Annotated in this window: 52 protein-coding genes (2 of these 52 only partly in view); 12 read left to right on the forward strand and 40 right to left on the reverse strand. The window is 63.1% G+C overall.

Going from position 1 to position 57,319, the window contains the following annotated elements; all coding sequences use genetic code 11:
- A protein-coding gene (locus ASE39_RS05395; RefSeq protein WP_057270479.1) for a hypothetical protein crosses the window boundary here: on the forward strand, positions 1-1,423 show its 3' portion. 278 nt of this gene lie to the left of the window's left edge; 1,423 of the gene's 1,701 nt are visible here — the last part of the coding sequence; its start codon lies off the left edge, out of view; the stop codon is at positions 1,421-1,423.
- A gap of 21 nt (positions 1,424-1,444) precedes the next feature.
- Positions 1,445-2,812, forward strand: coding sequence for an MATE family efflux transporter (locus ASE39_RS05400; protein ID WP_057270480.1), 1,368 nt, complete (start codon positions 1,445-1,447; stop codon positions 2,810-2,812).
- On the opposite strand, the gene phoR is transcribed toward ASE39_RS05400, so the two are convergent.
- From phoR to pstS, 7 genes are all read right to left on the reverse strand, one after another.
- Positions 2,766-4,112, reverse strand: a complete 1,347-nt coding sequence (phoR, locus tag ASE39_RS05405; protein WP_057270481.1) for a phosphate regulon sensor histidine kinase PhoR — start codon at positions 4,110-4,112, stop codon at positions 2,766-2,768. The genes ASE39_RS05400 and phoR overlap by 47 nt on opposite strands.
- 116 nt (positions 4,113-4,228) lie before the next feature.
- A complete protein-coding gene (gene phoB / locus ASE39_RS05410) occupies positions 4,229-4,936 on the reverse strand; it encodes a phosphate regulon transcriptional regulator PhoB (RefSeq protein ID WP_029412769.1) in 708 nt (235 codons plus the stop codon).
- A 21-nt stretch (positions 4,937-4,957) separates the two neighbouring features.
- Positions 4,958-5,659 (reverse strand): phosphate signaling complex protein PhoU, encoded by a 702-nt coding sequence (phoU, locus tag ASE39_RS05415; protein ID WP_010457902.1) that lies wholly within the window; start codon positions 5,657-5,659, stop codon positions 4,958-4,960.
- A gap of 11 nt (positions 5,660-5,670) precedes the next feature.
- Positions 5,671-6,453 (reverse strand): phosphate ABC transporter ATP-binding protein PstB, encoded by a 783-nt coding sequence (gene pstB / locus ASE39_RS05420; RefSeq protein ID WP_010457898.1) that lies wholly within the window; start codon positions 6,451-6,453, stop codon positions 5,671-5,673.
- Between the two features lie 60 nt (positions 6,454-6,513).
- Positions 6,514-7,368 (reverse strand): phosphate ABC transporter permease PstA, encoded by an 855-nt coding sequence (gene pstA, locus ASE39_RS05425; RefSeq protein WP_010457896.1) that lies wholly within the window; start codon positions 7,366-7,368, stop codon positions 6,514-6,516.
- 42 nt (positions 7,369-7,410) lie between these two features.
- The gene (gene pstC, locus ASE39_RS05430) at positions 7,411-8,430 is read right to left on the reverse strand and encodes a phosphate ABC transporter permease subunit PstC (RefSeq protein ID WP_057270482.1); all 1,020 of its coding nucleotides are present in this window, start codon (positions 8,428-8,430) and stop codon (positions 7,411-7,413) included.
- Positions 8,431-8,511: 81 nt separating this feature from the next.
- On the reverse strand, positions 8,512-9,534 hold the full coding sequence (pstS, locus tag ASE39_RS05435; protein ID WP_057270483.1) for a phosphate ABC transporter substrate-binding protein PstS: 1,023 nt from the start codon (positions 9,532-9,534) through the stop codon (positions 8,512-8,514).
- A 278-nt stretch (positions 9,535-9,812) separates the two neighbouring features.
- On the opposite strand from pstS, the gene ASE39_RS05440 reads away from it, so the two are divergent.
- Positions 9,813-11,291 carry a Ppx/GppA phosphatase family protein gene (locus ASE39_RS05440; RefSeq protein WP_057270484.1) on the forward strand — a complete coding sequence of 493 codons (1,479 nt, stop codon included), beginning with the start codon at positions 9,813-9,815 and terminating at the stop codon, positions 11,289-11,291.
- 14 nt (positions 11,292-11,305) lie between these two features.
- On the opposite strand, the gene ASE39_RS27335 is transcribed toward ASE39_RS05440, so the two are convergent.
- Positions 11,306-11,428, reverse strand: a complete 123-nt coding sequence (locus tag ASE39_RS27335; protein ID WP_348981571.1) for a hypothetical protein — start codon at positions 11,426-11,428, stop codon at positions 11,306-11,308.
- Between the two features lie 118 nt (positions 11,429-11,546).
- Between ASE39_RS27335 and ASE39_RS27340 the strand changes: the two genes are divergently transcribed.
- Positions 11,547-11,882 (forward strand): hypothetical protein, encoded by a 336-nt coding sequence (locus tag ASE39_RS27340; RefSeq protein WP_348981572.1) that lies wholly within the window; start codon positions 11,547-11,549, stop codon positions 11,880-11,882.
- Between the two features lie 44 nt (positions 11,883-11,926).
- Here ASE39_RS27340 and ASE39_RS05450 read toward each other — a convergent pair whose 3' ends face one another.
- Genes ASE39_RS05450 through ASE39_RS05470 form a run of 5 tightly spaced genes read right to left on the reverse strand, consistent with a single transcriptional unit; the run spans position 11,927 to position 17,386 of the window.
- Positions 11,927-12,391, reverse strand: a complete 465-nt coding sequence (locus tag ASE39_RS05450) for a histidine phosphatase family protein (protein WP_029412758.1) — start codon at positions 12,389-12,391, stop codon at positions 11,927-11,929.
- Positions 12,388-14,556, reverse strand: a complete 2,169-nt coding sequence (ppk1, locus tag ASE39_RS05455) for a polyphosphate kinase 1 (RefSeq protein ID WP_282434120.1) — start codon at positions 14,554-14,556, stop codon at positions 12,388-12,390. The genes ASE39_RS05450 and ppk1 overlap by 4 nt, the downstream gene beginning before the upstream one ends.
- Before the next feature lie 39 nt (positions 14,557-14,595).
- Complete coding sequence (locus ASE39_RS05460) at positions 14,596-15,684, reverse strand: glycosyltransferase family 1 protein (RefSeq protein WP_057270486.1); 1,089 nt, start codon at positions 15,682-15,684, stop codon at positions 14,596-14,598.
- Positions 15,681-16,550: a UDP-2,3-diacylglucosamine diphosphatase gene (locus ASE39_RS05465; protein WP_057270487.1), complete on the reverse strand. Its 870-nt coding sequence runs from the start codon at positions 16,548-16,550 to the stop codon at positions 15,681-15,683. Before ASE39_RS05465 ends, ASE39_RS05460 begins: the two co-directional genes overlap by 4 nt.
- Positions 16,550-17,386 (reverse strand): GNAT family N-acyltransferase, encoded by an 837-nt coding sequence (locus ASE39_RS05470; RefSeq protein WP_057270488.1) that lies wholly within the window; start codon positions 17,384-17,386, stop codon positions 16,550-16,552. Before ASE39_RS05470 ends, ASE39_RS05465 begins: the two co-directional genes overlap by 1 nt.
- 243 nt (positions 17,387-17,629) lie before the next feature.
- Between ASE39_RS05470 and ASE39_RS05475 the strand changes: the two genes are divergently transcribed.
- Both ASE39_RS05475 and ASE39_RS05480 read left to right on the forward strand, forming a co-directional pair.
- Positions 17,630-20,542, forward strand: a complete 2,913-nt coding sequence (locus ASE39_RS05475; protein WP_057270489.1) for an EAL domain-containing protein — start codon at positions 17,630-17,632, stop codon at positions 20,540-20,542.
- 348 nt (positions 20,543-20,890) lie between these two features.
- A complete protein-coding gene (locus ASE39_RS05480) occupies positions 20,891-23,116 on the forward strand; it encodes a bifunctional diguanylate cyclase/phosphodiesterase (protein WP_010457881.1) in 2,226 nt (741 codons plus the stop codon).
- Between the two features lie 225 nt (positions 23,117-23,341).
- Here the strand turns inward: ASE39_RS05480 and ASE39_RS05485 are convergent, their stop codons facing one another.
- From ASE39_RS05485 to ASE39_RS05510, 6 genes are all read right to left on the reverse strand, one after another.
- Positions 23,342-24,382, reverse strand: coding sequence for an amino acid ABC transporter substrate-binding protein (locus tag ASE39_RS05485; RefSeq protein WP_057270490.1), 1,041 nt, complete (start codon positions 24,380-24,382; stop codon positions 23,342-23,344).
- A gap of 25 nt (positions 24,383-24,407) precedes the next feature.
- Positions 24,408-24,968, reverse strand: coding sequence for a GNAT family N-acetyltransferase (locus ASE39_RS05490; protein WP_057270491.1), 561 nt, complete (start codon positions 24,966-24,968; stop codon positions 24,408-24,410).
- Between the two features lie 82 nt (positions 24,969-25,050).
- A complete protein-coding gene (glmM, locus tag ASE39_RS05495) occupies positions 25,051-26,385 on the reverse strand; it encodes a phosphoglucosamine mutase (RefSeq protein WP_010457877.1) in 1,335 nt (444 codons plus the stop codon).
- A 105-nt stretch (positions 26,386-26,490) separates the two neighbouring features.
- The gene (gene folP, locus ASE39_RS05500; protein WP_057270492.1) at positions 26,491-27,318 is read right to left on the reverse strand and encodes a dihydropteroate synthase; all 828 of its coding nucleotides are present in this window, start codon (positions 27,316-27,318) and stop codon (positions 26,491-26,493) included.
- A gap of 116 nt (positions 27,319-27,434) precedes the next feature.
- Positions 27,435-29,357 (reverse strand): ATP-dependent zinc metalloprotease FtsH, encoded by a 1,923-nt coding sequence (gene ftsH, locus ASE39_RS05505; RefSeq protein WP_057270493.1) that lies wholly within the window; start codon positions 29,355-29,357, stop codon positions 27,435-27,437.
- 175 nt (positions 29,358-29,532) lie between these two features.
- Complete coding sequence (locus ASE39_RS05510; RefSeq protein ID WP_010457874.1) at positions 29,533-30,195, reverse strand: RlmE family RNA methyltransferase; 663 nt, start codon at positions 30,193-30,195, stop codon at positions 29,533-29,535.
- Between the two features lie 47 nt (positions 30,196-30,242).
- On the opposite strand from ASE39_RS05510, the gene ASE39_RS05515 reads away from it, so the two are divergent.
- Together ASE39_RS05515 and ASE39_RS05520 are read left to right on the forward strand one after the other, a co-directional pair.
- Entirely contained in the window at positions 30,243-30,716 is a 474-nt protein-coding gene (locus ASE39_RS05515) for a YhbY family RNA-binding protein (protein WP_010457873.1), read from the forward strand.
- A complete protein-coding gene (locus ASE39_RS05520; RefSeq protein ID WP_057270494.1) occupies positions 30,716-31,492 on the forward strand; it encodes a hypothetical protein in 777 nt (258 codons plus the stop codon). The genes ASE39_RS05515 and ASE39_RS05520 overlap by 1 nt, the downstream gene beginning before the upstream one ends.
- Positions 31,493-31,528: 36 nt before the next feature.
- On the opposite strand, the gene ASE39_RS05525 is transcribed toward ASE39_RS05520, so the two are convergent.
- The 5 genes from ASE39_RS05525 to carA form a co-directional block, all read right to left on the reverse strand.
- Complete coding sequence (locus tag ASE39_RS05525; protein WP_057270531.1) at positions 31,529-31,978, reverse strand: DUF4149 domain-containing protein; 450 nt, start codon at positions 31,976-31,978, stop codon at positions 31,529-31,531.
- A gap of 11 nt (positions 31,979-31,989) precedes the next feature.
- On the reverse strand, positions 31,990-32,466 hold the full coding sequence (greA, locus tag ASE39_RS05530) for a transcription elongation factor GreA (protein WP_010457870.1): 477 nt from the start codon (positions 32,464-32,466) through the stop codon (positions 31,990-31,992).
- 181 nt (positions 32,467-32,647) lie between these two features.
- A complete protein-coding gene (gene carB / locus ASE39_RS05535; RefSeq protein ID WP_057270495.1) occupies positions 32,648-35,914 on the reverse strand; it encodes a carbamoyl-phosphate synthase large subunit in 3,267 nt (1,088 codons plus the stop codon).
- 10 nt (positions 35,915-35,924) lie between these two features.
- Complete coding sequence (locus ASE39_RS05540) at positions 35,925-36,347, reverse strand: hypothetical protein (RefSeq protein ID WP_010457868.1); 423 nt, start codon at positions 36,345-36,347, stop codon at positions 35,925-35,927.
- A gap of 20 nt (positions 36,348-36,367) precedes the next feature.
- A complete protein-coding gene (carA, locus tag ASE39_RS05545) occupies positions 36,368-37,540 on the reverse strand; it encodes a glutamine-hydrolyzing carbamoyl-phosphate synthase small subunit (RefSeq protein WP_029412741.1) in 1,173 nt (390 codons plus the stop codon).
- A 291-nt stretch (positions 37,541-37,831) separates the two neighbouring features.
- Between carA and ASE39_RS05550 the strand changes: the two genes are divergently transcribed.
- A complete protein-coding gene (locus tag ASE39_RS05550) occupies positions 37,832-38,647 on the forward strand; it encodes a hypothetical protein (protein ID WP_057270496.1) in 816 nt (271 codons plus the stop codon).
- A gap of 59 nt (positions 38,648-38,706) precedes the next feature.
- Here ASE39_RS05550 and ASE39_RS05555 read toward each other — a convergent pair whose 3' ends face one another.
- From ASE39_RS05555 to rpsB, 16 genes are all read right to left on the reverse strand, one after another.
- Positions 38,707-39,480 (reverse strand): RNA methyltransferase, encoded by a 774-nt coding sequence (locus ASE39_RS05555; protein ID WP_057270497.1) that lies wholly within the window; start codon positions 39,478-39,480, stop codon positions 38,707-38,709.
- Positions 39,481-39,492: 12 nt separating this feature from the next.
- Positions 39,493-40,119: a ribonuclease HII gene (gene rnhB / locus ASE39_RS05560; RefSeq protein WP_029412735.1), complete on the reverse strand. Its 627-nt coding sequence runs from the start codon at positions 40,117-40,119 to the stop codon at positions 39,493-39,495.
- Positions 40,085-41,248, reverse strand: coding sequence for a lipid-A-disaccharide synthase (gene lpxB / locus ASE39_RS05565; RefSeq protein ID WP_057225738.1), 1,164 nt, complete (start codon positions 41,246-41,248; stop codon positions 40,085-40,087). Before lpxB ends, rnhB begins: the two co-directional genes overlap by 35 nt.
- Before the next feature lie 10 nt (positions 41,249-41,258).
- Entirely contained in the window at positions 41,259-42,047 is a 789-nt protein-coding gene (lpxA, locus tag ASE39_RS05570) for an acyl-ACP--UDP-N-acetylglucosamine O-acyltransferase (protein WP_057270498.1), read from the reverse strand.
- 21 nt (positions 42,048-42,068) lie between these two features.
- Positions 42,069-42,509, reverse strand: coding sequence for a 3-hydroxyacyl-ACP dehydratase FabZ (fabZ, locus tag ASE39_RS05575; protein WP_010457855.1), 441 nt, complete (start codon positions 42,507-42,509; stop codon positions 42,069-42,071).
- Positions 42,510-42,525: 16 nt separating this feature from the next.
- Positions 42,526-43,509, reverse strand: a complete 984-nt coding sequence (gene lpxD / locus ASE39_RS05580; RefSeq protein WP_010457853.1) for a UDP-3-O-(3-hydroxymyristoyl)glucosamine N-acyltransferase — start codon at positions 43,507-43,509, stop codon at positions 42,526-42,528.
- A 24-nt stretch (positions 43,510-43,533) separates the two neighbouring features.
- Positions 43,534-44,055: an OmpH family outer membrane protein gene (locus ASE39_RS05585; protein ID WP_057270499.1), complete on the reverse strand. Its 522-nt coding sequence runs from the start codon at positions 44,053-44,055 to the stop codon at positions 43,534-43,536.
- Entirely contained in the window at positions 44,055-46,352 is a 2,298-nt protein-coding gene (gene bamA / locus ASE39_RS05590; RefSeq protein WP_010457849.1) for an outer membrane protein assembly factor BamA, read from the reverse strand. The genes ASE39_RS05585 and bamA overlap by 1 nt, the downstream gene beginning before the upstream one ends.
- Before the next feature lie 45 nt (positions 46,353-46,397).
- Positions 46,398-47,762, reverse strand: a complete 1,365-nt coding sequence (gene rseP / locus ASE39_RS05595) for an RIP metalloprotease RseP (protein ID WP_057270500.1) — start codon at positions 47,760-47,762, stop codon at positions 46,398-46,400.
- 26 nt (positions 47,763-47,788) lie between these two features.
- A complete protein-coding gene (ispC, locus tag ASE39_RS05600) occupies positions 47,789-48,967 on the reverse strand; it encodes a 1-deoxy-D-xylulose-5-phosphate reductoisomerase (RefSeq protein ID WP_029412730.1) in 1,179 nt (392 codons plus the stop codon).
- Positions 48,967-49,821, reverse strand: coding sequence for a phosphatidate cytidylyltransferase (locus tag ASE39_RS05605; protein WP_057270501.1), 855 nt, complete (start codon positions 49,819-49,821; stop codon positions 48,967-48,969). Before ASE39_RS05605 ends, ispC begins: the two co-directional genes overlap by 1 nt.
- A gap of 27 nt (positions 49,822-49,848) precedes the next feature.
- Positions 49,849-50,580, reverse strand: coding sequence for a polyprenyl diphosphate synthase (gene uppS / locus ASE39_RS05610; RefSeq protein WP_010457843.1), 732 nt, complete (start codon positions 50,578-50,580; stop codon positions 49,849-49,851).
- Between the two features lie 23 nt (positions 50,581-50,603).
- Positions 50,604-51,164: a ribosome recycling factor gene (gene frr, locus ASE39_RS05615; RefSeq protein ID WP_057225725.1), complete on the reverse strand. Its 561-nt coding sequence runs from the start codon at positions 51,162-51,164 to the stop codon at positions 50,604-50,606.
- A gap of 51 nt (positions 51,165-51,215) precedes the next feature.
- Positions 51,216-51,938 (reverse strand): UMP kinase, encoded by a 723-nt coding sequence (gene pyrH / locus ASE39_RS05620; protein WP_010457839.1) that lies wholly within the window; start codon positions 51,936-51,938, stop codon positions 51,216-51,218.
- A 59-nt stretch (positions 51,939-51,997) separates the two neighbouring features.
- Positions 51,998-52,930 carry a translation elongation factor Ts gene (gene tsf / locus ASE39_RS05625; protein ID WP_057225723.1) on the reverse strand — a complete coding sequence of 311 codons (933 nt, stop codon included), beginning with the start codon at positions 52,928-52,930 and terminating at the stop codon, positions 51,998-52,000.
- Positions 52,931-53,034: 104 nt separating this feature from the next.
- Positions 53,035-53,787, reverse strand: a complete 753-nt coding sequence (rpsB, locus tag ASE39_RS05630; RefSeq protein WP_010457835.1) for a 30S ribosomal protein S2 — start codon at positions 53,785-53,787, stop codon at positions 53,035-53,037.
- A 194-nt stretch (positions 53,788-53,981) separates the two neighbouring features.
- On the opposite strand from rpsB, the gene ASE39_RS05635 reads away from it, so the two are divergent.
- The 3 genes from ASE39_RS05635 to ASE39_RS05645 all read left to right on the forward strand — a co-directional run.
- On the forward strand, positions 53,982-55,340 hold the full coding sequence (locus ASE39_RS05635) for an amidase (protein ID WP_057270502.1): 1,359 nt from the start codon (positions 53,982-53,984) through the stop codon (positions 55,338-55,340).
- 49 nt (positions 55,341-55,389) lie between these two features.
- Entirely contained in the window at positions 55,390-56,622 is a 1,233-nt protein-coding gene (locus ASE39_RS05640) for an FAD-dependent oxidoreductase (RefSeq protein ID WP_057270503.1), read from the forward strand.
- 75 nt (positions 56,623-56,697) lie between these two features.
- Positions 56,698-57,319, forward strand: partial view of a bifunctional ADP-dependent NAD(P)H-hydrate dehydratase/NAD(P)H-hydrate epimerase gene (locus ASE39_RS05645; protein WP_057270532.1) — the 5' end (the start) only. The gene runs 905 nt beyond the window's last position; 622 of the gene's 1,527 nt are visible here — the first part of the coding sequence; the start codon lies at positions 56,698-56,700; its stop codon lies beyond the right edge, outside the window.

The following is a 57,319-nucleotide window of genomic DNA, read 5'->3' on the forward strand; positions in this document are numbered from 1 at the left end:
TTCTGCCGAAATGGCGGTTCGACTCCCCTTCGCCTTCCTGCTGGTCATCACCCTCATTGCCACGTGGTACGCCGTCTACTACCTCGCCCGCAGTCCGGGAGCGCAGCCTGTGGCTTTCGCCTTTGGAGGCGAAGCCAACCCACCCGACTACGCCCGCGCGATTGCCGATGGCGGGCTGCTGGCACTGATTGCCTGCCTGGGTCTCGCGCAGCTCTCTCATGAAGTCACCAGTTATCTGGTGCAGCTCAGTTGTACGGCGCTGATCTTCTTTGCGGTTGCAGCCATGCCACACCGCACCATGGCCCCTGCCGTGGCGCTGGTCGCGGGCCTGGTCGGGCTCACGCTGGCGGGCGCTCCCGCGCTTGCGGCATTGCTGGGGTTGGGCAGCATGGCGGTGGTGGTGTATGCGCCCGGCAGCCCGACAGACCGCCGTCTGCGCTGGGCGCTCACCCTGGCGGCGATCACGCTGGTGGCGGCATGGATCGCCTGGGGGCTGGATCTCTGGCGCTGGCGGATTGTGGGTTCCGGCTCTGGCGGCAAGGAATGGCAGAGCCTGGCGCGGCTGCTGCTATGGTTTGGATGGCCCGCCTGGCCCCTCGCACTGTGGACCCTGTGGCGATGGCGCAAGCAGATCATCAGCCGCCAGGGGCACCGGCACCTGCTGCTTCCGCTGTGGTTCTCGGCGGTTTCCATCGCTGCCACCTTCACCACCCAGCCCGCAGACAGGGCCTTGCTGCTCGGCCTGCCGGCCCTGGCCGCACTGGCCGCGTTCGCCTTGCCGACGTTGCGACGTAGCGTGGGGGCTCTGATCGACTGGTTCACACTGCTGTTCTTCACCATTTCTGCACTGGCGATCTGGGTGATCTGGATTGCCATGCAGACGGGCGTTCCCGCCAAGCCTGCGGCCAATGTGGCCAAGCTGGCCCCCGGTTTTGTGCCGCAGTTTTCTGCGCTGGCCCTCATCGTGGCCCTGGCGGCCACCGTGGGCTGGTGCAGCCTGGTGTGGTGGCGCGCCTCGCGCAACCGGGCCCCGATCTGGAAGAGCCTGGTGCTGCCCGCCAGCGGCGCTGCGCTGGGCTGGCTGCTGCTGATGACCCTGTGGCTCCCACTGCTGGACTACGCCCGCAGCTACCGCCCCCAGGTTCGCAGCGTGATGGCCACATTGGGCCCGTCCCCGGGCTGCGTGCAGACCGTGGGACTAAACCGCGCCCAGGTGGCGGCACTGCAGTACCACGGCGGCCTTTCGCTGCAACGGGCAGGCCTGCAGGACGAGTGCGACTGGCTGGTGGCGGACATCGCTTCCTGGCCTCCGTCCGAGCGCATGGTGAATGTGGCGCGCTGGGAAGCCCGGGCCACCATTCCACGCCCCACTGACAAGAACGACCACCTCCTGGTGTTTCACCGTGCGGGGCCTGCACTCTGATGCCCGAATGATGCCGGGGTAATGTCCGAGCTTTCGACCATCTCCCGCCACGCCATCACGGTGCTGGCCGGGCAACTGGCTGTGATGGCGTTTGGCGTGACGGACACCATCGTCGCCGGGCGCCATGGAGAAGCCTCGCTCGCCGCATTGTCGGTGGGCAGCGCCATCTTCATCAGCGTGTATGTGGCGCTGATTGGCGTGCTCCAGGCGTTGCTTCCGGTATGGGCCGAGCAGCGCGGCGCCCGACAGACCGATGCCCTGGGCCGGTCTCTGCGGCAGTCGCTTTACCTGTGCGGCGTGGCCTCACTGGTGGGGATGGCCATCCTGCTGTCCCCCGGCCCCCTGCTGCGCTGGACCGAGGTGCCGCCGGCCCTGCGCACCGAGGTGGAAAGCTACCTGGCCGTGCTGGCCCTGGCATTGCCGCCTGCCCTCCTCTTTCGCATCTACAGCACCTTGAACCAGGCCCTGGGGCGCCCCCAACTGGTGACCTGGCTGCAGGTGGGCTCGCTGCTGATCAAGCTGCCCCTGTCGATCTGGTTCACCTTTGGCGGCGCAGGGCTGCCCGCGCAGGGCGTGGTGGGATGCGCCTGGGCCACCCTGGTGGTCAACTGCAGCATGCTCGCGCTGGCGATCTGGCTGCTGCGCACGCGGGACATATATAGGCCCCTGCACATCTGGCGCCGCATGGAGCTCCCGCACTGGCCCACCATCGGGGGGTTTGCACGGTTGGGCATCCCGGCGGGGCTTGCCGTCATGGTCGAGGTGACGTCGTTCACATTGATGGCGTTGTTCATTGCACGCCAGGGCACCACCGCCTCTGCGGCCCACCAGATCGCTGCCAATGTGGCCGCGGTGCTCTACATGGTGCCGCTGTCGCTGGCCATCGCCACCAGCGCCCGCGTCAGCTATTGGCTGGGCGCTGGCGATCCAGCACGGGCGCGCAAGGTGGTTTTTATAGGTTTTAGGCTCTCTGCGCTTATTGGTATTGCGCTAGCAGCTATTTTATTGATAGCAAAAAGTCACATTGGCGGTGTGTACTCCGCCCACACCGGCGTGGTGGCCCTGACGGGCGGGGTCATGGTGTGGGTCGCGGCGTACCACGCAGCCGATGCACTGCAGACACTGTGCGTGTTCGTGTTGCGCTGCTACCGCATCACCGTGGCGCCGCTGGTGGTGTATTGCGTGCTGCTGTGGGGGGCAGGCTTGGGGGGTGGCTACCTGCTGGCCTACCAGGGCCAGGGGCCCTGGGCAACGGAACCATCGCCCACCCCCTTCTGGGCCGCGAGTGCCGTGGCCTTGTGGGTGACCGCGGCGCTTTTCATGGCCATGCTCTGGACAGCCATCAGTCCGGCAGCAAGAACCCGCGCAGCCGGTTCGCCGGAAAGGTGACCGTGAACACCGAGCCCTTGCCCAGGGTGCTGGCAATGTCCAGCGTGGCACCATGCCGCTGCAGAACATGCTTGACGATGGCCAGCCCCAAGCCTGTGCCGCCGGTCTCGCGGGAGCGGCTGCGGTCCACGCGATAAAAGCGCTCTGTCAGGCGCGGCAGGTGCTCGGGGGCGATACCCGGCCCCGTGTCCTGCACCGAGAAAACTGCGCGGCCATCTTCCATGCGGTGCCACGCCACCGTGATCACCCCGCCCGCAGGCGTGTAGCGCACTGCATTGCTGATGAGGTTCGACAACGCGCTTTGCAGCTCGGTGGGCACACCCGCAATGTCGCCTTCGGCCTGCAAGGCGTTCATCGGCGGAAAAACCATGACATGCTGGCGCGGCTGGTTCTGCGTGAGCAGGGACGACAACGCACGCCCCTCCTCTTCGCAGCGCTGCATCAGTGCCTGGACAGGTGTCCACTCTGCCATGCCGGGTGGCGGGCTGCCCTCCAGGCGCGACAGCGTCAAGAGGTCTTGCACCACGCTTTGCATGCGCAGCGCCTGTTGGGCCATCATGCCCAGGTAGCGAGACCGCTCTTCCGCGCTCAAGGGCAGCGTCTGCAGGGTTTCGACAAAACCGGTCAACACGGTCAGGGGCGTGCGGATCTCATGGGACACATTGGCCACGAAGTCACGCCGCATGGCCTCGGCCTGCTCCAGCGCCGTGACATCGCGCGACAGCAGCAGGGTACGCCCATCGCCATAGGGGTGCAGATGCACCGAGATGCGCACCGGCCGCGAAGGCGTGCTGAAACGCCCCTCCAGCACCACATCGTGGGTGAAGTCCTGGGCGGAAAAGTAGGCGGTGAACTCGGGGTCACGCACCAAGTTGCCGATCGACTGCATCACATCGCGCTGCGCATCAAAGCCGAACTGGCTGGCCGCCATCTGGTTGCACCACTCAATGCGGCCTTGCGCATCCAGCAAGACCACCCCATTGGGCGTGGCCTGCAGCGCGGCCAGGATCTCCTGCAGCCGGTCCTGGCTGTCGCGGATCTGGGCCTCCTGCCTGCGCAAGAGGCGCCGCGCACGGTCTGCCGCCTCGCCCCAGATACCGCGCATGGCCGGGACTTCGGACAGATCCCCCGTGCGCAGCCAGCGCAGCACGCGCGCACCGCGCAGCAGGTCCCAGACAAACCAGGCCCACGCCGCCAGGGCTGCACCCAGGGCAGCGCCCCAGGGGCCGCCACCGTGCCACCACCCCAGCCCACCACCCGCTATCTGCCAGAGCAGGAAATACGAAATACGCCACAGCATGCGGTCAGCAAAGCCTTCTCAGAAAAGCAGGGGCGCATCCTGTGCGCCCCATCGACAACATCAGGCTTGCGCCCTCAGCACCTCTTCTCCCTATTGCAGGGGAAGTGAACAGGCGCTCACGCCTGCAACTGCACCTGGGGCTGGGCCGTGAGCCGGTAGCCCGCGCCACGCACGGTTTCCACCATCACGGAGGCGGCGCCCAGCGCTTCGCGCAGGCGCTTCACATGCACGTCCACCGTGCGCTCCTCGATGAAGACATGGTCGCCCCACACCTTGTCGAGCAGCTGCGAGCGGCTGTGCACACGCTCGGCATGCTTCATCAGGAAGTGCAGCAGCTTGAACTCCGTAGGACCCACCTTGAGCGGCTGGCCCTGGAAGGTCACGCGGTACGTTCCGGCATCGAGCACCAGCTCGCCAATGGTCACGCTGTCGCTGACCTGCTCGGGCGCACGACGGCGCAGCACCGCGCGGATGCGGGCCAGCAGTTCCTGCGTGGAGAACGGCTTGGTGATGTAGTCGTCCGCGCCAGCATCGAGCCCAGCAATCTTGTCGGGCTCATCGCCGCGGGCCGTGAGCATCAGGATCGGGATCGGCTTGGTGCGGCTGTCGGCCCGCCATTTGCGGGCCAGTGACAAACCGCTTTGTCCGGGCAGCATCCAGTCGAGCAGGATGACGTCGGGCAGCACAGCGTCCAGCTCGCGCTGGGCCGAGTCTCCGTCTTCCGCCCAGAAAGGCTGGAATCCGTTGTGCCGCAGATTGACAGCAATCAGCTCGGCAATCGCGGGTTCGTCCTCCACGATGAGGACGCGTGGGAGCTTTCTCATAAATGTGCCAAAGCCCTTTCGCTACAAGACAGCCGACTCGATCTCGTCGAGGGCAGTGTGGCGCACATCCTTGCCCTTGACCAGATAGATGATGAGCTCGGCCACATTCTTGGAATGGTCACCGATGCGCTCGATCGCCTTGGCCAGGAACAACAGGTCCAGGCTGGGCGAGATGGTGCGGGGGTCTTCCATCATGTACGTGATGAGTTTGCGCACGAAGCCATCGAACTCCTTGTCGATCAGGTCATCCTCCTTGAGGATGGCCACAGCCGCCTTGACGTCCAGCCGCGCAAACGCATCCAGCGTCTTGCGCAACTGGCCGGAGGCCAACTCGGCGGCCACGCGCAAATCGCTGGAGGGAAGTGAACGCGGCGCACCGCCCTCAATGATGGAACGCACCATGCGGGCCATCTTGTTGGCCTCGTCGCCCATGCGCTCGAGGTTGGCCGTAGCCTTGGAGAAAGCCAGCAACAGGCGCAGGTCGCGCGCGGTGGGCTGGCGGCGGGCGATGATGGACGACAGCTCCTGGTCGATTTCGACCTCCATCGCGTTGATGCGGGTTTCCATCGAAGCCACGGTCTCCACGGCCTCCAGGCTGAACTGGGACAGGGCGTACACAGCCTGCCGAATCTGCGATTCCACCAGGCCGCCCATCTCCATGACACGGGCGGACACGCTGTTGAGTTCGCTGTCGAACTGGGACGAAAGATGTTTATCGGGCATCTGCTGTCTCCTTAGCCGAAACGGCCGGTAATGTAGTCTTCGGTTTCCTTGCGCTCGGGCTTGAAGAAGATCTGTTCGGTGGCGCCGAACTCGATCATCTCGCCCAGGTACATGTAGGCCGTGTAGTCGCTGCAACGGGCTGCCTGCTGCATGTTGTGCGTCACGATGGCAATCGTGTAGTCGTGTTTGAGCTCGTCGATCAGCTCTTCAATCTTGGCGGTGGACAGCGGGTCCAGCGCCGAGGTAGGTTCGTCGAGCAGCAGCACCGAAGGCTTCACGGCCACGCTGCGTGCAATGCACAGGCGCTGCTGCTGGCCGCCGGACAGCGACAGACCGCTCTGGTGGAGCTTGTCCTTGACTTCGGTCCACAGGGCGGCCTTGGACAGCGCCCATTCCACGCGGTCATCCATCTCGCTTTTGCTCAGCGTTTCATAGAGCTTCACGCCGAAGGCAATGTTGTCGTAGATGGACATGGGAAACGGCGTGGGCTTCTGGAACACCATGCCGATGCGCGCACGCAGCAGGTTGATGTCTTGCTTGGCGTCCAGGATGTCCTGGCCGTAGAAGTTGATCGTGCCCTCGGCACGCTGACCCGGGTACAGGCTGTACATGCGGTTGAGGGTGCGCAGCAGGGTGGACTTGCCACAGCCCGAGGGACCGATGAAAGCGGTCACCTTGTGCTCGGCAATGTTGAGGCTGACGTTGCGCAGACCCTGGAACTTGCCGTAGAAGAAGCTCAGGTTGCGCAGTTCCAGCGCATTTTTGCTGGGGGTGACGGTAGCAGTGGCGTTCATTGTCAAATCCTGAAAATGGAGGCGGTCTTGTCTGTGTGTGCGATGCGAGAGCGGGCAGGATCAGACGCGGTTTTTCTCGCGCAGGAACACCCGTGCCACGACGTTGAGAATGAGCACGGACAGCGTGATGAGCAGGGCACCGCCCCAGGCCAGGCGCACCCAGTTTTCATAGGGACTCAGGGCAAACTGGAAGATCACCACCGGCAGGTTGGCCATGGGCGCATTCATGTTGGTACTGAAGAACTGGTTGTTGAGTGCGGTGAACAACAAAGGCGCCGTCTCGCCGCTGATGCGGGCGACGGCCAGCAGCAGCCCCGTCATCACACCGCTGCGCGCAGCGCGCAGGGTGACCATGGTGGACACCTTCCAACGCGGCGCCCCCAACGCAAAAGCCGCTTCACGCAGGCTGCCGGGCACCAGGCGCAGCATGTTCTCCGTGGTGCGAACCACCACTGGCACGGCAATGAGCGACAGCGCCAGACTTCCGGCCCAACCCGAGAAGTTGCCGACCGTCGCCACGGCAATGGCATAGACGAACAGGCCCAGCACGATGGAGGGCGCAGACAACATGATGTCGGTCACAAAGCGGGTGAGCTCGGCCGTTTTGCTCTGGTCGCCATATTCCGCCAGGTACACGCCGGCCAGAACACCAATCGGTGTGGATACCAGGACGGTAAAACCCACCATCATGAGACTGCCGACGATGGCGTTGGCCAGGCCGCCGCCTTCCGATCCCGGGGCTGGCGTCGACTGGGTGAACATGTTCCAGTCCAGCGCGGCAAAACCGTTGGAGAGCAGAACGCTCAGGATCCAGAGCAGCACGAACAGGCCCAGCACCATCGCACCCAGGGACAGGGTCAGACCGATGGCGTTCGAGCGCTGGCGCTTTTTGTAGAGTTGTTGGTTGAATTCCATGGAGCTTGTCTCAAAAGAGGTTCATGGTCAGGGCGGGCGGAGTCAAAGGCCCTTGGCCTTTTCGGCGCGCAGCATCATGATCTTGGCCGCCGAAAGCACAACGAAGGTAATCACGAACAGCAGGAAACCCAGCGCGAACAACGTGGAAAGGTGAAAGTCGGCAGCTTCGCCGAACTCATTGGCGAGCGTGGAGGCAATCGAGGTCCCCGGGGAGAACAGCGACGTGGGCATGCGGTTGGCATTGCCGATCACAAAGGTCACCGCCATGGTCTCGCCCAGGGCACGGCCCAGGCCCAGCATCACCCCACCGATCACCCCCTTTTGCGTGTAGGGCAACACGACGCGGCGCACCACCTCCCAGGTCGTGCAGCCCAGGCCGTAGGCGGACTCGCGCAGGATGGGCGGAACAATCTCGAACACGTCGCGCATCACGGCCGCCACAAACGGCAGCACCATGAACGCGAGCACGATACCGGCCGCCAGGATGCCAAAACCGTTGGTGCTGCCGCCAAACAGAAAGCCCACCAGTGGCATGGAGCCCAACAGCTTTTGCACCGGCATCTGGAAGTAGTCCGCGAACAGCGGGGCAAACACAAAGAGGCCAAACATGCCGTAGATGATCGAAGGCACCGCCGCCAGCAGCTCCACTGCCGTGCCCAGCGGGCGCCGCAGCCACACGGGGCAGGTTTCCGTCAGAAAAAGGGCGATGCCGAAAGCGAGTGGCACTGCGATCAGCAGCGCAATGCCTGCACTGGCCAAGGTGCCGACGATGGCAATCGCGGCGCCGAACTCTTCGTTGATGATGTCCCATTCCACGCGCCAGATGAACTGGGCACCGAATTTGTGAAACGTCGGCCACGCGTAGACAAACAGCGAGACGATGATGCCCAGAAGCGCTACCAGCACCAGCAGCGAAAGACTTTGGGTGAGACGATGGAAAAAGATGTCCTGAAGACGCTGCCGCTTGGCAATCGAAACCATCGACTCTGTGGGGGCGTCTGTCTTCTTGACGGACACGGATTGCGAACTCATGGTGGTTCCCACGCTCATATTGACTCCCATCTGGCTTCTGGAGATCCCCACAAACCAGCACCCATCGGCCAGACCAGCCGGCCAATGGGGGGTATTCTGGGGCAGACTGGCTTATTTCTTGATCTGCGACCAGACTTTGGAGCGGATCTCGGCGGTCAGGCTGTCAGGCAGCGGGACATAGTCCAGATCCGCAGCCATACCCTTGCCGTTCTTGAACGCCCAGTCAAAGAACTTCAGCACTTCAGCCGATTGGGCTTTGTCCGCAGGGTCCTTGTACATCAGGATGAAAGAAGCCGTGCTGACGGGCCAGCTTTCGGCACCCTTGGCATTGACCATCGAGATGCCCATGCCCGGCACGCTGAACCAGTCTGCGCTGGCTGCTGCGGCGGCGAAGGTCTTGTCGTCAGGGCTCACATACTTGCCGTCCGCATTCTGCAGCTGCAGGAAGTTCATGTTGTTCTTCTTGACATAGGCATATTCCACGTAGCCCACTGCACCCTTCACCCGGGTCACATTGGCGGCCACGCCTTCATTGCCCTTGCCACCCACGGACGAAGCGGCTGGCCATTTCACGGCAGCGCCCTTGCCCACGGAATCTGCCCATTCCTTGCTGACGGCAGACAGGTAGTCGGTCCAGTTGAACGTGGTGCCCGAACCATCTGCGCGGTGGACCACGGTGATGTTCTGGTCTGGCAGGGTCTTGCCAGGGTTCAGTGCAGCAAGCTTGGCATCATTCCACTTGGCGATCTTGCCCAGAAAGATTTCTGCCAGCACAGGGCCGGTGACGCGCAGTTCGCCAGGCTTGAAGCCCTCCAGGTTGACCACGGGCACCGTGCCACCAATGATGGCGGGGAACTGCACCATGCCGTCCTTCTCCAGATCGGCACCAGAAACCGGCGCATCAGAGGCACCGAAGGCTACGGTCTTGGCGCGAATCTGGCGGATACCGCCGGACGAACCGATGGACTGGTAGTTCAGCCCTGTGCCGGTTTCCTTCTTGTAGGCTTCGGCCCATTTGGCGTACATGGGAAACGGAAAGGTTGCGCCCGCGCCGGTGATGTCCGCAGCAAAGGCACTGCCTACCGCCATGGAGGCGAGTGCTACAGCAACGGTTTTGAGAAATGTGCGTTTCATTATTCAGTACCTTTTGGCTAGGGTTATCAGGAACAGGCTGAACTCTAGGGCCCCAAGATGACAATTCAGTGACACACAAACCCTCGCCGTAGCCAACTGCCACACGACCACCCGCCTTTACCCGATGCGGCTTGCATCGTCATGAATTTGTCATGCAAGCAGCAGACACTGGCAAAGATTACAGCCCGCCCTCCCACCGCCCTTGTGGCAACGTGCGTCGCGGGGGGCACACCAGATGGTCGCGGTACCATGCCGAACGAAGCTCCAACCAGAAAAACATGCAGAACGGCACACGCCTCGCCGCAGTCGACCTCGGCTCCAACAGTTTTCGCCTCGAAATCGGGCGCTATGAGTTCGGTCATATCCAGCGGGTGGAATACCTCAAGGAGACCGTGCGCCAGGGCAATGGCCTTGACGAAGATCGCAATTTGACACGCGACGCCATGGAGCGTGGCTGGGCCTGCCTGGCGCGGTTTGGCGAGCGGCTGGCCGGGTTTCCGCGCGCCCAGGTTCGCGCCGTGGCCACACAGACGCTGCGCGAAGCACGCAACCGGGAAGAGTTTCTGTTGCGCGGCAGCGAAGTGCTGGGCTATCCCATCGACGTCGTCTCTGGCCCCGAGGAAGCACGGCTGATTTACCAAGGCGTAGCCCGCCTGCTTCCGCAATCCGACGAGCGCCGCTTGGTGGTGGACATCGGTGGGCGTTCCACCGAATTGATTTTGGGCCAGCAGTTCACACCCCACGCCGTGGCTTCGTACCGGGTGGGCAGTGTTGCCTGGTCGCAGCGCTACTTTGCCAACGGCGAGTTCACCGCGCAGGCCTTCCTGGCAGCCGAGATCGCAGCCAAGGCCGTGTTGGACGAAGCGCTGGAGACCTTCCAGCCCGACGCCTGGGAGATAGCCTATGGATCATCCGGCACCGCCGGAGCCGTTGGCGACGTGCTGACGGCTGCGGGTGGGCCACAAGGCCTCATCACCCGCGAAGGCCTCCATTGGCTGCACGAGCGACTGCTGCGCGCGCAGTCAGCGGACCGCATACGCCTGGAAGGCCTCAAGGAAGAACGACGCGCCGTCATCGGCGGAGGCATCAGTGTGTTGCGCGCCGTGTTTGACCTGCTGGACATTGAGCAAATGCACGTGGCCCAGGGTGCCTTGCGCCAAGGTGCACTCTACGATCTGCTCGACCGCGAACAACCCGGTACCGACCTGCGGACCACCACCGTAAATGGCCTGATGCAGCGGTTTGGTGTGGATATAGAACACGCGGAGCGTGTCGCACGCACGGCGTGTGCCCTGTTTGATCAGGCCATGCCTTTCGGGAGCGAGCGCGCATCACGAAAACTCGATTGGGCCGCCCGGCTGCACGAGATTGGCTGCCTGATCTCCCACAGCGACTACCACCGCCACGGCGCTTACATCCTCGACAACACCGACGCCGCTGGATTTGCCGTCCCCGAACTTCACCGCCTCGGGATACTGGTTCAAGGGCAACGCGGCAAGGTGCGCAAACTGGAAGCGGACTTGCAAGACTCCGTCTTCGCGCTTCAGCTGCTCAGCATGCGCCTGGCCGTGGCACTGTGCCACGCCCGCCGCGACCCGGACACGGCCGGTCTTTCGTTGCAGACAGAAGGCCCGCGTTTCATTCTGAGAGCCCGCGCCGGCTGGGCGGCGATCTTTCCACAATCGGCACACCTGCTGCGCGAGGAAATTCAGGCATGGCTAAAGACACCTTGGGAACTGGTGGTTGACCTACCGTGAGCATCAGGAATAAACTATATAAACTGTTTATACCGTTTATCGAAAAATTCCTTAGTCATGACCACATCCAGCACCACCACTACGCCAGCAGCCCTCGCACCGAACCCCGCGCCAGCAACTCCGGCAAAGTCGGTCAAGACCACTGCTGCGACTACCAAGACCCCGGCCAAAACAGCGGTTGCCGCCAAGCCACCGAAAAAATTGGCGGCAAAGCCCGCCGCGGTTCCCAAGAAAAAGGCACCTAGCGCTAAACAGGTGACACCCAAACAGCCCAAGGCCCCCACACCGGCAGCCACCCGGGACGTCAAGGCCAAGAAGCCCAAGCTGGTGCGCGACAGCTTCACCATTCCTAAAGACGAATACGCAGTCATAGAAACCCTGAAGCAGCGCTCCGCCGCTCTCGCCCAACCTGTGAAGAAAAGCGAGCTGCTGCGTGCGGGCCTCAAGGTCTTGGCAGCGATGTCCGACGCGGCCCTGCGCAGCGCGGTGCAGGCAGTGCCATCCATCAAGACGGGACGCCCGAAGGCAGACGCAGCACCGGCAACACCCGTGCCAGCCACAAAGACGACCACCAAAGCCACGCGCAAGTAATCCCACTGTTCTGCGCCGGGTGAGGCCCCTCGGCGCAACCGGCATCAAAGAAACTCGGGAGATTGGACCGTGATCAGCAACGTCTGGCTCTGGTCCAGCCGTTGCCGCTGCCTCAACCACCAGACAGCCCCCTTGCGCACGGCGCACTCCGAAGCCTGGAGCCCCATCAACTGCGCAATGGTCTGGCCCAGCACGGGTTGATGGCCCACCACCAGCACCGTGCCCTTGGCGCGTGGCCATTGCACAAGATCCAGCAGATCCTGCGGAATCGCACCAGGTAACAGCTCGGCGCGCATCTTGAATTTTCGCCCCAGAGCGCTTGCAGTCTGCTCCGTGCGCCGCGACGGACTGGCGAGCACACGCAAACCCTCGGGCAATTGCCGGTCCAGCCAAGCGGCCATGCGTGCAGCCTGCTTCTCCCCACGCGACGTCAAAGCTCTCGCCAGATCGTCACCCCCCTCTGCAGGCTCTTCCGCCTCCGCATGGCGCCACAAAATGAGGTCCATCATGCCGTCCCCTGATCCACGTGCGCCACCGATGGGGCCGGACCATACCGGACCATCAGAGCGTTCTGTGCGCCCAAACCATCCTGGGGACGAGGAGCCCTGCCGTAGGAGCCATCTGCGTTCAGGGTCCAGGCATCCCGTTCATCATGCAGATAGGCGACCAGGCATTCATCGACAATCTGCTGGCGCAGGCGAGGGTCGGTCACGGGCCAGGCCAGCTCCACCCGCCGCATCATGTTGCGGTTCATCCAGTCGGCACTGGAGAGATACAGGTCTTCCTCATTCCCGCTGCGGAAATAGAAAACGCGCGTGTGTTCCAGAAACCGGCCAATGACAGAGCGCACACGGATGTTGTCGGTCACCCCAGGGACTTGGGCAGCCAACATGCAGGCTCCGCGCACGATGAGGTCAATGCGTGCCCCGCGCTGGCCGGCCGCAATCAGGGCGCGCATCAGGGCCTCGTCTGTCAGGGCATTCATCTTGGCGACGATGCGCGCATCCTCTCCCCGACTGGCGGCCAGCCCCACTTGTTCGATTTTTTCCAGCATGCGCCGGTGCAGATGGAACGGCGCCAGCATCAGCTTGCGCAGCTTGGGCGGGCGGTTCTGGCTCGCCAGATGGTTGAACACCCCATCCATGTCAGCAGTGGTTTCCTCATCGGCCGTGAGGTAGCTCAGATCGGTATAGAGCCGCGCAGTACGCACGTTGTAATTGCCTGTGGAAAGGTGCCCATAGCGCCGCAACTTTCGCCCCTCCCTGCGCGTGACGAGCAGCATTTTTGCGTGCGTCTTGAGCCCCACCACACCGTAGACCACCTGTGCACCAATGGACTCCAGGGCCTCGGCCCAGTTGATATTGGCTTCTTCATCAAACCGGGCCTTGAGTTCCACCACGGCCATGACCTCCTTGCCGCGACGCACCGCCTCGGTGAGCAGATCCATGAGTTCGGAGTCCGCCCCGGTTCGGTAGATCGTCTGTTTGATGACGAGCACGTCCGGGTCATTGACGGCTTCGCGCAGAAAAGCGAGTAACCCATCAAAACTTTCGAACGGCTGATGGATCAGCACATCGTGCTTGCGCAGTTGCTCCAGAATGGACACGCCGGACTGCAATTGCCGAGGCCAGGCAGAGTTCCAGGGCGCAAACAGGAGGTCCGGGGCATCCACCAGATCCACGAGTTGTGTCAGTCGCACCAGATTCACGGGACCCTGCACCCGGAACAGGGCAGCTGCCGGCAAGGCAAATTGAGCCAACAGAAAATCCGACAGAAACTGCGAACATCCAGAAGACACCTCCAGCCGCACCGCTTGCCCGTAGTGCCGGTGCTGCAAGCCCTGGCGAAGTGCGGTCCGCAGATTGCGCACGTCCTCCTCGTCCAGTGCCAGGTCTGAATGGCGCGTGACGCGGAACTGCGAGAACTCCGTGACTTCGCGCCCCGGGAACAAATCCTCCAGATGCGCCCGGACAATGCTGGAAAGGCTCACGAAAAGCGCTTCCCCGGGAGCAACGCGGTCAGGCATGCGAATGAGTCTTGGCAGGGCCCGGGGCACCTTGACGATGGCGATCTCGTTCTCGCGGCCAAAGGCGTCGTGACCTTTCAACCGGACAATGAAATTCAGCGATTTATTGGCTACCTGTGGAAACGGATGTGCCGGATCCAAGCCCACCGGAATCAGCAAAGGCCGAACTTCGTCCAAAAAATAATCGTGGACCCACCGCTTTTGCGCGGGAGAACGCTCGCTGTAGCCCACGATGCGAATCCCGTGTGCGGCAAACGCCGGCACCAAGGACTCGTTGTACAGCGTGTACTGCCGCTCCACAAGGCCGTGCACCTTGGCGGCCATGGCTTCGAAGGACGCCGTTGAATAAAGCCCCTTGGTCTCGCCCTTCTGCGCCGCGGTGATGTGTGGCGCAGCGCGCACCTCAAAAAACTCATCGAGATTGGAAGACACGATGCACAGATAGCGCAGCCGCTCCAGCAAGGGGACATCCGTCCGCACGGCCCAGTCAAACACCCGCTCATTGAAAGCCAGGATGCTGTGATCTCTGTCCAGAAACATCTGAGGAGGGTGACTGGTGGATTGCGCTAACGTACAGCTCGTGCCACTGTCATGCAACAGGGAGGTGGTGGCATGTGTGCCAGCATGATCGAAAGGCAAAGGCAACATGGGTACGCAAACGCGGCAAGTGCAGGATGCCTGCAGTATTTAACGCCCAGATGACAACGATGTGACAGGTTTTGTGACAGTCACACAAGATGCATCCTGCACACGGGCGGGGACCAGGTACTGTTCAAACAGCCGGGCGGCATGAGCCCAGGTGAAATCGAGCGCCCGCGCGCGCGCTTCGGACCGGGGAATCGCCAAGGCCTGCTGGCTTGCCAGGAGCAGATCACCCTGCAGCACACCCCCTCTAGGGGCCTGGCCAGAATGCGCTCCCAGCACTTCCATGGGACCATCCTCGGGATACGCTGCCACAGGCGTCCCGCAGGCCATGGCCTCCAGCATGACCAAACCGAACGTTTCTGACCGGCTTGGAAATACAAACACATCAGCGGCCGCATAGACCTCTGCCAAAGCCGCGCGATCCAGGATGCCCAGCCAACGAACCTGCGGGTACTTCGCCTTGAGACGCGCCTCCAGCGGCCCGACACCACAAACCACCTTGGAGCCCGGCATGTCGAGCCGGAGGAAAGCTTCGATGTTCTTTTCGTAAGAAATCCGCCCCACATACAGCGACACCGGGTGCGCCAGAGTGCCCATGAGCGGGCTCTGAGTGGTTGCGCCATGGAACGGAAAAACCCGCGTGTCGACTCCATGGGTCCACGGGCGCAGATTGCGGAAACCCCGACGCTCCAGCATCTGCAGAACGCCTTGCGTGGGCACCATCACTCCCGAGGATGGACGGTGGAAATGCCGGAACAGTGCGTACCCCCAACCAAGCGGCACACGCAGCGCCGCATGCAGTATTTCCGGAAAACGTGTGTGGAAAGCCGACGTGAACGCCAGGCCCTTGCGCAGGCAGTAGCGGCGCCCCGCCCAGCCCAGCGGCCCTTCTGTGGCAAGGTGGATGGCATCGGGCTGCATGGCGTCCAGTACCTCTGCCACGCGCTTTATCGGCCGCACGGCCAGGTCGATGCCGGGATAGCCAGGGCAGGGACGGGTTGCAAATTGACCGGGGTGCAGCACTTGCACCTCGTGCCCGGCAGTTTCAAGCGCCTGCACCAGTTCCAGCAGGGTGGTAACCACCCCATTCACCTGGGGAAGCCAGGCATCGGTCAACAAGGCAATTTTCATAACACAACAGCGGCCTCGGCCTGGGGGATATTTGCGAGCGGAGAAGCCGGCCACTGCAGCAGTTCCAGTCGGCCGTCCATGTGCTCGACCAGGGCGGTGTGGCTTTCCACCCAGTCGCCGTCATTGCAATACAGGGTCCCGCCGATCTCCCGCATCTCAGCACGGTGGATATGGCCACACACCACGCCATCATGTCCCCTGCGGCGCGCTTCGGCTGCCACGGCCACTTCAAAATCGGTGACGTAGTTCAGTGCTTTCTTGACCTTGCCCTTCAGGTACGCCGACAGGGACCAGTAGGGCAACCCCACGCGGGCACGCAGGGTGTTGAGGTGCCGGTTGAGTTTGAGGGTGAACTCATACAGGTTGTCGCCCAGATACGCCAGCCACTTGGCACACTGGATGACTCCATCAAAGTGGTCTCCGTGCGTGACCCAGAGGCTGCGACCATCGGCCGTCGTGTGAACCGCATCGGCCCGCACCTCGATGCCACCAAAAGAGTGGCCTACGAACGCACGGGCGAATTCGTCATGGTTGCCGGGTACAAACACCACCCGACACCCTTTGCGCGCGCGGCGCAGGAGCTTTTGCACCACGTCGTTGTGGGCTTGTGGCCAGAACCACTTGCGGCGCAGTTGCCAACCATCCACGATGTCGCCGACCAAGTAAAGGTGATCGCTGGGATGGTGCTTGAGAAAGTCCAGCAATGCGACCGCCTGGCAACCTGGAGTACCCAGATGCAGATCAGAAATAAAGACCGCACGGTACCGGCGATGACCAGCGGCGGATGCCTGCGCGTCGTCGGCCATGTCCTCGTGGCCCAAGGACGGTTCCATCCAGGGACCCAAGGCATCGAACGCGGTGCGCATCAGGCCCCCAGAAAATGCTTGCGATAGCGGGGATGAAGATCTGCCAGACGCATCAGCATCGGCAGGTCTGCGGTGTTGAAATCCGGATCCCAGGCCGGAGCGCCCAACACGCGTGCCCCGAGCCGCAGGTAGCCTTTGATGAGTGCCGGGGGCTCTACCGTGATCGAGCCATCAAGCTGCTCCACGGGCAAGGGCAACCGGGGGAGCACGTGATATTCGATGGGGGCCAGGTGCGTCTGGCGCACCTGCTGCCAGATGCTGGCGGCAGCATCGCCGCTCACAACGCCGTTGTAGAGCATGGGAATGCTCGCGCAGCCGATCATGGTGTCCAACTGGTTGCGCACCATGAAATCCGCCAACGCGCTCCACAAGGCCATGATCACGCCACCGTGGCGATGATCGGGGTGCACGCAACTGCGCCCCAGTTCCACCATGCGGGGACGCAGCGAACGCAGCCGCGTGAGGTCGAACTCGGTATCGCTGTAGGTACCACCAACGCGTCGGGCTTGTGCCGGAGTGAGCACCCTGTAAGTCCCAATGACTTGCTGGCTCAGGGCATCGCGCACCAACAGGTGTTCGCAGTAATCGTCGAAGAGGTCCACATCATGGCCCGGGATGGGGGTCGTCAATCGAGCGCCCATTTCCGCTGCAAACACGTCGAACCGCAGCCGCTGCGCCTGGCGCACTTCGTCTTCATGGCGCGCCCAGGCCACCTGAATGGCGCCACGTTCCGGCACCAGACGCGCTGCGCCAGACAGAGTACCTGCACCACGAAGTTCCCTCGGGGAAGCAACTTCGGCTGGCAGGGGCGGTGTCAAGGTGGGCAATTCATTCATGGTGCAACATCTCCTTGCGTCAGGACGGTTTCGGCTGGAGGCCCCAACCATGGGCTGGGAACCGTTTTCCCCTGGGAGCGAGTGTGAAATTTGCACATGACGCAGCCATGTCGATGGCATGTCAATGTCGTGACATGCGTACCCTGGGAAGGCACCTACGCAGTCAATCGTTGGGCCTGCATAATTGGTCCAGGAACTCGTACCGTGCACGCCTCCTTCCCCGCCCGCCCCCGAAGCCCTGCCATGGGCGCGCTGGTCGTGTTTGTTCTGGCGGCACTGTGTGCAGGCGCTTTGGTGTGGGCGTTGGAGCGCCAGGAACAGGCACAGCAGCGCACTCAGGTGACAGACATGGCGGGCGACCATGTGCAGGCCTTGCAGCGCGCCATCGAACTGGCCCTGTCCGCCAACAACACCCTGGTCGCCTTGGTGCGCCAGGGCAAAGGGCAGGTGACGCAGTTTGAAGAGATCGGCACCCAGATGCTGCCGTTCTACCCTGGCATTGCGGCCATGGGCCTGTCCCCCAATGGCGTGGTTAGGCACGTGGTGCCGCGCCAGGGCAACGAAAGCTCCATCGGTTTCGATCAACTCAATGACCCGCGTCAAGGTCGCGAATCCGCCAGGGCACGGGAGTCAGGCCTGCTGACCCTGGCTGGCCCCATGGAGCTGGTGCAAGGTGGGCTGGGGGTGGTGGGGCGCCAGCCGGTCTATCTGGAGGATGCCCAGGGTCACCGCACCTTCTGGGGCTTTACCTACGTCACCATCCGCCTGCCCGAGGTGCTCGCCACTGCGCGCCTGCCGCAACTGACCCAGCGGGGATACCACTACCGGCTGTGGCGCATCCGGCCAGATACGGAAGAAGAGCAGACGATTGCAGCCTCTGCACCGCCCCCGGGCCCCGATGCCGTGGGCAGGTCGCTGACCTTGCCCAATGGACAGTGGACGCTGAGCCTGACCCCCATCAAGGGTTGGGGAGACCCGGGCGTGCTGGCCATGCGATGCGCGATCGCCTTGCTGTTTGCCTTGATGATGGCCTACGTGGCCCGGCTGCTGTTCGAGCTGAAAGAGCATGAGCGCGGCCTGGCCTACCAGGTGGCGCAGCGCACCTCGGAAATCCAGGCAACCCAGCAGCAATTGCACGCCACCATCGACGCCATACCGGATCCGCTTTTCGAGCTCGACCAGGATGGTTTTTACTGCAGCGTGCACAGCCCGCGCGCGGAGCTGCTCATGGCCCCCGCCGAAACGCTGGTGGGACGCAACGTGGCCGATGTGATGCCTGCGCTTGCGGCCTTGTCAGTGATGGACGTGCTGAATGAAGCCCAGGCGCAGGGCTGGTCCACCGGGCGGCAGATCATGCTCGACCTGCCCCGCCTGGGCGCCACCTGGTTTGAGTTGTCTGCGGCGCGCAAGGCGACTTCCCCCAACGCAAAACCGCGGTTCATTGTGCTGTCGCGCGACATCACCGAGCGCAAGCGGTCCCAGGAGCAGTTGCAACTCACCGCGCAGGTGTTTGACCAGAGCAGTGAAGCCATTGTGATCGCCGATGCTGCCCATACCATCGTGCGCATCAACAGGGCGTTCACGCGGATCACGGGGTATGCAGAAGCCGAAGCGGTAGGGCAGTCAGTGCGTCTACTCACCGTCGCGGGGTCCGGCCACGACTTCGATGCGGATACCGTCTATGCACAGCTGCCGCAGGGCGGAAGCTGGGAAGGCGAAGCCCTGGGACACCGCAAAGACGCCTCCACTTACCCCCAGTGGCTGTCGGTCAGCAGTGTGCGAGACGGTAATGGTGTGGTCACCCATTCCATCACGCTGTTCCGTGACATCACCCAGCAGCGCGAGGCCCAGGACCGCATTCAACGCCTGGCGCACTTCGACCCGCTCACGAACCTGCCCAACCGCGCGCTGCTGGCCGAACGCGCCCGTCGCCACATTGCCGATGAGCAGGCACGGGGTGGCACACTGGCGATGCTGTTTCTGGACCTGGACCACTTCAAGAATGTCAATGACTCACTGGGCCACAGAATTGGCGACATCCTGCTTGTGGCGGTGGCACAAAGGCTTCAATCCCCCTTGAGGCCCCAGGACACGGTCTCGCGCCTGGGCGGTGACGAGTTTCTTCTGTTGCTCCCATCCACCACAGCAAGCGCTGCCGCCGAAATGGCCATGCAGCTGCTCGCGGCCGTGGCCCAGCCGTTTCAGATCGACCCCTACGAGCTCACCACCACCTTGTCGGTCGGCATTGCGATGTATCCGGCCGATGGCGAATCGTTCGACACGCTGTACCAACGTGCGGATGCCGCCATGTACCGCGCCAAACAAAACGGGCGCAACCGGTACGGATTTTTTACCGCCGATATTGAAGCGCGCACGGCCCGCGCCTTGCTGATAGAAAACGCACTGCGCCGTGCACTGGAGCGCAACCAGTTTGAGCTGCACTACCAGCCACAGGTCTCGCTCTCCACGCGCCAGGTGGTAGGCGCGGAGGCCCTGCTGCGCTGGCGCCACCCCGAGCTGGGCCTGGTGTCACCGGCAGAGTTCATCCCCGTCGCCGAAAGCAGCGGCATGATCGTGGCGATTGGCGAATGGGTCATCCACACGGCGGTGACCGACATCAAGCGCTGGCTGGATCTGCACCTGCCCCTGCGGGCCGTCTCCGTGAACGTTTCTGCCGTGCAATTCAGGCACCCTCAACTGCCCGAGATGGTGACCCGCTGCCTGGAACAGGCCGGCCTGCCTGCCCGCAGGCTGGAGCTGGAGCTGACCGAAGGTGCCGCCGTGGACGACCCCGCTGCCGCACTGGCAATGATGGACCAGTTGCACGACCGGGGCGTGCGCCTGTCGATGGATGACTTTGGCACCGGGTACTCGTCGCTGAGCTATCTCAAGCGCTTTCAGATCTACAAGCTCAAGATCGATCAATCGTTCGTACGCGATCTTGAAGAGGATGCCAACGACCGCGCCATCGTCAGCGCCATCATCCGCATGGCGCAGGCTCTGGGCATGCAGACCACGGCCGAAGGGGTGGAAACCGACGGACAGCTCGAGTTTCTGCACGCGCAGGGCTGTGATGAAGCCCAGGGCTTTTACTTTAGCCGCCCACTGCCGGCCGACGCCTTCGAGGCCTACCTGCGCGGACAGCAAGCACGCTAAGGCTGGCTAAGAACGTGTTCACGATCTCGCAGGGGTCGCGTTGGAGCGCAATCGGGATGAGTGGATGCTTCGGATGCGCCGCATGGGCTCATGCCCATGCAAGCAGCTGGGGCGGCCAATCGCCCGATTTCGCTCCAACCCTTCGGGCAGCGGTCTTGGCGGGTGGTCTGCGGCGTTGCGGCGCTTGCCAATAGCCAAGCTATTGGCTGCGCACCGCGCCTAGCATCCCATCCCGCCAAGGCCGCTGCGCGACTCCTGGGAGGAGGGGCGCCGGCGGCTGTAAGGGAGCACTGCTACACTTTGGTACAAATTACCAAGGCCGCCAGGCCCTACGCCCGTACCGGTCTCATGTTTGCGCCGTTCAGCACTCCAGAATTGCAGCGTCCTGGAGTTGCCACCGACACTCCCCTGCAACGCGCGCTGCGCGAACAACAAACCCTGCTCGACAGCGCAGGCGTGGGCATTGTGTTCCTGCGCCAGCGCAGTGTGGTGCGCTGCAACCAGCGGTACGCCGAGATTTTTGGCTATGCCAGCCCCGAGCGGTTGGTGGGACTCAACACCGAGGCGTTCTACCCCTCGCGCGAGGCGTTTCGCGATCTGGGCCGCACCGCCTACCCCGTGCTGGCCCAGGGCCAGGCATTCCGCGTCGAGCGCCAACTGCGCCGATGCGATGGCAGCTTGTTCTGGGGCAGCCTGACGGGGCGGCTCATCAACCCACAGGACACGACAGAAGGCTCCATCTGGATCCTGGACGACATCGATGAGCAAAAGCGCGCCCAGGCGGCGCTGGGTGCGGCAGTGCGTGAAAAGCAGTTGCTCTTCGACAGCGCGATGGTGGGGATCGCGTTCCTGCGTGACAGGCATCTGACCCGCTGCAACCACCACTTTGAACAGATGCTGGGCTACCAGCCGGGAGAACTGGCAGGCAGCCCCTCGCGCCAGTGGTACGCCAGCGATGCCGCCTGGGAAGAAGTCGGCCGCCGGTGCTATCCGCAGCTGGCCGCAGGCCACTCCTACGAAGGCGAGCTGGAGCTGTGCCGCAAGGACGGGACCCCCGTGATCTGCGAGGTGCGCAGCAAGTCCATCGACCCTGCCGATCCGTCCCAAGGCTCCATCTGGATCACCATGGACATCACGGAGCGCAAGCAGGCGCAGGCCCTGCTTGCCAGCACCCACGAAGACCTGGAAAGGCAAGTGCAGGACCGCACCCGCGAACTGCGCGAAACCGTGGACAACCTGCACCGTGAGATCAACGACCGCAAGGCCGATCAGGAGCGCATCTACTGGCTGGCCCACTACGACGCCCTGACAGGCCTGCCCAACCGCACGCTGCTGGCCGAACGGGCACAGCAGGCCATCCGCGTCGCCCAGGAAGGCAACACGCCGCTGGCCCTGATCTTCCTGGACCTGGACCATTTCAAGCATGTGAACGACTCCCTGGGCCACCGCGTGGGCGATGCGCTGCTGGTGGAGATCGCCAAGAGGCTTCGTGCAGTGGTGCGCGACAAGGACACGGTCTCGCGCCTGGGGGGCGATGAATTCATCCTGCTGCTGCCCGGCGCCAACGCGCACGGCGCCGCCCGCGTGGCCGGCAAACTGCAGGAGGCATCGCGCCAGCACTACCAGATCGACCACCACGAGCTGACCATGGCGCCATCCATGGGCATCGCGCTGTTCCCGCAAGATGGCGCGGACTTCGACACGCTGACCCAATCGGCCGATGTGGCCATGTACCGCGCCAAGCTGGATGGCCGCAACACTTTCAAGTTCTTCACCCCCGAAATGCAGGCGCAGTCGGTGCGCGCGCTGCAGCTCGAAAACGCCCTGCGCCGTGCGCTGGAGCGTAACCAGTTCCACCTGCACTACCAGCCGCAGATGAGCCTGACCAACGGCTCCGTACGCAGCGTGGAAGCGCTGCTGCGCTGGCAGCACCCGCAGCTCGGCGGGGTGTCGCCGGCAGAGTTCATTCCCATTGCCGAAGACAGCGGGCAAATCCTGCAGATTGGGGAATGGGTGCTGCGGACCGCGCTGGCTCAGCTCAAAACCTGGCGCACCAGCGGTTTTCCCAAACTGACGATGGCCGTGAACCTGTCTGCCATCCAGTTTCGCCAGCCCCAGCTGCCAGAGCTGGTGAGCCGCATGCTGGCCGAATTCGATCTGCCGCCCGACTCCCTGGAACTCGAACTGACCGAAGGCGTGGCCGTGGACGACCCGCATGCCGCGGTGGCCACCATGGACCAATTGCACGCGCGCGGCGTGCGCATGTCGATGGACGACTTTGGGACCGGCTACTCATCGCTGAGCCAGCTCAAGCGCTTTCAGATTTTCAAGCTCAAGATCGACCAGTCGTTCGTGCGCGACCTGGGCGATGACGGCAACGACCGCGCCATCGTGAGCGCCATCATCCGCATGGCCCAGGCGCTGGGCATGCGCACCACGGCCGAAGGCGTGGAGACCGAAGGCCAGTTGGCCTACCTGCGTGAGCAAGGCTGCGACGAGGCGCAGGGTTACCACTTCAGCATGCCGCTGTCTGCACCAGAACTGGAAGTTTTCATGCGGCGGCAACTGCATTGAACAACGTTTTCCGACAGGACCGGACCGTGCCGAGACCAATGGCTTCTGCAAGAGCCACGGGAGCCACAGGCAGCCGCATCGGGTGGAACAATTAGATAAAAATGGCCTCTGGCGCTTGATACACAAGCATTGACAGCTATTTATTTAATAGCAAACAAAATTCAAGCCGCCGGAAGACCGAACATCCAGCGCCTCACCGCCCAAGTTGACCCCAACCCACCGAGATCAGCGGATCGGGAAGGCGTACATCAGGCCCTGCTTGTTCCACAGATTGTTGAGACCACGTGGCAGCGCCAGAGGCGACTTCTGACCGACATTGCGCTCAAAGATCTCGCCATAGTTGCCCGTGGTCTTGACAGCGCGCAACAGCCAATCACGGTCCAGCCCAAGCAGCTTTCCGGTGTCTTCCGAGGAGGTCCCCACGATGCGCTGCACCACCGGCTGGGTACTGCTGGCCTTCAGCTGGTCCGCATTGGCCTGCGTCACGCCGTGCTCTTCGGCTTCGATGAGGCCGTAGATCACCCACTTGACCACGGCAAACCACTCGTCGTCACCCCGCCGCACCAAGGGCCCCAGGGGCTCCTTGGAGATCAGTTCCGGCAAGATGGTGTGTGTTGCCGCGCCTTGCGGAACACCACTGCGCAGCGATGCCAGACCCGATGCATCGGTGGTGAACGCGGTGCAGCGGCCTGCCAGATAGGCGGACGTTGCAGCATCCACCTTCTCGAACATCACGGGCTTGATGTCGAGGTCGTTGGCACGGGAATAGTCAGCCAGGTTCTTTTCGGTCGTGGTCCCCGACTGCACACACACGGTCTGCCCCTTGAGCTGGCGGACGTTCTTGATCTTGCTCTTGGCAGGCACGATGAAGCCCTGGCCGTCGTAGTAGGTCACGGCCGTCTGGTGCAGGCCCAGCGATGCGTCACGTGCCAGCGAGAAAGTGGTGTTGCGCGACAGCACATCCACCTCACCGGATTGCAAGGCGGTGAAGCGTTGTGGCACGTCCAGCGGCACATACTTGACCTTCTGGCCATCGCCCAGCACTGCGGCGGCAAGCGCCCTGCAGACATCGACATCGAGGCCTGACCACTTGCCGCTGGAGTCCGCCATCGCAAACCCGGCCAGCCCGGTGTTGACGCCACACACCACCTGCCCGCGCGCCTTGATGCCGTCGAGTGTCTTGCCCGCATGGGCGGCGGGCGCCGCGAGCAACCCCGCCAATGCAGTGGCGCCCACCGCGGCGATCTGGCCTAGAAATGTCTTCATACGGTCTTGTCTCCCGGAAAATGATTCAGAGTGCCGCAGGTGGCGCAGCCTCTGCCCCATCCAGCATCTTCTGCATGAACTGGGCTTGCCCCATGCTGGGGTCGAGCGTGTAAGCGGCAAAGCCTTCCCGTTCATATGCGCGCAGGGCACTGTGGTTGCCTGAAAGCACTTCCAGCGTGAGCTTGCAGGCACCACGCTCGCGCGCCAGTGCCTCCACCGACTGCAGCATGCGCAGGGCAATGCGGTGACCCCGCCAGCCGGGCGCCACCACCACGTCATGCACGTTGACCAGGGGCCGGCACGCAAAGGTCGAAAAACCCTCCAGGCAATTGATCAGGCCCACGGGCACCTCGCCATGCAGCGCCGAGGCGTCAGCCACCCATGCGATCACGCTGAAAGCCTGCGGCCGCTGGCGCAGCGCCTCGGGCAAGCCGCGCTGGACCTCGGCACAGAGCGGAGAGCCGCCACCGGCCACGTCCCGTGCATAGCCGTCGAGCAACTCAACCAACGCCTGGGCTTCCCGGGCGTTGCCATAGTCCACGGAGCGGACGGTGATGGCGGAGGGTGTGTCAGTGTTTGAAGGCATCAATGGTTCGGGGCTGGCGGTAAAGACATCAGCGTAGCGGATCGCACGGCGTGCCCACCGGTTGAGAGAGCCTGCGGAGCCATCAGCCCGCACGGGCCGCGTCGGCCAGCTTCTGCGCACAGGTGCTGGCCTGCTGCGCGTCGCGCGCTTCCACCATCACCCGCAGCAGCGGTTCGGTGCCGCTCGCGCGGATCAACACACGGCCCGATGCGCCCAGCTCCTGCTCAACCGCCTGGGTGGTGTCTGCCAGCAAGCGGTTGGCTTTCCAGTCCTGGCCAGGGGCCAGGCGCACATTCAGCAGCACCTGCGGATAAAGCGTGATGTCGGCCAGCAACTGCGCCAATGTGCGGCCGCTGCGCACACAGGCCTGCAACACCTGCAGTGCGCTCACCAAGCCGTCGCCGGTGGTGTGGCGGTCCAGCGCCAGCAGGTGGCCCGAACCCTCGCCGCCCAGCACCCATTTGTGCCGTGCCAGTTCTTCGAGCACATAGCGGTCGCCCACCTTCGCACGCACAAACTTCACACCCCGGGCCTGAAGCGCCACCTCCACGGCCATGTTGGTCATCAGGGTGCCCACGACGCCCGGCACATGTTCATCGCGGCCCATGCGGTCCGAAGCCATGAGGTACAGAAGCTCGTCGCCGTTGTACAGGCGCCCCGTGGCATCGACGATCTGAAGGCGGTCCGCATCGCCATCGAGCGCAATGCCATAGTCGGCGCGGTTGGCGCGCACGGCCCGCACCAGTGCATCAGGATGGGTGGCCCCTACCTCGTGGTTGATGTTGAGGCCATCGGGCGAGCAGCCGATCGACAACACCTCGGCACCCAGTTCGTGGAAGACCTTGGGCGCCACCTGATAGGCCGCACCGTGTGCCGCATCGACAACGATCTTGAGGCCCTTGAGGGTCAGGTCCTGCGGGAAGGTGCTCTTGCAGAACTCGATGTAGCGGCCAGCGGCATCATCGAGCCGCCGCGCCTTGCCCAGGCTGGCCGAATCGGCCCACACGGGGGGCTCGCCCACAGCGGCCTCTACGGCCTGCTCCCAGGTGTCAGGCAGCTTGGTGCCCTGTGCGCTGAAAAACTTGATGCCATTGTCGGGATAGGCGTTGTGGCTGGCGCTGATGACCACCCCCAGGCTGGCGCGTTGCGCACGGGTCAGGTAGGCCACGCCTGGGGTGGGCAAGGGGCCCAGCAGCACCACGTCCACACCGGCGGAGTTGAAGCCTGACTCCAGCGCACTTTCCAGCATGTAGCCCGAAATGCGGGTGTCCTTGCCGATCAGCACGGTCGGGCGGTCCTCGGTCCTGCGCAGCACACGCCCGACGGCATGGGCAAGGCGCAGAACAAAATCCGGGGTGATCGGTGGCTGCCCGACGGTGCCACGAATCCCATCGGTTCCAAAGTATTGGCGCGTCATGTTCTAGCGTCTCCTCGTATGAATCTCATTGTTTGTTATCCACGGCCAGAGGGTCTGGCATGCGCTCATTCATACAACGCCCCAGACCACCCAAGGCCGAATCCATCAGGCCGCTTGCATCGCGCGCCACACGGCGAGCGCCGCCACCGTTTCGCGGACATCGTGCACGCGCACCACCGAAGCGCCCCGCTCCACGGCCAGCACGGCGGCCGCCACACTCGGCACCATGCGCTGCTCTACCGCCAAGCCCGTCACCGCGCCCAGCGATGACTTGCGGGACCAGCCTGCCAAAAGAGGATAGCCCGCAGCCCGCAACGCCGACTGGTGCGCCAGCAGCGCAAAATTCTGCTCCACCGTCTTGCCAAAACCAATGCCCGGGTCCAGCACAATTCGAGGCTTTTTGACCCCTCGCGCTTGTATATCAAGCGCAGAGCGCTCCAAAAAGTATAGCACCTGCGACACCACATCGCCCTCCATCGGGGCAGCCTGCATGGTCTGGGGATCGCGGTGCATGTGCATGAGACAGACCCCGCATTGCGGGTGCGATGCCACCACCTCCACCGCCCCTGGCTGGCGCAGCGCCCAGATGTCATTGACGATGTCGGCGCCCAGGTCCAGCACCGCGCGCATGACCTCGGGCTTGTAGGTGTCGATGGAAATGGGCACCCCCAGGGACACCGCGCCCTCCACCAGCGGCACCACACGCGCCAGCTCTTCGTCCAGAGGCACCGCCGGGCTGCCCGGGCGCGTGGACTCCCCGCCAATGTCCAGAATGTGCGCGCCGTCGCGCAGCAACTGCTCGCAATGCCGCAGGGCCGCCGCAGTAGAGCCATGGCTCCCGCCGTCGGAGAACGAGTCCGGTGTGACATTGACGATGCCCATCACACGGGGCTCTGTCAGGTCAATGGAGAAACGGGAGGTCTGCCAGATCATGGGAGCATCGAGAAAAGGTCACGGGCGCCTTCCTTTTGAAGATCAGGAAGCAGCACAACACCGGCCATGAAAAACGGGGCACAAGGCCCCGTTTCAACGAATGGACCGGCCAGCACTCAGGCGGCCGATGGCGCGGTGTCCGTCGTCACCGCAGGCGTGCCACCGCTGGAATTGTCACCGCCCGATGAGGGAGGCGTGCGTGGCGTCCAATCCTTCGGAGGACGGGGCTCCTTGCCAGCCATGATGTCGTCCAACTGCTCGGTATCGATGGTTTCCCATTCGAGCAAGGCCTTGGCCATGGCGTGCATCTTGTCGCTGTTCTCCTCGATCAGGCGGCGGGCCAGGTTGTACTGCTCGTCGATGATGCGACGCACTTCCATGTCCACCTTTTCCATGGTCTGCTCGCTCATGGTGGTGGTCTTGGTCACCGAACGGCCCAGGAACACTTCGCCTTCGTTTTCTGCATAGACCATGGGGCCCAGCGCATCCGTCATGCCGTAGCGGGTGACCATGTCGCGCGCAATGTGCGTGGCACGCTCGAAGTCGTTGCTGGCGCCGGTGGTCATCTGGTTCATGAACACTTCTTCGGCAATACGGCCACCAAACAGCATGCTGATCTGGTTGAGCATGTACTCACGGTCGTAGCTGTAGCGGTCTTGTGCAGGCAGGCTCATCGTCACGCCCAGGGCGCGGCCGCGAGGGATGATGGTGACCTTGTGCACCGGGTCGCACTTGGGCAACAGCTTGCCGATCAGCGCGTGGCCGGACTCGTGGTAGGCCGTATTGCGGCGCTCTTCCTCGGGCATGACCATGCTCTTGCGTTCCGGGCCCATCAGGATCTTGTCCTTGGCCTTCTCGAAGTCCTGCATTTCCACGGTGCGCGCGTTGCGACGCGCAGCCATCAGGGCCGCTTCGTTGCACAGGTTGGCCAAGTCGGCACCGCTCATGCCGGGCGTGCCGCGGGCGATGATGTTCGGGGCCACATCCTGGCCGATCGGGATCTTGCGCATGTGCACGTTCAGGATCTGCTCGCGGCCGCGGATATCGGGCAGCGTCACATAGACCTGACGGTCGAAACGGCCGGGGCGCAGCAGCGCAGCGTCCAGGATGTCGGGGCGGTTGGTTGCAGCCACCACGATCACACCCAGGTTGGTTTCGAAGCCGTCCATCTCGACCAGCATCTGGTTCAAGGTCTGTTCGCGCTCGTCGTTGCCACCGCCCAGGCCTGCGCCACGCTGGCGGCCCACGGCGTCGATTTCATCGATGAAGATGATGCAAGGGGCGTTCTTCTTGGCGTTGTCGAACATGTCGCGCACGCGGGCTGCGCCCACGCCGACGAACATTTCCACGAAGTCCGAGCCCGAGATACTGAAGAACGGCACCTTGGCTTCGCCCGCAATGGACTTGGCCAGCAGGGTCTTGCCGGTGCCGGGAGGGCCGACCAGCAGCAGGCCGCGGGGGATGCGTCCGCCCAGCTTCTGGAATTTTTGCGGGTCCTTCAGGAAGTCGACAACTTCCTTGACCTCTTCCTTGGCTTCGTCGCAACCGGCCACGTCCGCGAACGTGACCTGGTTGTTGTTCTCGTCGAGCATCCGCGCCTTGCTCTTGCCGAAGCTGAAGGCACCGCCCTTGCCGCCGCCCTGCATCTGGCGCATGAAGTACACCCACACGCCGATCAGCAGCAGCATGGGGCCCCAGCTGACCAGCAGGGTCATGAGCAGGGAGCCTTCTTCGCGGGGCTTCACATCGAACTTGACGTTGTTGTTGATGAGGTCGCCCACGAGGCCACGGTCGAGGTAGGTGGCCGTCGTGCGGATCTTGCGGTCATCATTGGTGACGGCCACGATCTCGGTGCCGCCCTGGCCTTCCTGGATGGTCGCGCTCTTGATGCGGTTGCTGCGGACTTCCTCCAGGAATTCCGAGTAGCCGACGTGGCCTGCGCTGGCGCCAGAACGGGTGTCAAACTGTTTGAACACCGTGAACAGCACCATGGCAATAACGAGCCACACGGCAATTTTTGAAAACCACTGATTGTTCAAGCGGGGCTCCAGTTGCGGAAAACAGAAAACGGACACGCTGCCGTCATGGCACGCATGTGCGGCCCATTTTAGGTGTTTCAAGCCATCCGGCCATCCCTATTCCCCCTAGCGGCCATGGAAACAGCACGGGCTTTGGGGTCGGATTTCACAGATTCTTGACTTGAGGCAAGTCCCTTCAGGGGGCCTTCTTGAGGCCCATGCCCACCAAAAAGGTTTCGGACGATTTATCGCGCGAGGCCTTGGGCTTCAACGGTTTGACCACTTTGAAGGTCTGCTTGAACAGCGTGACGAGATCACTGTAACCGCTGCCGTGAAAAAGCTTGACGACGAGGGCCCCATCCGGTTTCAAATGGTTGCAAGCAAACTCCACGGCCAGCTCGACCAGGTGGGCAATGCGCGCCGCATCGGCCGATTCGATACCGGACAGATTGGGGGCCATGTCCGAAACCACCACATCCACCACCTTGCCGTCGAGCGCTGCCTCCAGCCGCCCCAGCACGTCGGCCTCTCGAAAATCTCCGTTGATATAGGTGACGCCCTCGATGGGTTCCATGGGCAGGAGGTCCAGCGCAATGATGGTGCCATTGAGCTGGCCCGCTGCAGCCCCAGCCGGCGACATGCGCCTGCGCAGGTACTGGCTCCAGGCGCCAGGCGTGGAGCCCAGGTCCACCACGGTATACCCAGGCTTGATGAGACCCAGTTGTTCGTCGATTTCCTTGAGCTTGTAGGCTGCGCGGGCCCGAAAACCCTCTTTGTGGGCCAACTTGACATAGGTGTCGTTGACATGGTCATTCAACCACGCCTTGTTGACCTTCTTGCTTTGGGTTTTGACTTTCATACAGCTCCATTGTCTCTCGACAATCCGCACCGCCGATAATACGGCCCATGCCCCAAATTCAACTGACTCCCGCCGAGCGCCGGGAACAACGCGCCAACGCCCACCACCTGGACCCCGTCGTCCTGATCGGCGGCGATGGCCTGACGCCTGCCGTCCAGAAGGAAATCGACGCTGCCCTGAATGCCCACGGGCTGATCAAGGTGCGTGTTTTCAACGACGACCGCGTGGCCCGGGAACTGATGTACCAGCAGCTCACCGCAGAACTCAACGCTGCACCGATTCAGCACATCGGCAAGCTGCTGGTGCTCTGGCGCCCTCAGCCGGTCAAGGAGCGCACGGTCGATGAAGACCGCATGCCCGGCCCGCGCGACGTCAAGGTCCTGAAATACAGCAAGCGCGGCGGCCAGCGCCCCGAGATCAAGCAACTGCGCGTGCTGGGCAACCAGCGCCTCACTTCGGGTGGGCAGATCAAGCGCGCCAAGCCCAAACAAAAATCCATCAAGAAGCGCCAGGCGGACTGATGAGCCCTGAAGCAGTCCCTGCAACCTTTGCAGCACCTGCCGGCACGGCGCCCGCCCGCCACATCCTCTGCATGAAATGGGGCACGAAATACGGCCCCGAATACGTCAACCGGCTTTACGCCATGGTGCGCCGGCACCTGAGCGGGGACTTTCACTTTGTCTGCCTGACCGATGACAGCGCCGGTATCCGCAGCGAGGTGCAATGCCTGCCCATCCCGGCGCTCGATCTGCCGCCGGGCATTCCCGAACGGGGCTGGACCAAGCTGGTCACTTTCAGCAAGGACCTGCACGGACTCCGGGGCACGGCCTTGTTCCTGGATGTAGACGTGGTCATCACCGGCCGCCTGGACGATTTCTTTACCAGGCCGGGCGAGTTTCTGATCATCCACGACTACAAGCGCCCCTGGCGCGTCACGGGCAATTCATCGGTCTACCGGTTTGAACTCGGGGCGCACCCAGACGTGCTGGAGCACTTTCGCGCGCATTTCGCAGAAATCCGCGAACAGTTCCGCAACGAACAGGCTTATCTCTCGGATTTTCTGCATCGGCAAGGCAAGTTGCAGTACTGGCCCGAAGCGTGGTGCCCGAGTTTTAAATACCACGGCATACCGACTTGGCCGAGCAACTACTGGCGCGCCCCGTTCGTGCCAGCCGGTGCGCGCATCGTGATTTTTCATGGGGAGTGCAATCCGCCCGATGCACTGGCCGGGCGGCGCAACCGGCGGTTTCGCTACATCCGACCCGCGACCTGGGTAGCAGAGCATTGGCGCGAATAGGTGACCCTACCTCGGACTGAGAGCCCAGGCCACGACTCAAGCGCTGTCTGGCCCACTGGCGGCAGATGAAGGCTTCAGATCGTGGCGCAGCGTGTGCCACAGCACGGCCAATGCGCAGCACCACTGAAGCACATACATCACCGTCCCCACGCTGTGCCACAGGCGCAGATCCTGCCGCGCCACAATGCGCGGTGCTACGCCAAACTGCGTGAGCAGCGCCAGCAGCAGACCGCCAAGTATGAAAACCATAGCAGCTTGCGCCCATGGATACTGCGCTACGGCCTGTTTTGGCCTTGAAACCAGCAGCAAAACCAGGCAACAAGCCACCGCCACCCACGTCTGCGCCGCGAACAGCTTGGCCGCCATGTTGCCCGCCACCATGGGCGACGGAAGGTGGGCAAACAGCATCGGAACCACCAGAAACCCAATGGTGGTCAGGCTGCCCCACCAGAGGGCAGCCACCAAAGCGGGGAGGCGATGGAGCATGCCGCGCCTGTTCACTGGTAGCTGACCGCCACCACTTCGTAGCGACGAACGCCGCCGGGCGCCTGCACTTCGGCAGTGTCGCCCTCCTCTTTGCCGATCAGTGCCCGGGCAATGGGGCTGGAGATATTGATCAGGCCGAGCTTCAAATCTGCCTCGTCTTCGCCCACGATCTGGTACTTCACCATATCGCCAGACTCTTCGTCCTCCAGTTCGACCGTGGCGCCGAAAACGACCTTGCCACCGCCGTCCACGCCGCTCGGATCAATCACCTGGGCCACCGAGAGTTTGCCCTCGATCTCCTGAATACGGCCCTCGATAAAGCCCTGGCGGTCCTTGGCAGCGTCGTAGTCGGCGTTTTCGCTGAGGTCGCCTTGAGCGCGCGCTTCGGCAATAGCCGTGATCACGCCCGGGCGCTCGACGGTCTTGAGGCGGTGCAGCTCTTCCTTGAGCTTTTCAGCGCCGCGCTTGGTAATCGGAATGGTGGCCATCGTGTTGCGTCTCCAAAAGTCAAAACGGTGAAAGCGCCAAGAGCACTTCCACCGGTCAGTCACCACGTCACGCCCGGGCTGCGCAGGGCGATACAAATGGCAAGTCTACAAAAGGAAACCGCCGCACGTTGCCGCGCGGCGGTGTCTGTTCAGGCGAAGATTATGCCGCTTTTGCCGGGGCTCAGGCGGCCAGTTGGGCGTGCAGCTCCTGCACCGAATAGACGTCGAGCTTGTCCAGGTACTTCATACCTTCCACCGCCGCCTCGGCGCCAAAGATGGTGGTGAAGGTGGTCACGCGGGCCAGCAGCGACGAGGTACGGATGGCACGCGAATCGGCAATCGCATTGCGGCGCTCTTCCACGGTATTGATGACCATGACAATTTCGTTGTTCTTGATCATGTCCACGATGTGCGGGCGGCCTTCGGTGACCTTGTTGACCACCTTGACCGGCACACCAGCTGCCTCAATGGCAGCCGCCGTGCCCTTGGTGGCCACGAGCTCGAAGCCCAGGGCGACGAGCTGGCGTGCGATGTCGACAGCGCGCGGCTTGTCCGCGTTCTTCACGGTCAGGAACACCTTGCCCGACGTGGGCAGCTTGGTGCCCGCGCCGAGCTGGCTCTTCACGAAGGCTTCGCCGAAGGTCTTGCCCACGCCCATGACTTCGCCAGTGGACTTCATCTCGGGGCCGAGAATGGTGTCCACGCCCGGGAACTTCACGAAGGGGAACACGGCCTCCTTCACACTGAAGTACGGGGGTGTCACTTCCTTGGTGATGCCCTGCGACGCCAGCGTCTGGCCGGCCATGCAGCGCGCGGCCACCTTGGCCAGCTGGATGCCCGTGGCCTTGCTCACGAAGGGCACCGTGCGCGAGGCGCGCGGGTTCACTTCGAGCACGTAGATCACGTCCTTGCCGTCCACTTCCTGGATGGCGAACTGCACATTCATCAGGCCGACCACGCTCAGGCCTTGGGCCATGGCGGCGGTCTGGCGCTTGATCTCGTCGATGGTCGGCTGCGACAGGTAGTACGGTGGCAGCGAGCAAGCGGAGTCGCCGCTGTGCACGCCCGCCTGCTCGATGTGCTCCATCACGCCACCGATGAAGGTGACGCCCGCAGAGTCGCGCACGCAGTCCACATCGCACTCGATGGCGTTGGAGAGGAAGCGGTCCAGCAGCACGGGCGAGTCGTTGCTCACCTTGACGGCTTCGCGCATGTAGCGCTCCAGGTCACGCTGCTCGTGCACGATTTCCATCGCGCGGCCGCCCAGCACGTAGCTGGGGCGCACCACCAGGGGGTAGCCCAGGGCGGCGGCCTTTTCCAGGGCCTCGGGTTCGGTGCGCGCAGTCGCGTTGGGCGGCTGGCGCAGGCCGAGCTCGCCCAGCAGCTTTTGAAAGCGCTCGCGGTCTTCGGCGGCATCGATCATGTCGGGGCTGGTACCGATGATGGGCACGCCAGCGGCTTCGAGGCCGAGGGCCAGCTTCAGGGGCGTCTGGCCGCCGTACTGCACGATCACGCCGACCGGCTTTTCCTTGTCCACGATCTCCAGCACGTCCTCGAGCGTCACAGGCTCGAAGTACAGGCGGTCAGAGGTGTCGTAGTCGGTGGAGACGGTCTCGGGGTTGCAGTTGACCATGATGGTCTCGTAGCCGTCCTCGCGCATCGCCAGCGCCGCGTGCACGCAGCAGTAGTCGAACTCGATGCCCTGGCCGATACGGTTCGGGCCACCGCCCAGCACCATGATCTTCTTGTTGTTGGTGGGCTCCGACTCGCATTCCGCGACGCCGCCGTGCGTAGCGGCCTCATACGTGGAGTACAGGTACGCCGTGTTGGTGGCGAACTCGGCCGCGCAGGTGTCCACGCGCTTGTACACCGGGCGCACCTTCAGTGCGTGGCGTGCTTCGCGCACGGCCTTTTCGGTGGTCTTGAGCAGCTTGGCCAGACGGCGGTCGGAGAAGCCCTTCTGCTTGAGCGTGAACAGCGTGCCCGCGTCGAGCGCAGCCAGGGCGCCCTCGCCTTTGTCGGCCACCAGCTTGTCGATGTCGAGCTCGATCTTCACGATCTGCTCGATCTGCACCAGGAACCACTTGTCGATCTTGGTGAGGTCGAACACTTCGTCGACCGACAAACCCATGGCGAACGCGTCGCCCACGTACCAGATGCGCTCGGGGCCGGGCTCGCCCAGTTCCTTTTCGAGCACTTCACGGTCCTGGGTCTTCTCGTTCATGCCGTCCACGCCCACTTCCAGGCCGCGCAGGGCCTTCTGGAAGGATTCCTGGAAGGTACGGCCCATGGCCATGACCTCGCCCACGGACTTCATCTGCGTGGTCAGGCGGCTGTCGGCCGTGGGGAATTTCTCGAACGCGAAACGCGGGATCTTGGTGACCACGTAGTCGATGGAAGGCTCGAACGATGCGGGCGTGATGCCGCCCGTGATCTCGTTGCGCAGCTCATCGAGCGTGTAGCCCACGGCCAGCTTGGCGGCAACCTTGGCGATCGGGAAACCCGTGGCCTTGGAGGCCAGCGCCGAGGAACGCGAGACGCGCGGGTTCATCTCGATCACGACCATGCGGCCGTCTTGCGGATTGATCGAGAACTGCACGTTGGAGCCGCCCGTGTCCACGCCGATCTCGCGCAGCACTGCCAGCGAGGCATTGCGCAGGATCTGGTATTCCTTGTCGGTCAGCGTCTGCGCGGGGGCCACGGTGATCGAGTCGCCGGTGTGCACGCCCATGGGGTCGAGGTTCTCGATGGAGCAGATGATGATGCAGTTGTCCGCCTTGTCGCGCACTACTTCCATCTCGTACTCTTTCCAGCCAAGCAGCGACTCTTCGATCAGCAGCTCGTTGGTGGGCGAGGCTTCCAGGCCGCGCTTGCAGATGGTCTCGAACTCTTCGGGGTTGTAGGCGATGCCGCCGCCCGTGCCGCCCAGCGTGAAGCTGGGGCGGATCACGGTGGGAAAGCCCACGCTCTTTTGCACAGCCCAGGCTTCGTCCATGCTGTGGGCGATGCCCGAGCGCGCGGAGCCCAGACCGATCTTGGTCATAGCGTCCTTGAACTTCAGGCGGTCTTCGGCCTTGTCGATGGCCTCGGGCGTGGCGCCGATGAGCTCGACCTTGTACTTGTCGAGCACGCCGTTATGCCACAGGTCCAGTGCGCAGTTGAGCGCGGTCTGGCCACCCATGGTGGGCAGGATGGCATCGGGGCGTTCCTTGGCGATGATCTTCTCGACCGTCTGCCAGGTGATGGGCTCGATGTAGGTCACGTCGGCCGTGGCCGGGTCGGTCATGATCGTCGCGGGGTTGCTGTTGATCAGGATGACCTTGTAGCCCTCTTCGCGCAGCGCCTTGCAGGCCTGTACGCCGGAGTAGTCGAATTCGCAGGCCTGGCCGATGATGATCGGGCCAGCGCCGATGATGAGAATGCTTTGGATGTCTGTGCGTTTTGGCATGGTGCGTCGATCAGTCGATCGTGGGTTCGGCTGCCTGGGGGCTGGAGGTAGGGGCAGAGGCTGCGGCGTCTGCGGGCAAACGCCGCTGGGTCAACTTGGCAAGCAGCGCCTGTACCCGTTCGGGAGGAAGGTTCTTCTGCATCAGTTGCAGCAGGCCGTCGCCCTGAATCAGCGGGCGCAAGACCTCTTCTTCCGCGTCATAAAACGTCACTTCCCACTCCTGCAGCAGTTCTGCAAAGGCGGCATCGTCCTGGGTCTTGCCCTTGGCCACGAGCGTGACGAGAGGCATCGCCTTGTTCTCGATAAACGCTTTTTTGTAGGGCTTTTGCGCCCAGCGCTCGGTGAACCACTCACGGTGGGGCGATGGCAGGGTCAGGACACGCTTGTGGATCGCCTTTTCCAGCGATGCGAGAGGGAAACTGAAGAGTTTCATGGCGCTGTTTCCTCACGTGCTCAACCGGCTTTCGCCGCGCGCATGGCGTCGGTGAAGCGGTCGAAGAGATAAGCAATGTCGTGCGGCCCGGGGGAAGCTTCAGGATGCCCCTGGAAGCAAAATGCCGGCTTGTCCTTGTGGACCAGCCCTTGCAACGTGCCGTCAAACAGGCTGACGTGCGTGGCGCGCAGATTGGCAGGAAGCGATTCCATTTCCACCGCAAAACCGTGGTTCTGGCTCGTGATGCTCACGCGGCCGGTGTCCAGGTCCTTCACCGGGTGGTTGGCACCATGGTGGCTGTGCGTCATCTTGAAGGTCTTGGCGCCTGCGGCCAGGGCCATGATCTGGTGACCCAGGCAGATGCCGAACGTGGGCATGCCACTGTCCACGATGGTGCGGGTCGCTGCGATCGCGTAGTCGCAAGGCTCCGGATCGCCAGGGCCATTGGACAGGAAAACGCCATCGGGCTTGAGTGCCAGCACGTCGGCGGCAGGCGTCTTCGCGGGTACCACGGTGACCTTGCAGCCGCGCTCTGCCAACATGCGCAGAATGTTTTTCTTCACACCAAAGTCATAAGCCACCACGTGGAACTGCGGCGCTGCCAGCTCGCCGTAGCCAGAGCCCAGCTTCCATTCGGTCTGCGTCCACTCATAACGCGATGCCGTGGTCACCACCTGGGCCAGGTCCAGCCCGGCCATGTTGGGGGCCGCCTTGGCCATGGCAATGGCTTCGTCGATGAGCGCCTGCGTGACGGCCTGGCCAGCGGCAAGGCCGATGATGGCGCCGTTTTGAGCACCCTTGCTGCGCAGCAGGCGCGTCAGCTTGCGGGTATCGATGTTGGCGATGGCAACGGTCTTCTCGCGCACCAGGTACTGCGAGAGCGTTTCTGTGGAGCGGAAGTTGCTGGCCAGCAGGGGCAGGTCTTTGATGATCAGGCCTGCAGCATGGACCTTGTCGGCTTCGATATCCTCCACATTGACGCCATAGTTGCCGATGTGCGGATACGTGAGGGTCACGATCTGCTGGCAGTAGCTCGGGTCGGTGAGGATTTCCTGGTAGCCGGTGATGGCGGTGTTGAACACCACTTCGCCGACGGTGGTGCTGGTGGCACCAATCGAATTGCCGATAAAGACCGTGCCGTCTGCGAGCGCCAGGATGGCGGGCGGGAAATTTCCCTGTAGAGACAAAAGCACTGGGTTCTCCGGATGGTTACGGTCGCCCGGCGCCTGCAGGCCGCTTGCAAAGGATATTTGCAATCGAGTGCCAGCGGCTGCTCTCAGATGGGTTGTTGCTTTGGGTGCGGTCGGGCGACGCTGTTGCGAGAAAAGCTCCCGATTATACCCTTCAGGGGGCAATCAACGGCAAATGCATGTCTTGCATAACCTTGTTACGTAAGCAAGTGTTCCAGGCATTTCAGGGAACAACAGCCGCCCTAGACTTCGGCCGGTTTCCATCCCTCACACCCACACCAAAGGCTGCCTCCGATGCGCGTTTTTCTCCGCCCCCTCGCCCTGTCCCTGGCCAGCCTCTGTGCCGCCATGGCAGCCCATGCCCAGGAATTGGCCAAATACCCCCAGGTCTTCGTGGCCCCCCAGGGGGTTGAAGTCGTGCTGGCACCCACCGCAGACGGGAAACAGGCCCTGGTGCGCGTGAGCGGCATCAACGACCCCATCGACCAGGTTGTGTTTCTGAGCCAACTGGAGCAGCAGGGCTCGGCGCGCGAGGTGTACGCCACCACGCTCGACGGCCGCAGCTACGGCCTGCTGCAAAAGCAGAGCCAAGCCTATCGCAATGGTGAACACTATGTGGTGTACCTGCCCGGCAAACGCGATGGCGTGCCCCTGGCCTTCAGCGAAGAAAAGAGCAAGGCCTTCAAGCTGGCCGACCTGCAGGCCAGCTACAAGAGCCAGCAAAAACAGGGACTGCAGGAAAAGCTGGCCCGCTTTGACCGCAGCAAGCGCCTCGCGGGCGTGCAGGCCGAACTGGCCAAGGCCGACCAGGATGCCACCGCAGCATGCGGTACCTCAGTGAAAACCAACGTTGACTGGGCCACGATTGACGACGAGAAACTCCAGACACTGAGCATCGGCAGCTTCTGCGGCGTGGTGGCATCAGAGCTGGAATCCATGTGCCGCAACACCCCCGCCTTCAAAAGCACGGCGTCCGGCGTGGGCTTGGTGCAATGCAAATTCGCACCGCAACTGAAGATCCGCGTGGAGAACCAGCAAGTGCTGTTCAGCACCGAGAAAGATGCCGCCAACCAGGGTGAATTCGTGCGCCAATTCCTGCGCAATCTCTAAAAAGGCAAAGGACAGCAGGCAAATCCAGCCTGCTGTAGGCAGCCCCAAAAGACGGGGTTTCAGCGCCCAGCGCCGCTCGCATGCAGGCAAATCGCTGCAGCGGCCGCCACATTCAGCGACTCCTCGCCGCCAGGCTGCGCGATGCGGATGTGCATCGCGGCCCGCTCCTCCAGGGCTGGGGAAACGCCCTGCCCTTCGTGGCCCAAAACCCAAGCGCAAGGCCAGGGCAAGGCGGCACGGTGCAGCCAGTCTCCGGCGTGCGAGCTGGTCACCAGCATAGGTACCTCCAGCGATTGGAGTTCGCCGTGCTCCACGCCTTCGATCAGGTCCAATGCGAAATGCGCGCCCATGCCTGCGCGCAACACCTTGGCGGACCACAACGCGGCGCTGCCCTTGATGGCGACCACTTGGCGGAATCCAAATGCCGATGCACTGCGCAGGATGGAGCCCACATTGCCGGCGTCCTGCACGCGGTCCAGCACGACGGTCGCCGCACCCGGGCGCAAGGCGGCAGGCGACGGCAGATCAATGATGAAACCCATGCGCGCCGGTGATTCCAGGCCACTGATGTCGGCAAACAGCGAGTCGGCAATTACTACTATTTTCATAGCAGCCTGCGCCCACTCCACTTGCGCCAGGGGCCAAAAAGACTCAGAAAACACCGCAATCGATGCACGCTGTCCCCGTTCCACGGCCGCGCGACACAGGTGATCCCCCTCCAGCCAGACCCGGCCCTGCTTGCGGTAGGCCGTGGTGTCCTGCGCAAGACGGCGCAGGTCTTTCACGAACGTGTTATCCCGTGAATGGATGGTAGTGATGGAGGAAGATGTCATGGGTGGGCAGGTTCAGCCGCGCAGGTTCTGCGCCACGGGTGCAAAGGAACGCCGGTGGTGAACGCAGGCCCCATGCTCTCGCAGGGCCGCCATGTGCACGGCCGTGCCATAGCCTTTGTGGCCGGCAAATCCGTATTGGGGAAATTCTTCATGCACTTGCACGCACCAGCGGTCGCGGTGCACCTTGGCCAGGATGGATGCGGCCGAGATGGCTGGCACCAGCGCATCGCCCTTGACGATGGCCTCGGCCTGGATGCCCAGCGTAGGCAGCCGATTGCCATCGACAAGCACCATGACGGGCTTCAGGCGCAGCCCCATCACGGCCCTCCGCATGGCCAGCATGGTGGCCTGCAGGATGTTGAGCTGGTCGATCTCCTCCACGCTGGCCTCGGCAATGCTGCAGCACAGCGCCTTGGCGCGGATTTCGTCATAGAGCCTCTCGCGCCGGGCCGGCGTGAGTTTCTTGGAGTCTGCAAGACCGGCAATCGGGTTCAGGTCATCCAGGATGACAGCGGCAGCCACCACGGGCCCCGCCAGCGGGCCACGGCCCGCTTCATCCACTCCGGCCACAAGACCTTCCGGGTGCCATGGCAGGCAGGCCTGTTCAGGCAGCGGGATGGAGGATTTTCTGGATCGCATCGGCTGCCAGTTGGGGAGTGTTGCGTAACAGGCTTTCATGCAGCACGGTAAACCGCTGCTCCAGGGCCGTGATTTTCTCAGGATGGTGCTGGCGCGCATCCAGCCATTGCAGCGTTGCCGCACAAAGCGCCTGGGGTGTCGCAGCATCCTGAATCAGCTCGGGCACCACGAATTCACCACACAGGATGTTGGGCAGCCCCACCCAGGGCTGCAATTGTTTGCGCCGCATGAGCCACCAGCTCAGCGGGTGCATGTGGTAACCGATGACCATGGGACGCTTGAACAGGGCAGCCTCCAGCGTGGCGGTACCGCTGGCGATCAGCGTGGTGTCGCAAGCTGCGAGCACGGCGTGGGACTGCCCGGATACGACTTGAACCGCACCACCCAATCCAGCGGCCTGCGCTGCCTGCACGATGCGGTCGCGCAGCGCTGGAACGGCTGGCACTATCAATTTAATAGCTGGGCGCGCTTGAAGAATAAGCGCTGCAGCCTCAAAAAATGGCCGAGTGATGTAGGCGATCTCCGAGGAGCGGCTGCCCGGCAAAATGGCCAGCACTTCATCTGAATCCTGCAGTCCGAGCTGGGCACGGGCGGCAGCGCGGTCCGGCACCATGGGAATCACACCGGCAAGAGGATGCCCTACATAGGTCGCAGCAATGCCATGGCGCGCCAACAATTCAGGCTCGAACGGAAAGATGCACAGCACATGGTCGGCGCTGCGGCGTATCTTCTCGACACGGTCCGCGCGCCAGGCCCAGATCGACGGGCACACGAAATGCACGGTCTTGATGCCCGCCGCGCGCAAGTCGGCCTCCAGTCCCAGGTTGAAATCAGGAGCATCCACGCCGATGAACACATCTGGACGATCCTTGAGGAGCCGCTGGCGCAACTGCTTGCGAATGCCAAGAAGCTCGCGCAACCGGCGCAACACTTCCATGCTGTAGCCATGCACAGCCAGCTTCTCGCTGGGCCACCAGGCAGCGAATCCGCGGCGCTGCATCTGGGGGCCACCAATGCCGCAGGACTGCAGGCCCGGCCAATGGGCCTGCATGCCGTCGATCAGCAGGCCTGCGAGCAGGTCACCCGATGTTTCGCCCGCCACCATGGCGATGCGGGGAGGCGTCTTCACGGTGATCGCCTCAACGCACGATGCCGCGCGTGGCGTCGGCCAGGAACCGCTCCATCATCGCCACATCGCCCCCGGCATCGGGGGCGGTTTGATCCAGCTCGCCAATGGCGGCACGTGCGGCCTCCAGTGTGAGGCCCTGGCGATAGATCAGCTTGTGCATCTGCTTGACAGCACCAATGCGCTCGGGCGAGAAGCCACGGCGGCGCAGCCCCACCACGTTGTAGCCCCGCACGGCCAGCGGGTTGCCATCCACCAGCATGAAAGGGGGCACGTCCTGTGTCACTGCACTGGCAAAGCCCACCATGGCATGGGCTCCGACCTTGACGAACTGGTGGATGCCGGTGAGCCCTCCCACCGTCACCCAATCGCCCAGGTGCACATGGCCCGCCAGCGTGGTGTTGTTGGCCAGCGTGGTGTTGTTGCCCACATGGCAATCGTGGGCGATGTGGGTGTAAGCCATGATCCAGTTGTCGTCTCCCACCGTGGTGACGCCGCCAGCCTGGGGCACACCCAAATTCAGGGTGCAGAACTCGCGGATGGTGTTGCGGTTGCCGATGACCAGTTTGGTGGGTTCACCTGCGTATTTCTTGTCCTGCGGGATGGCACCGATCGAGTTGAACTGAAAGATGCGGTTGTCGGCACCAATCGTGGTGCGCCCTTCGATCACACAATGTGCGCCGACCGTCGTGCCCGCACCGATGGACACATGCGCGCCAATGACCGCATACGGCCCGACCGTGACCGTGGGGTCCAGGTTGGCGCCGTCCGCAACGATGGCTGTGGGATGGATATTGCTCACGATCCAACGGGTCTGGGCCGATCAACCCACGCTGCGCATGGTGCACATGAGTTCGGCCTCGCAAGCCACTTCCTCGCCCACGCTGGCCACGCCTTTGAATTTCCAGATGCCACCACGGACACGGTCAATCGTGATGGACAGGATCAGTTGATCCCCCGGCTCCACAGGGCGCTTGAAGCGTGCGCCATCAATGCCCACGAAGTAGTAGATATTGTTCTCATCGGGCACTTTGCCCATCGCATCAAACGCCAGCAAGCCTGCTGCCTGGGCCAGCGCTTCCAGGATCAACACGCCAGGCATCACAGGGCGGCCAGGGAAATGGCCCATGAAATAGGGCTCATTGAACGTCACGTTCTTGATGGCCTTGATGCGGGTGTTGCTCTCAAGCTCGATCACTTTGTCCACCAGCAGGAACGGGTAGCGGTGGGGCAGTTGCTTGAGAATTGCGTGAATATCCATCATCGAGTTGTTCTTCCGTTCATGCTGCTTTGAGGGCCTGCTCCAGCGCCTTGATGCGCTCTCGCAAGCTGTGCAGTTGTTTGAGTGTTGCAGCGTTTTTTTCCCAGCGTGCATTGTCGTCGATGGGAAACATGCCCGTGTATTGCCCAGGCCGGGTCAGCGAGCGTGTGACCACCGTGGCTGCCGAGATATGCACGTTGTCTGCCAGCTCCAGGTGGCCCAGCACAATGGCCCCGCCACCCACCGTGCAGTGCGCGCCAATGGTCGCACTGCCAGCCACACCCACACATCCAGCCATGGCCGAGTGTTTTCCGACGCGTACGTTGTGGCCGATCTGGATCAGGTTGTCGAGCTTGACGCCATCTTCGATGACGGTGTCCTGCAGTGCGCCCCGGTCGATGCAGGTGTTGGCACCGATCTCGACATGGTCACCAATGCGGACGGCTCCGAGCTGTTCGATCTTGACCCATTGCCCATGATCGGGCGCAAAGCCAAAGCCATCCGCCCCGATCACGACACCGGCATGCACGATGCAGTGCGCGCCGATATGGCAATCCTCGCCCAAGGTCACACGCGATTTGAGCACTGTCCCTGCGCCCACGTGCGCGCCACGTTCCACCACACACAGCGGTCCAATGGTCGCAGTGGGATGCACCTGTGCCGTGGGATCGACCACCGCGCTGGCGTGCACACCGGCTTGGCGCGCGGGCGCATTGCGCTGCCGCCACAATTGGGTAGCTCGCGCAAAGTACACGTAGGGGTTGTCCACGACGATGCTGGCACCACGCGCCACCGCCACATCACGCATGGCAGGCGCCACAATGACACAGGCCGCCCGGGAGGCGGCCAGTTGCTGTTGGTAGCGGGGGTTGCTCAGGAAACTGAGATCTCCCGGCCCGGCAACCTCCAGGGGCGCAATGCGGGAGATGACGACATCCTTTGCCGCACCTCCTTCCAGCGAGCCACCGAGCGCATCAACTATGTGCCCAAGAAGCAAGCTCACGCGCCACCTGTCCAGTGCTGTGGCTTACTTGCCTGCAGCGGCATTCAGCGCCTTGATCACCTTGTCGGTGATGTCATGCTTGGGGTTGATGTAGACCGCCTCTTGCAGGATCACGTCGTACTTCTCGGCTTCAGCCACTTGTTTGACCACCTTGTTCGCACGTTCGAGGACCTGGGACAGTTCCTCGTTCTTGCGGGCGCTCAGGTCTTCCTGGAACTCGCGGCGCTTGCGCTGGAATTCGCGGTCCTGATCCACCAGCTGGCGCTGGCGGGTGGTGCGCTGGCTTTCAGCCATCGTCGGCGCTTCACGCTCGAACTTCTCAGTAGCGGTCTTCAGGGTATTGCCCATGTCCACCAGTTCTTTCTCGCGGCGGGAGAACTCCTGCTCCAGCTTGGCCTGTGCAGCCTTGGCCGTGCTGGCCTCACGGAAGATGCGGTCTGTATTGACAAAACCGGCTCTGAACGACTCTTGCGCTTGCGCAGAGGCTGCCACGGCCAGGGAGCCAAGCAGCAGGGCCAAAGAGATATGGCGAGAAATGGATTTCATTAGAAAGACGTTCCAATCTGGAATTGCAGTTTCTGGATTCTATCGCCAGCGAACTTACGCACCGGTTGCGCAAAGGCGAGACGCAAAGGACCGAGCGGAGAAATCCAGCTCAAGCCCAGCCCCACGGAGGAACGCATGTCACTGAAGGTAACTTTTTCGTTTTCTCCGTACACATTACCCACGTCAAAGAATGTGAATACGCGCAGTGTCCGATCGTTCCCTGCGCCTGGGAACGGAGCGATCAGCTCCGCGTTCAGTGTCACCTTCTTCGGCCCCCCCAAGGAGGCACCCGTTACGTCGCGCGGGCCCAAGGTCCCTTGATCGAAGCCACGCACCGAACCCAGCCCCCCCGAATAGAAGTTCTTGAACACCGGGAATGGCCTGCCATTCATGCCTTTGCCGATCCCCACCTCGCCATTGAAGGCGACGGTAAAGCGCTTGTTCAGAGGCACGTACTGCTGGTATTGGTAGTTGGCCCGCACATAACGCGCGTCTCCGGCCACCGACCATTCGGAGTTGAGGCGCTGATAGCGGCCGGAATTGGGTGCCAGGGCACTGTCGCGATCATCCCGCGACCAGCCGATCGTCAGGGGAATGGATGTGCTGCTGTAGCCAAACTGATCCGCGTAGGCCAGGTAGGTCGCGGGAATGTTTGTGCCGGCCTTGATCTTTGTCTGCTCCAGGCCTCCACCAAAAAACACGGTATCGGTCTCACTGAACGGCACCCCGAATCGCACCGATGTTCCGGTGGTCACCAGCTCATAGTTGCCACCCTGGTCTTCATAAGGCTTGTCCGTGCGGTAGTACACATCCAGCGTCCGCGAAATCCCGTCCGGCGTGAAATACGGATTGGTGGTGCTGAACACCAGCGTACGGCGGTATTTGCTGGTATTGACATCAATGCCCAGGTAATTGCCGGAACCAAAAATATTCTCTTGCTTGATACCGAATGACAGCGAGACCTTGTCGGCACTGGAAAAGCCCACGCCCATCTGCAACGAGCCCGTGGGTTTTTCGGCCACATTGATCACCAGGTCCACCTGGTCGGGAGAGCCCGGAACCTCCTGGGTCTCCACATTGACCTCGGTGAAGTAGCCCAGGCGGTCCACGCGGTCGCGCGACAGGCGGATCTTCTCTCCGTCATACCACGAGGCCTCGTACTGGCGGAACTCCCGGCGGATCACTTCGTCGCGCGTGCGGTTGTTGCCGCTGACGTTGATGCGGCGCACATAGGCTCGGCGCGACGGCTCCACCTGCAAGACAAAGGCAACGCGGTTGTTTTCGCGATCAATCTCAGGCACGGCTTCTACCCGCGCGAATGCAAAACCAAACCGCGAGAAATACTCCGAAAAAGCCTTGGTTGTTTCAGTGACCTGGTCGGCGTTGTAAGGCTCGCCCGCGCGAATCGTGACCAGGGATTTGAACTCGTCTTCCCGGTCCAGGTAGTTGCCTTCCAGCTTCACGCCGGAGACTACATAACGCTCGCCTTCCGTGACATTGACGGTGATGGAAATGTCCTGCTTGTCCGGCGAGATGGCGACCTGGGTGGAATCGACACGAAACTCCAGATAACCGCGCTGCAGGTAGTAGGAGCGCAGGGTCTCCAGGTCGGCGTTGAGTTTTGCGCGTGAATAGCGATCGGACTTCGTGTACCAGCTGAGCCAGCCGCCAGTGTCCTGATCGAACAAGCCTTTGAGGGTGGACTCACTGAAGGCCTTGTTGCCAACGATGCGCACATCCTTGATGCGGGCGGGATCACCCTCGACCACGGTGAAGGTCAGATTGACACGATTGCGTTCAATCGGGGTCACCGTCGTGACGACCTCGGCACCATACAGGCTCTTGTTGATGTATTGGCGCTTGAGCTCTTGTTCGGCCCGGTCGGTCAGCGCCTTGTCGTAAGGACGGCCTTCGGTCAATCCGACATCGCGCATGGCCTTCTTGAGCGCATCCTTGTCAAACTCACGGGTCCCGGCGAAATCCACATCAGCCACCGTGGGTCGCTCTTCCACCACGACCACCAGCACATTTCCAGCCGCCTCCAGGCGCACGTCCTTGAACAGCCCCAGACCGAAAAGTGAGCGGATGGCCGCAGCGCCTTTTTCGTCGTTGTAGTCGTCACCCACCCGCAGTGGCATCGAGGCAAACACGGTGCCTGGCTCCACACGCTGCAGGCCCTCGACGCGAATATCTTGCACCTTGAAAGGCTCCAGAGCCCATGCCGCGTTGGCGACAAAAATCATGGCTGCAACGGCCGATGCGGTACGCACGCCCAGGCGATTGATGTGTTTTTTCATGAATGAAGCTGGCGCCGCAGTTGCATGGCAAGCGCGGCAAAAGTGTTAGCCAAAGAGCCGGGTGATATCGTTGAACAGGGCAATGGACATCATGAGAAGCAAGACTGCAACACCTCCGCGCTGCAGGCGCTCCATCCATGCGTCTGACACCCCCCTGCCCGTGACACCCTCCCAAAGATAATACATCAGGTGCCCTCCGTCCAAGACGGGGAGCGGCAGCAGGTTGAGCACGCCCAGGCTCACGCTGATCAGGGCGAGGAATACGAGGTACTGCGTCAGCCCCAGGCTGGCCGAACGTCCGGCATAGTCTGCGATGGTCAAGGGGCCACTGAGGTTCTTGAGGGATGCCTCGCCGATCAGCATGCGCCCCATCATCCGAAGCGTGAGGATGGACACGTCCCACGTCTTGACCACGCCAGCCCAAGCCCCCTCGAACAGACCGTATTCGACCATCACGAATTCGGGGGGTGCTCCGACATAGGCGCCGATGCGCCCGACTATCGCACCCAGCTCCGCTTTGGCCTCAGGCAAGACCTCCACGGTCAGCACCTGTCCCGATCGATCAACGCGCCAGGACTGGACCAGCGGCTCATTGCCCCGCACGGAATGGCGGATCAACTCGCGCAACTGCTGCCCATCCACCACATCGCTGGCACCGATCTTGAGGACCACATCCCCCTGGCGCAATCCGGCTCGGGCAGCAGCGCCATCAGGCATGACCTCCCCGAGCACGGGGCGCGTCCACGGACCAAGGATTCCTATTTTTCGAAAAAGCTGGGCATCCGCCTCGCGGCTGTCGATCTTCGACATGTCCAGCAGGATTTCCCGGTGCACGGCACCCGACTGCGGCTGCACGTCCAAGCGAACGGCCAGACCCTCGAGGGCCCCGCGCGTGAGCAACCAGCGCAGGTCTTCGAAAGACCGCACGGGTTCCATGTCGTCCGAACCCAGCGCGGCCTGCGCCACCAATTCACCGCCGCGCAAGCCCGCACTCTGCGCGACGGAGCCAGCGACCGGACTGGCGAGAACCGCCTTCGGCTCCTCAACGCCATTCCAGTTGACGATCGAATACAGCAGTACAGCCAGCAGCAGGTTCGCCACAGGACCTGCTGCCACAATGGCCGCGCGGGACCGCAAAGGCTGGGTGTTGAAGGCCAGATGCCGCTCTTCGGGCGCCACAGGCGCCTCCCGCTCGTCCAGCATGCGCACATAACCACCCAGCGGAAACGCGCCCAGCACGAACTCCGTGGGCGAGCCTTTGGGCTGCCAGTGCAGCAGCGGTTTGCCAAAGCCCACCGAAAAACGCAGCACCTTCACTCCGCATGCCACTGCCACCCGGTAGTGGCCGTATTCGTGCACGGCAATCAGAAGGCCCAGGGCCACGATGAAGGCAACGATGGTAAGGAGCATGTACGGGTCCGTGGTGCTGTGAGAACTCAGGCAGCCAGGCGGCCTGCGGCGTGCTCGGCAGCATTGCGGGCCTGGGCATCCAGGTCCAGCAGGGCTTCGAGCGAATCGGGCTTGGAGGGCAAAACCGCATCCAAAGTTGCAAGATTCACGGCATGAATATGGTCAAAACGCAGACGACCGGACAAAAATGCCCCGACGGCCACCTCGTTCGCGGCATTCAATACGGCGGTTGTCCCTTCGGCCGCCCTCAGCGCCTGCCAGGACAGGTGCAAACCCGGAAATCGATGGGCATCGGCGTCTTCGAACGCCAGCGCAGTCATGGCCGAAAAATCCAGCTTGCTCGCGCCGCTCGCGATGCGCTCTGGCCAGGCCAGGCCGCAAGCAATTGGAACCCGCATGTCGGGCGTTCCCAGCTGCGCCAGGATGGACGCATCCTTGAACTGCACCATGGAATGGATGATCTGCTGCGGGTGGATCACCACCTTGATCTGGTCTGGAAGCAGATCGAACAGCCAGCGCGCCTCGATCACTTCGAGCGCCTTGTTCATCATCGTGGCCGAATCCACCGAGATCTTGCGGCCCATCGAAAAATTGGGATGCGCACAGGCCTGGGCCGGCGTGATCTGTGACAGCGTCGCCGGATCACGCTGGCGAAAGGGCCCCCCCGAAGCGGTCAAAAGGATGCAGTCGATCCGGTCGGCCCAGGTCGCTGGATCTTCTGGCAGGCATTGGAAAATTGCGGAGTGCTCGCTGTCGATGGGCAGCAGCGTCGCCCCACCGTCACGCACCGTCTGCATGAACAGCCCACCACCGACGACCAGGGCTTCCTTGTTTGCCAGCAGCAGCCGCTTGCCCGCGCGCGCCGCAGCCAGACAGGGCGCCAGGCCGGCCGCACCCACGATGGCCGCCATCACGGCATCCACATCAGCGTGCGACGCTATCATTTCAAGAGCATCTTGCGCTTGAAGGACTTGCGTTGGAAGGCTATTTGCCGCTAACTTTTCAGAAAGAAGCGCCGCATGGGGAGCACTCGCCATCACTGCATAACGGGGGTGGAATTGCGCGCACTGCGCAAGCATCAGATCCACCTGCGTTGCAGCACTGAGCGCAAACACCTCAAAGCGCTCAGGATGGCGGGCCACCACGTCCAGCGTGCTGGTACCAATGGAACCGGTGGAACCCAGGACAGTCAGTCGTTGTTTCATCATTGTGTGGTCAGACTCGTGAGCATCATCGCCAGGGGCAGCGTCGGCAACAAGGCATCCACCCGATCCAGCACCCCGCCGTGCCCGGGCAGCAGGCCGCTGCTGTCCTTGACACCGGCGCTGCGCTTGATGAGCGACTCGACCAGGTCACCCGACACACTCATGGCCACCATGAACAGCGCCGCGATCACCAGCAGCCACCAGCCCTGTTGTGCCATGCGGCTGTAGAAGCTGGGCACGGTCGCCTGCCAGTGGGCATCGGCCGCCACCCAGAGGAAGGCCATGACCATCACGCCCGCCAAACCGCCCCACACGCCCTCCCAGCTCTTGCCAGGGCTGATGGAGGGGGCCAGTTTGCCTTTGGTGAAGCGCAGGCCAAAAGCCCGGCCTGCAAAGTAGGCAAAGATGTCGGCGACCCACACCAGGAGCAGCACCGACAGCAAGAAGTTGATGCCAACATTGCGCGCTTGCACGACTGCCAGCCACGCAAGCCACAGGGCCAGGACCCCAGCCACCAACCGCACCGCCGCAGGAATCCGGGGCCAACCGGGCACGCCAGCCTTGAGCAACCAGGCAGTCGCCAGCACCCAGAGCCCCCCACCGACGACCCAGAGAGCGGTCAACGGACGGTTCACCCAGCCCAGGGCCCACGATCCAGCGCACAAAGCGACACAGGCGCCCCCCACAGCCAGGGAGCCTGCCTGTCCAAACCCGCTCAAGCGGCCCCATTCCCATGCACCGGCCGCCATGAGTACCAGCACAACTACGGTGAAGGGCACGGTGGATGGGTAGAAAAGCGCCGGCAACAAAATGGCCAGCAGGACAAGGGCTGTAATGACGCGCTGCTTGAGCATGGGGCCTTTCAGAACCTGTGCAGGTTCTCAGCCCGGCATCGGATGGGGATGCGCGGACAGGATTTGTTCGGAGGTTTTGCCAAAACGGCGCTCGCGACCTCTGAAGGCTGCAATCGCCTCGTCCAGTGCCGACTCGTCGAAATCCGGCCACAACCGGTCGCTGAAGAAAAACTCGGAGTATGCGGCCTGCCACAGCAAAAAGTTGCTGATCCGCATTTCCCCGCCGGTACGAATCACCAGATCCGGGTCGGGCACGTGGGCCATGCCCATCGCACCATGCAGGCTGGCCTCGGTGATGGCTTCACCACGCGCTGCCAGAGATGCCGCGGCCTGGGCAATGTCCCAGCGGCCGCCATAGTTGAAACACACGTTGAGCACGAGGCGGGTGTTTTCGGAAGTGGCCGCTTCTGCCTGCGCCAAGCCATCACGCACCTTCTGCGAAAGACCGGCACGCTCACCCACGAAGTACAGGCGCACCCCATCCTTCTTGAGCTGCGGCACTTCGCGCGCCAGCGCCATCGCCAGCAGCTCCATGAGGCCGGAGACCTCATCGGCCGGCCGGTTCCAGTTCTCGGAAGAAAAGGCAAAGACGGTCAGCACACCCACGCCGCGCTCCACACAAGCGCGTGCACAGCGTCGCAGTGAATCAACCCCTTGCTTGTGGCCTGCCAGGCGCGGCAGGAAGCGGCGCGTGGCCCAGCGGCCGTTGCCATCCATGACGATGGCAATGTGGTGTGGCACCACCGGAGATACAGACATGTGAACGTTCAAGCCCTTCGGGCTTAAACCGCCATGATTTCCTGCTCTTTGGCAGCCACCAGCGCATCGATCTCGGCGATGTGCTTGTCGGTGACCTTCTGCACGTCGGTTTCGGCGCGCTTCTGGTCGTCTTCGGACGCCAGCTTGTCCTTGACCAGCTTCTTGACGGATTCGTTCGCGTCACGGCGCAGGTTGCGCACGGCAATCTTGGCACTCTCGCCTTCGTTGCGGGCCAGCTTGGTCATTTCCTTGCGGCGCTCTTCGCTCATCGCGGGCATCGGAACGCGGATCAGATCACCCATCGATGCGGGGTTCAAACCCAGGTCGCTTTCGCGGATCGCCTTTTCAATCTTGGCACCCATGCCCTTTTCCCAGGGCTGCACACTGATGGTGCGCGAATCGATCAAGGCCACGTTGGCAACCTGGCTCAATGGAACCAGAGAGCCGTAATACTCGACCTGCACCGTATCGAGCAGCGCGGGGTTGGCGCGGCCGGTGCGGATCTTTTGCAGATTGTTCTTGAAGGCCGAGATGGACTGGTCCATCTTGGTTTCAGCATTCTTCTTGATGTCGGCAATCGTCATGTTTTCTCCTCAGGGCCGACCTGCATCCAATGCAGGCCGCAGCCATCGTCGTCAAGCGTAAACCAGCGTACCTTCGTCTTCACCCATCACCACGCGCTTCAGGGCGCCGTGCTTGATGATGGAGAACACCCGCACAGGCAACTTCTGGTCGCGACACAGGGCAAACGCGGTCGCATCCATGATGCCCAGATTGCGGGACATGGCCTCGTCAAAGCTCAGCTTTGTGTAGCGCGTGGCGGTGGGGTCCTTCTGGGGGTCGGCAGTATAAACGCCATCCACCTTGGTTGCCTTGAGCACCAGTTCGGCGCCAATTTCGGCACCACGCAGCGCAGCTGCAGTGTCGGTGGTGAAGAACGGATTGCCCGTGCCAGCAGCAAACACGACGACCTTGCCCTCTTCGAGATACTGCAGCGCCTTGGGGCGTACGTAGGGCTCGACCACCTGCTCGATGGCAATGGCAGACATCACGCGGGCCACCAAGCCCTGCTTGTCCATCGCATCGGCCAGGGCCAGTGCGTTCATCACGGTAGCCAGCATGCCCATGTAGTCAGCGGTGGCACGGTCCATACCGACCGAGCCACCCGCGACACCACGGAAAATATTGCCCCCACCAATCACCACGGCCACCTGGACACCCAGGCGGGTCACTTCGGCGATCTCCTCCACCATGCGCACGATGGTGGCGCGGTTGATACCGAAGGCGTCGTCCCCCATCAGCGCCTCACCAGACAGCTTGAGCAGGATGCGCTTGTGGGCTGGTGCAGCGTTGGACATGGGAAATTTCTCCGGTAGGTGGTGCTGGGCTTTGGTGGTTTTTTTGCCGGAAACGGCGATCAGGCAGCGGCCTTGGCGGCTGCAACCTGGGCGGCCACTTCAGCAGCGAAGTCGTCCACCTTCTTCTCGATGCCTTCGCCCACGACGTAGAGCGTGAAGCCCTTCACCGTGGTGTTGGCGGCCTTCAGCATTTGCTCGACGGTCTGCTTGCCGTCCGCAGCCTTCACGAAGACCTGGTTGAACAGCGAGACTTCCTTGAGGAACTTCTGCACACCACCTTCGATGCGCTTGGCAACGATTTCGTCGGATTGCACAGGCTTGCCTGCGGCCACGGCCACAGCGGCATCTTCGGCGGCCTTGGCGGCTGCCACCGAACGCTCTTTGGCGATCAGGTCGGCAGGCACATCAGCGCTGGTCAGTGCCACGGGCTTCATGGCTGCGATGTGCATGGCCACGTCCTTGGCAGCGACTTCGTCGCCTTCAAATTCCACGACCACACCAATGCGCGAGCCGTGCAGGTAGGAAGCCAGCTTGCTGCCGCTGCCACCGAAGTGCTTGAAGCGGCGGAACGACATGTTTTCGCCGATCTTGCCGATCAGGCCCTTGCGCACATCTTCCAGCGTGGGGCCAAAGCTGTCTTGCTCGTAGGGCAGTGCACCCAGCGCAACCACGTCGGCGGGGTTGTGCTTGGCCACGAGTTCGGCAGCAGCCTTGGCCAGGGCCATGAAGCTGTCGTTCTTGCTCACGAAGTCGGTTTCGCTGTTCACTTCGATCAGGCCACCGGTGGTGCCGTCGATGTAGCTGGCCACCACGCCTTCGGCGGTGATGCGCGAGGCGGCCTTGCCAGCCTTGGTGCCGAGCTTGACGCGCAGCAGTTCTTCAGCCTTGGCCATGTCGCCGTCAGCTTCCGTCAGCGCCTTCTTGCATTCCATCATCGGTGCATCGGTCTTGCCACGCAGTTCGGCAACCATGCTTGCGGTAATTGCAGCCATCTTTATTCCTTCAGTATTCAGTTCAATCGATTCAGATTCCGCCTAAAAAAAAGGGGGCTCACCAGGGCCCCGCTTTTTTTCGCGACGGATCGCGCAGCCGGGTATCAGGCGGCAGCTTCTTGCACTTCCACGAATTCGTCGGTGCTCTCGGCGGTAGCAGCCTTCACGACTTCGTTCACGGCGTTGGCACGGCCTTCGATGATCGCGTCAGCGATGCCACGGGCATACAGCGTCACGGCCTTGGCCGAGTCGTCGTTACCAGGGATCACGTAGTCGATGCCTTCAGGCGAGTGGTTGGTGTCAACCACGCCGATCAGCGGAATACCGAGCTTCTTGGCTTCGGCCACGGCAATCTTGTGGAAGCCCACGTCGATGACGAAGATGGCGTCGGGCAGTGCAGTCATGTCCTGGATGCCGCCGATGTCCTTTTCGAGCTTTTCGATTTCGCGGGAGAACGTCAGTTGCTCCTTCTTGCTCAGGCTGTCCAGACCAGCTTCTTGCTGGGCCTTCATATCCTTGAGGCGCTTGATCGAGGTCTTGACCGTCTTGAAGTTGGTCAGCATGCCGCCCAACCAGCGTTGGTCCACGAAAGGCACGCCAGCGCGCAGGGCTTCGGTGGACAGGATTTCACGGGCTTGGCGCTTCGTGCCGACCATCAGGATCGTGCCGCGGTTGGCAGCCAGTTGCTTGGCGAACTTTTGGGCTTCCTGGAACAGTGGCAGCGACTTTTCCAGGTTGATGATGTGAATCTTGTTGCGATGGCCGAAGATGTAGGGGGCCATCTTGGGGTTCCAGAAGCGGGTTTGGTGACCGAAGTGGACACCGGCTTCCAGCATTTCGCGCATGGTAACGGACATAAAAATACTCCAAAGGTTAGGTCTAAAATCAGCCCCAATATTTGCAGCGCCGTGATCTTCACGAACGCCACAACACCTTGACAGGGCTGGTTTGCGATTGGTTTTGCCGCAGCTGCCACACTCACGATGCATGCACTGTGCGCACACTGCTTGCGCCACAGCACCCAGCAAAACCCAAAGATTCTAGCACACCCATGCATCCTGACCTGACCGCCGTCCGCGACCACCTGCGGGACGGCACCACCACCGCAGTGGCCGAGCTGGAACGCTGCATCGAAGCAGCCCAGGCTCCCGCCAATACCCACAGCTTCGTGCGCACGCTGTTTGACGCGGCGCGCACCACAGCGGTGCAACCCGGTCTGGCCCACCTGCCACTGGCTGGGCTGGCGGTATCGGTCAAAGACCTGTTTGACATTGCCGGACAACCCACCCCAGCGGGCTCCACCGCCCTGTCAGGGGCTCCCGCAGCAGTTGCCGACTGCCCCGCTGTGGCCCGGCTGCGCGCGGCAGGCGCCAGCCTCATCGGCCGCACGAACATGGTGGAGTTCGCCTTCTCCGGGGTGGGCGTCAACCCTCACTTCGGCACACCTGCCGCCTGGGACGCCCGCTTTGGCGCCCTGCCCGGCGCACCCCGCGTGCCTGGGGGGTCTTCCTCCGGCGCCGGGGTTTCGGTGGCTACCGGGGCCGCTTTCATAGGACTGGGGTCCGACACGGGGGGGTCCATCCGCATCCCAGCGGCGCTCAACGGCATCGTGGGCTTCAAGAACACCGCCCGCCTGGTGCCCACGGCCGGCGCCGTGCCACTGTCTACCACCCTCGACACCGCTTGTGCCATGACACGCACGGTGCGCGACGCCATCGTGGTGCACGAGGTGCTGGCCGCCCGGCGCGTCACGCGCAGTCCGGCACCGCTGTCGCAGTACCGGTTCGCGGTTCCCTCGACGCTGTTTCTGGAGGCGCTGGACGCCACCGTGGCCCGCGCGTTCGAACGCAGCGTGGATGCCTTGCGCCAGGCCGGCGCCCAGATCGACACCATTGCCCTGCCCGCTGTGCTGGAGCAGCCGGCCTACGGCTTTGCAGCCCCCGAAGCCTACGCCTGGCACCGCGAGCTGCTGCAGCGCGCAAGCGACCGCTACGACCCCCGGGTGCGCATGCGCATTGAAAACGGCGCCACCCTGATGGCCTGGGAATACATCGATCTGCTCCAGGCGCGCCAGCAATGGATCGCACGCATGCTCGCCGACATGGAGGGCTATGACGCCCTCCTGTCCCCCACCGTGCCCATCGTGGCCCCGCCCATTGCCGACGTGGCACCGGCCGATGGGGTGGACACAGCGCAAGACGCCGCACGCGACGCGGAATTCTTCCGCGTCAACAACCTGCTCCTGCGCAACACCAGCGTGGTCAACCTGCTGGACGGCTGCGCGCTGTCCCTGCCCTGCCACGTGCAAGGGGAACTCCCGGTCGGCCTGATGGTCTGGCACGGGGCCCTGCGGGATGACACGGTGCTCAATGCAGGCCTGCAGATCGAGCAATTACTACAAAAACAATAGCTACCAGCGCTTGTTCATCAAGCGCTAGACGCCAAAAACCATCAAATTCATGAAGATTGCCATCGTGGGCGCCGGCATCATCGGCGTCACCACCGCATACGAGCTGGCCAGCGACGGCCACGAAGTCTCCGTTTTTGAACAACGCAGCGCAGCCGCCGAAGAAGCGAGCTTCGCCACCGCAGGCCTCCTTGCCCCCCACCTGCTCAGCCCCTGGTCTGTGCCCGGGTTTGGCCATGCCTTGAGGCTGCTAGGCCCCCACGCCACCGTGCGGCTGGCTGGAGGGCTGAACCGCGCCAACTGGACGTGGCTGCGGCGCTGGCGCAATGCCACACGCGCCCACAGCGCCCCGGCGGCCACGCTGGAACGCCTGGCCCAATACAGCCAGGCCCGCCTCCAGGCCATTGCCAGCCAGCACGAACTTGACTTTGAAGCCTGCGCAGGACGGCTCGTGCTGCTGCGCACCGAGCAAGAGCGCACACAGATCCAGCCTGCGCTGCAGGTGCTGCGCGACTGCGGAGTGGCCCTGCGCGAAATCGACGCCCAGGTGGCGCGCCAGATCGAACCCGGCCTTTCGCCCGAGGCACCGCTGGCAGGCGCCATCCACCTGCCCGACGCCAGCGCGGGCAACTGCCGCCTGTTTGCACAACTGCTGCGCCAGGGCACCCAGGGCTCGGGCGTGCACTTTGTGTTCAACACCCGCGTGGATCGCATCAGCAGCAGCCCCACCGGCGTGGCAGTGCAGGGCGAATCGGACGTACACCGCTTTGATGCCGTGGTGCTGTGCGCCGGCATGGCATCAGCTGCACTGATGCCCCCCCTGGGCCTGCGCTTGCCCATGGCGGCGGTCTATGGCTACTCGGTCAGCGCCCCGCTGCGCGAATCCACGCATGCCCCTCTTGCCAGCGTGGTGGACGCGTCCCAGCAGATCTCCATCACCCGCCTGGGGCTGCGTGTGCGCATTGCCGGAGGCGCCGAACTGGCGGGCGCCGATGCCGAGCACCACACAGCCACCTTGCAGCGCCTGTACCGCACGCTCAACGACTGGTTTCCAGGCGGCGCGCAGCTTTCGTCGGGCGTGCAGATCTGGCGCGGCGCACGCCCCCTGCTGCCCGATGGAGCCCCCGTGGTGGGCGCCAGCGGCGTGCCGGGCCTGTGGCTCAACACCGGCCACGGCGCGGGCGGCTGGGCCCTGGCCTGCGGCAGCGCCCGGGCCGTGGCGGACCTGATCGCCCAGCGCGAGCCCGAGGTATCGCTGGACGGATTGGGCATGCGGCGGTTCTGAGCCAGTCTGCGCTTTCACCGCACCGGGCTGCGGCGCACAATGGCGGGCGCCCTGCCCTATGCAGCGCATCTCCCCATGCACCGCATCACTGCCCACGAGCCCCACGCCCTGTTCAACACCGCCGCCACGCGCCGCATGGAGCGGGCCGCAACGGCCACCCTGCCACCGCACACCCTGATGCAACGCGCCGGCCTGGCCGTGGCGCAGCTGGCCCAGGCGTTGGCGCCCCACGCACGCACGGTGTGGATTGCCTGTGGCCCTGGCAACAACGGCGGTGATGGACTGGAGGCTGCGATGCACCTGCAGCGCAGCGGCCGCCAGGTGGTGGTGGCCTGGCTGGGCCAGCCCGACACGGCCCCGGTGGATGCCAAGGCTTCGTGGCAGCGCGCGCGGGATGCCGGCATCGTGTGGGCCGAGACCGCTCCGCACGACCTCAGCGCCAATGACCTGTGCATCGATGCGCTGCTGGGCATCGGCATCTCTTCTGCACCCAGCACAACCGCCCGCACGCCCGATGCCCGGTTGCGAGCCTGCCTGCATGCGCTGCGGCACAGCCCTGCCCCCGTGCTGGCCGTGGACCTGCCCAGCGGGCTGGATGCCGACACCGGCCAATTCGCACCGGGCTTTGCCCCCGACACCGCAGCCCCCCACAACCACCACCCGCGCCCGGCGCACCACACGCTGAGCCTGCTCAGCC

Source organism: Acidovorax sp. Root267 (assembly GCF_001429215.1).
In the GTDB taxonomy this organism is placed as follows: Bacteria; Pseudomonadota; Gammaproteobacteria; order Burkholderiales; family Burkholderiaceae_C; genus Acidovorax; species Acidovorax radicis.

Excerpts from the sequence above, each read along its gene's own strand:
- ASE39_RS05400 (WP_057270480.1), top strand. The coding sequence starts at position 1,445 with ATGTCCGAGCTTTCGACCATCTCCCGCCACGCCATCACGGTGCTGGCC.
- phoR (WP_057270481.1), bottom strand. The coding sequence starts at position 4,112 with ATGCTGTGGCGTATTTCGTATTTCCTGCTCTGGCAGATAGCGGGTGGT.
- phoB (WP_029412769.1), bottom strand. The coding sequence starts at position 4,936 with ATGAGAAAGCTCCCACGCGTCCTCATCGTGGAGGACGAACCCGCGATT.
- phoU (WP_010457902.1), bottom strand. The coding sequence starts at position 5,659 with ATGCCCGATAAACATCTTTCGTCCCAGTTCGACAGCGAACTCAACAGC.
- pstB (WP_010457898.1), bottom strand. The coding sequence starts at position 6,453 with ATGAACGCCACTGCTACCGTCACCCCCAGCAAAAATGCGCTGGAACTG.
- pstA (WP_010457896.1), bottom strand. The coding sequence starts at position 7,368 with ATGGAATTCAACCAACAACTCTACAAAAAGCGCCAGCGCTCGAACGCC.
- pstC (WP_057270482.1), bottom strand. The coding sequence starts at position 8,430 with ATGGGAGTCAATATGAGCGTGGGAACCACCATGAGTTCGCAATCCGTG.
- pstS (WP_057270483.1), bottom strand. The coding sequence starts at position 9,534 with ATGAAACGCACATTTCTCAAAACCGTTGCTGTAGCACTCGCCTCCATG.
- ASE39_RS05440 (WP_057270484.1), top strand. The coding sequence starts at position 9,813 with ATGCAGAACGGCACACGCCTCGCCGCAGTCGACCTCGGCTCCAACAGT.
- ASE39_RS05450 (WP_029412758.1), bottom strand. The coding sequence starts at position 12,391 with ATGATGGACCTCATTTTGTGGCGCCATGCGGAGGCGGAAGAGCCTGCA.
- ppk1 (WP_282434120.1), bottom strand. The coding sequence starts at position 14,556 with ATGTTGCCTTTGCCTTTCGATCATGCTGGCACACATGCCACCACCTCC.
- ASE39_RS05460 (WP_057270486.1), bottom strand. The coding sequence starts at position 15,684 with ATGAAAATTGCCTTGTTGACCGATGCCTGGCTTCCCCAGGTGAATGGG.
- ASE39_RS05465 (WP_057270487.1), bottom strand. The coding sequence starts at position 16,550 with ATGCGCACCGCGTTCGATGCCTTGGGTCCCTGGATGGAACCGTCCTTG.
- ASE39_RS05470 (WP_057270488.1), bottom strand. The coding sequence starts at position 17,386 with ATGAATGAATTGCCCACCTTGACACCGCCCCTGCCAGCCGAAGTTGCT.
- ASE39_RS05475 (WP_057270489.1), top strand. The coding sequence starts at position 17,630 with ATGGGCGCGCTGGTCGTGTTTGTTCTGGCGGCACTGTGTGCAGGCGCT.
- ASE39_RS05480 (WP_010457881.1), top strand. The coding sequence starts at position 20,891 with ATGTTTGCGCCGTTCAGCACTCCAGAATTGCAGCGTCCTGGAGTTGCC.
- ASE39_RS05485 (WP_057270490.1), bottom strand. The coding sequence starts at position 24,382 with ATGAAGACATTTCTAGGCCAGATCGCCGCGGTGGGCGCCACTGCATTG.
- ASE39_RS05490 (WP_057270491.1), bottom strand. The coding sequence starts at position 24,968 with ATGCCTTCAAACACTGACACACCCTCCGCCATCACCGTCCGCTCCGTG.
- glmM (WP_010457877.1), bottom strand. The coding sequence starts at position 26,385 with ATGACGCGCCAATACTTTGGAACCGATGGGATTCGTGGCACCGTCGGG.
- folP (WP_057270492.1), bottom strand. The coding sequence starts at position 27,318 with ATGATCTGGCAGACCTCCCGTTTCTCCATTGACCTGACAGAGCCCCGT.
- ASE39_RS05510 (WP_010457874.1), bottom strand. The coding sequence starts at position 30,195 with ATGAAAGTCAAAACCCAAAGCAAGAAGGTCAACAAGGCGTGGTTGAAT.
- ASE39_RS05515 (WP_010457873.1), top strand. The coding sequence starts at position 30,243 with ATGCCCCAAATTCAACTGACTCCCGCCGAGCGCCGGGAACAACGCGCC.
- ASE39_RS05520 (WP_057270494.1), top strand. The coding sequence starts at position 30,716 with ATGAGCCCTGAAGCAGTCCCTGCAACCTTTGCAGCACCTGCCGGCACG.
- ASE39_RS05525 (WP_057270531.1), bottom strand. The coding sequence starts at position 31,978 with ATGCTCCATCGCCTCCCCGCTTTGGTGGCTGCCCTCTGGTGGGGCAGC.
- greA (WP_010457870.1), bottom strand. The coding sequence starts at position 32,466 with ATGGCCACCATTCCGATTACCAAGCGCGGCGCTGAAAAGCTCAAGGAA.
- carB (WP_057270495.1), bottom strand. The coding sequence starts at position 35,914 with ATGCCAAAACGCACAGACATCCAAAGCATTCTCATCATCGGCGCTGGC.
- ASE39_RS05540 (WP_010457868.1), bottom strand. The coding sequence starts at position 36,347 with ATGAAACTCTTCAGTTTCCCTCTCGCATCGCTGGAAAAGGCGATCCAC.
- ASE39_RS05550 (WP_057270496.1), top strand. The coding sequence starts at position 37,832 with ATGCGCGTTTTTCTCCGCCCCCTCGCCCTGTCCCTGGCCAGCCTCTGT.
- ASE39_RS05555 (WP_057270497.1), bottom strand. The coding sequence starts at position 39,480 with ATGACATCTTCCTCCATCACTACCATCCATTCACGGGATAACACGTTC.
- rnhB (WP_029412735.1), bottom strand. The coding sequence starts at position 40,119 with ATGCGATCCAGAAAATCCTCCATCCCGCTGCCTGAACAGGCCTGCCTG.
- fabZ (WP_010457855.1), bottom strand. The coding sequence starts at position 42,509 with ATGATGGATATTCACGCAATTCTCAAGCAACTGCCCCACCGCTACCCG.
- ASE39_RS05585 (WP_057270499.1), bottom strand. The coding sequence starts at position 44,055 with ATGAAATCCATTTCTCGCCATATCTCTTTGGCCCTGCTGCTTGGCTCC.
- bamA (WP_010457849.1), bottom strand. The coding sequence starts at position 46,352 with ATGAAAAAACACATCAATCGCCTGGGCGTGCGTACCGCATCGGCCGTT.
- rseP (WP_057270500.1), bottom strand. The coding sequence starts at position 47,762 with ATGCTCCTTACCATCGTTGCCTTCATCGTGGCCCTGGGCCTTCTGATT.
- ispC (WP_029412730.1), bottom strand. The coding sequence starts at position 48,967 with ATGAAACAACGACTGACTGTCCTGGGTTCCACCGGTTCCATTGGTACC.
- ASE39_RS05605 (WP_057270501.1), bottom strand. The coding sequence starts at position 49,821 with ATGCTCAAGCAGCGCGTCATTACAGCCCTTGTCCTGCTGGCCATTTTG.
- uppS (WP_010457843.1), bottom strand. The coding sequence starts at position 50,580 with ATGTCTGTATCTCCGGTGGTGCCACACCACATTGCCATCGTCATGGAT.
- frr (WP_057225725.1), bottom strand. The coding sequence starts at position 51,164 with ATGACGATTGCCGACATCAAGAAGAATGCTGAAACCAAGATGGACCAG.
- pyrH (WP_010457839.1), bottom strand. The coding sequence starts at position 51,938 with ATGTCCAACGCTGCACCAGCCCACAAGCGCATCCTGCTCAAGCTGTCT.
- tsf (WP_057225723.1), bottom strand. The coding sequence starts at position 52,930 with ATGGCTGCAATTACCGCAAGCATGGTTGCCGAACTGCGTGGCAAGACC.
- rpsB (WP_010457835.1), bottom strand. The coding sequence starts at position 53,787 with ATGTCCGTTACCATGCGCGAAATGCTGGAAGCCGGTGTCCACTTCGGT.
- ASE39_RS05635 (WP_057270502.1), top strand. The coding sequence starts at position 53,982 with ATGCATCCTGACCTGACCGCCGTCCGCGACCACCTGCGGGACGGCACC.
- ASE39_RS05640 (WP_057270503.1), top strand. The coding sequence starts at position 55,390 with ATGAAGATTGCCATCGTGGGCGCCGGCATCATCGGCGTCACCACCGCA.